Annotated in this window: 53 protein-coding genes and 1 tRNA gene (2 of these 54 only partly in view); 30 read left to right on the forward strand and 24 right to left on the reverse strand. The window is 60.2% G+C overall.

What is annotated here, in order from left to right; translation table 11 throughout:
- Positions 1 to 1191, forward strand: partial view of a mannitol dehydrogenase family protein gene (locus FHX16_RS00800; RefSeq protein WP_259126350.1) — the 3' portion only. The gene continues 264 nt to the left of window position 1, outside the view; 1191 of the gene's 1455 nt are visible here — the last part of the coding sequence; the start codon falls outside the window, past its left edge; the stop codon is at positions 1189 to 1191.
- A 253-nt stretch (positions 1192 to 1444) separates the two neighbouring features.
- On the opposite strand, the gene FHX16_RS00805 is transcribed toward FHX16_RS00800, so the two are convergent.
- From FHX16_RS00805 to FHX16_RS00835, 7 genes are all read right to left on the reverse strand, one after another.
- Positions 1445 to 3895: an FAD-dependent oxidoreductase gene (locus tag FHX16_RS00805; RefSeq protein WP_259126351.1), complete on the reverse strand. Its 2451-nt coding sequence runs from the start codon at positions 3893 to 3895 to the stop codon at positions 1445 to 1447.
- Between the two features lies 1 nt (position 3896).
- Complete coding sequence (locus FHX16_RS00810) at positions 3897 to 4772, reverse strand: phosphotransferase family protein (protein ID WP_259126353.1); 876 nt, start codon at positions 4770 to 4772, stop codon at positions 3897 to 3899.
- A gap of 66 nt (positions 4773 to 4838) precedes the next feature.
- Entirely contained in the window at positions 4839 to 5918 is a 1080-nt protein-coding gene (locus FHX16_RS00815; RefSeq protein WP_259126354.1) for an ABC transporter ATP-binding protein, read from the reverse strand.
- A gap of 24 nt (positions 5919 to 5942) precedes the next feature.
- Complete coding sequence (locus FHX16_RS00820; RefSeq protein WP_183863286.1) at positions 5943 to 7016, reverse strand: Gfo/Idh/MocA family protein; 1074 nt, start codon at positions 7014 to 7016, stop codon at positions 5943 to 5945.
- A gap of 21 nt (positions 7017 to 7037) precedes the next feature.
- Positions 7038 to 7922 carry a carbohydrate ABC transporter permease gene (locus tag FHX16_RS00825; protein WP_183863288.1) on the reverse strand — a complete coding sequence of 295 codons (885 nt, stop codon included), beginning with the start codon at positions 7920 to 7922 and terminating at the stop codon, positions 7038 to 7040.
- Positions 7915 to 8877, reverse strand: a complete 963-nt coding sequence (locus FHX16_RS00830) for a carbohydrate ABC transporter permease (RefSeq protein WP_183753727.1) — start codon at positions 8875 to 8877, stop codon at positions 7915 to 7917. Before FHX16_RS00830 ends, FHX16_RS00825 begins: the two co-directional genes overlap by 8 nt.
- A 5-nt stretch (positions 8878 to 8882) precedes the next feature.
- A complete protein-coding gene (locus tag FHX16_RS00835) occupies positions 8883 to 10169 on the reverse strand; it encodes an ABC transporter substrate-binding protein (protein WP_183753725.1) in 1287 nt (428 codons plus the stop codon).
- Between the two features lie 201 nt (positions 10170 to 10370).
- On the opposite strand from FHX16_RS00835, the gene FHX16_RS00840 reads away from it, so the two are divergent.
- Both FHX16_RS00840 and FHX16_RS00845 read left to right on the forward strand, forming a co-directional pair.
- Positions 10371 to 11048: a TetR/AcrR family transcriptional regulator gene (locus tag FHX16_RS00840; RefSeq protein ID WP_183863290.1), complete on the forward strand. Its 678-nt coding sequence runs from the start codon at positions 10371 to 10373 to the stop codon at positions 11046 to 11048.
- A 158-nt stretch (positions 11049 to 11206) separates the two neighbouring features.
- A complete protein-coding gene (locus FHX16_RS00845) occupies positions 11207 to 12478 on the forward strand; it encodes a Gfo/Idh/MocA family protein (protein WP_183863292.1) in 1272 nt (423 codons plus the stop codon).
- On the opposite strand, the gene FHX16_RS00850 is transcribed toward FHX16_RS00845, so the two are convergent.
- The 3 genes from FHX16_RS00850 to FHX16_RS00860 are packed head-to-tail and all read right to left on the reverse strand — an operon-like array spanning position 12475 to position 16372.
- Positions 12475 to 13485, reverse strand: a complete 1011-nt coding sequence (locus tag FHX16_RS00850) for a hydroxyacid dehydrogenase (RefSeq protein ID WP_183863294.1) — start codon at positions 13483 to 13485, stop codon at positions 12475 to 12477. The genes FHX16_RS00845 and FHX16_RS00850 overlap by 4 nt on opposite strands.
- Positions 13482 to 15338, reverse strand: a complete 1857-nt coding sequence (locus FHX16_RS00855; RefSeq protein ID WP_183863296.1) for a DUF2264 domain-containing protein — start codon at positions 15336 to 15338, stop codon at positions 13482 to 13484. The genes FHX16_RS00850 and FHX16_RS00855 overlap by 4 nt, the downstream gene beginning before the upstream one ends.
- A 14-nt stretch (positions 15339 to 15352) precedes the next feature.
- On the reverse strand, positions 15353 to 16372 hold the full coding sequence (locus FHX16_RS00860; protein WP_183863298.1) for a LacI family DNA-binding transcriptional regulator: 1020 nt from the start codon (positions 16370 to 16372) through the stop codon (positions 15353 to 15355).
- Between the two features lie 140 nt (positions 16373 to 16512).
- Between FHX16_RS00860 and FHX16_RS00865 the strand changes: the two genes are divergently transcribed.
- From FHX16_RS00865 to FHX16_RS00890, 6 genes are all read left to right on the forward strand, one after another.
- Positions 16513 to 17802 (forward strand): ABC transporter substrate-binding protein, encoded by a 1290-nt coding sequence (locus FHX16_RS00865; protein ID WP_183863300.1) that lies wholly within the window; start codon positions 16513 to 16515, stop codon positions 17800 to 17802.
- A gap of 178 nt (positions 17803 to 17980) precedes the next feature.
- Positions 17981 to 19003: a LacI family DNA-binding transcriptional regulator gene (locus tag FHX16_RS00870; protein ID WP_183863302.1), complete on the forward strand. Its 1023-nt coding sequence runs from the start codon at positions 17981 to 17983 to the stop codon at positions 19001 to 19003.
- 43 nt (positions 19004 to 19046) lie between these two features.
- Positions 19047 to 20285, forward strand: a complete 1239-nt coding sequence (locus FHX16_RS00875; protein ID WP_183753709.1) for a sugar ABC transporter substrate-binding protein — start codon at positions 19047 to 19049, stop codon at positions 20283 to 20285.
- 75 nt (positions 20286 to 20360) lie between these two features.
- On the forward strand, positions 20361 to 21275 hold the full coding sequence (locus FHX16_RS00880; RefSeq protein WP_183863304.1) for a carbohydrate ABC transporter permease: 915 nt from the start codon (positions 20361 to 20363) through the stop codon (positions 21273 to 21275).
- Positions 21275 to 22138: a carbohydrate ABC transporter permease gene (locus FHX16_RS00885; RefSeq protein WP_183863306.1), complete on the forward strand. Its 864-nt coding sequence runs from the start codon at positions 21275 to 21277 to the stop codon at positions 22136 to 22138. Before FHX16_RS00880 ends, FHX16_RS00885 begins: the two co-directional genes overlap by 1 nt.
- A 25-nt stretch (positions 22139 to 22163) precedes the next feature.
- The gene (locus FHX16_RS00890; RefSeq protein WP_183863308.1) at positions 22164 to 24077 is read left to right on the forward strand and encodes a glycoside hydrolase family 127 protein; all 1914 of its coding nucleotides are present in this window, start codon (positions 22164 to 22166) and stop codon (positions 24075 to 24077) included.
- 28 nt (positions 24078 to 24105) lie between these two features.
- Here FHX16_RS00890 and FHX16_RS00895 read toward each other — a convergent pair whose 3' ends face one another.
- On the reverse strand, positions 24106 to 24846 hold the full coding sequence (locus tag FHX16_RS00895) for a type 1 glutamine amidotransferase (RefSeq protein ID WP_183863310.1): 741 nt from the start codon (positions 24844 to 24846) through the stop codon (positions 24106 to 24108).
- Between the two features lie 119 nt (positions 24847 to 24965).
- Here FHX16_RS00895 and FHX16_RS00900 point away from each other — a divergent pair, with 119 nt between their 5' ends.
- Entirely contained in the window at positions 24966 to 25262 is a 297-nt protein-coding gene (locus tag FHX16_RS00900; RefSeq protein WP_183863312.1) for a SelT/SelW/SelH family protein, read from the forward strand.
- 26 nt (positions 25263 to 25288) lie between these two features.
- On the opposite strand, the gene FHX16_RS00905 is transcribed toward FHX16_RS00900, so the two are convergent.
- Positions 25289 to 25720, reverse strand: a complete 432-nt coding sequence (locus FHX16_RS00905; RefSeq protein WP_183863314.1) for a BA14K family protein — start codon at positions 25718 to 25720, stop codon at positions 25289 to 25291.
- Between the two features lie 175 nt (positions 25721 to 25895).
- Between FHX16_RS00905 and FHX16_RS00910 the strand changes: the two genes are divergently transcribed.
- The 3 genes from FHX16_RS00910 (at position 25896) to FHX16_RS00920 (ending at position 29230) form a co-directional block, all read left to right on the forward strand.
- A tRNA-Leu gene (locus FHX16_RS00910) sits at positions 25896 to 25982 on the forward strand.
- A 97-nt stretch (positions 25983 to 26079) separates the two neighbouring features.
- Positions 26080 to 27861 carry a hypothetical protein gene (locus FHX16_RS00915; protein ID WP_259126355.1) on the forward strand — a complete coding sequence of 594 codons (1782 nt, stop codon included), beginning with the start codon at positions 26080 to 26082 and terminating at the stop codon, positions 27859 to 27861.
- Between the two features lie 421 nt (positions 27862 to 28282).
- On the forward strand, positions 28283 to 29230 hold the full coding sequence (locus FHX16_RS00920; protein WP_259126357.1) for a ParB N-terminal domain-containing protein: 948 nt from the start codon (positions 28283 to 28285) through the stop codon (positions 29228 to 29230).
- Between the two features lie 145 nt (positions 29231 to 29375).
- Here FHX16_RS00920 and FHX16_RS00925 read toward each other — a convergent pair whose 3' ends face one another.
- The gene (locus FHX16_RS00925) at positions 29376 to 30311 is read right to left on the reverse strand and encodes a restriction endonuclease (protein ID WP_259126358.1); all 936 of its coding nucleotides are present in this window, start codon (positions 30309 to 30311) and stop codon (positions 29376 to 29378) included.
- Between the two features lie 211 nt (positions 30312 to 30522).
- Between FHX16_RS00925 and FHX16_RS00930 the strand changes: the two genes are divergently transcribed.
- The 3 genes from FHX16_RS00930 (at position 30523) to FHX16_RS00940 (ending at position 33383) form a co-directional block, all read left to right on the forward strand.
- On the forward strand, positions 30523 to 31083 hold the full coding sequence (locus FHX16_RS00930; protein WP_259126359.1) for a recombinase family protein: 561 nt from the start codon (positions 30523 to 30525) through the stop codon (positions 31081 to 31083).
- Positions 31084 to 31578: 495 nt separating this feature from the next.
- Entirely contained in the window at positions 31579 to 32373 is a 795-nt protein-coding gene (locus FHX16_RS00935) for a toll/interleukin-1 receptor domain-containing protein (RefSeq protein WP_259126360.1), read from the forward strand.
- 68 nt (positions 32374 to 32441) lie between these two features.
- On the forward strand, positions 32442 to 33383 hold the full coding sequence (locus FHX16_RS00940) for a hypothetical protein (protein WP_259126361.1): 942 nt from the start codon (positions 32442 to 32444) through the stop codon (positions 33381 to 33383).
- 216 nt (positions 33384 to 33599) lie between these two features.
- Here FHX16_RS00940 and FHX16_RS00945 read toward each other — a convergent pair whose 3' ends face one another.
- Both FHX16_RS00945 and FHX16_RS00950 read right to left on the reverse strand, forming a co-directional pair.
- Positions 33600 to 34235 carry an NrsF family protein gene (locus tag FHX16_RS00945; RefSeq protein ID WP_183863316.1) on the reverse strand — a complete coding sequence of 212 codons (636 nt, stop codon included), beginning with the start codon at positions 34233 to 34235 and terminating at the stop codon, positions 33600 to 33602.
- The gene (locus FHX16_RS00950) at positions 34222 to 34788 is read right to left on the reverse strand and encodes a sigma-70 family RNA polymerase sigma factor (RefSeq protein WP_183863318.1); all 567 of its coding nucleotides are present in this window, start codon (positions 34786 to 34788) and stop codon (positions 34222 to 34224) included. Before FHX16_RS00950 ends, FHX16_RS00945 begins: the two co-directional genes overlap by 14 nt.
- Positions 34789 to 35016: 228 nt before the next feature.
- Here FHX16_RS00950 and FHX16_RS00955 point away from each other — a divergent pair, with 228 nt between their 5' ends.
- From FHX16_RS00955 to FHX16_RS00975, 5 genes are all read left to right on the forward strand, one after another.
- On the forward strand, positions 35017 to 35286 hold the full coding sequence (locus FHX16_RS00955; RefSeq protein ID WP_183753693.1) for a DUF2282 domain-containing protein: 270 nt from the start codon (positions 35017 to 35019) through the stop codon (positions 35284 to 35286).
- A 41-nt stretch (positions 35287 to 35327) separates the two neighbouring features.
- Positions 35328 to 35612, forward strand: coding sequence for a DUF2282 domain-containing protein (locus tag FHX16_RS00960; RefSeq protein WP_183753691.1), 285 nt, complete (start codon positions 35328 to 35330; stop codon positions 35610 to 35612).
- Positions 35613 to 35681: 69 nt separating this feature from the next.
- A complete protein-coding gene (locus FHX16_RS00965; protein ID WP_183863320.1) occupies positions 35682 to 36536 on the forward strand; it encodes a DUF692 domain-containing protein in 855 nt (284 codons plus the stop codon).
- Positions 36537 to 36545: 9 nt separating this feature from the next.
- Positions 36546 to 37301: a DUF2063 domain-containing protein gene (locus FHX16_RS00970; protein ID WP_183863322.1), complete on the forward strand. Its 756-nt coding sequence runs from the start codon at positions 36546 to 36548 to the stop codon at positions 37299 to 37301.
- Between the two features lie 21 nt (positions 37302 to 37322).
- Positions 37323 to 37808, forward strand: coding sequence for a DoxX family protein (locus FHX16_RS00975; protein ID WP_183863324.1), 486 nt, complete (start codon positions 37323 to 37325; stop codon positions 37806 to 37808).
- A 2-nt stretch (positions 37809 to 37810) separates the two neighbouring features.
- Here FHX16_RS00975 and FHX16_RS00980 read toward each other — a convergent pair whose 3' ends face one another.
- A complete protein-coding gene (locus FHX16_RS00980) occupies positions 37811 to 38143 on the reverse strand; it encodes a hypothetical protein (protein WP_183863544.1) in 333 nt (110 codons plus the stop codon).
- Positions 38144 to 38480: 337 nt separating this feature from the next.
- On the opposite strand from FHX16_RS00980, the gene purU reads away from it, so the two are divergent.
- The 8 genes from purU to FHX16_RS01020 all read left to right on the forward strand — a co-directional run bounded on the left by purU (position 38481) and on the right by FHX16_RS01020 (position 49174).
- Positions 38481 to 39365, forward strand: coding sequence for a formyltetrahydrofolate deformylase (purU, locus tag FHX16_RS00985; protein ID WP_183753683.1), 885 nt, complete (start codon positions 38481 to 38483; stop codon positions 39363 to 39365).
- A gap of 108 nt (positions 39366 to 39473) precedes the next feature.
- Entirely contained in the window at positions 39474 to 42401 is a 2928-nt protein-coding gene (locus FHX16_RS00990) for an aminotransferase (protein WP_183863326.1), read from the forward strand.
- Positions 42402 to 42917: 516 nt separating this feature from the next.
- A complete protein-coding gene (locus FHX16_RS00995; RefSeq protein WP_016552281.1) occupies positions 42918 to 43112 on the forward strand; it encodes a hypothetical protein in 195 nt (64 codons plus the stop codon).
- 121 nt (positions 43113 to 43233) lie between these two features.
- Positions 43234 to 44241, forward strand: coding sequence for a P1 family peptidase (locus FHX16_RS01000; protein ID WP_183863328.1), 1008 nt, complete (start codon positions 43234 to 43236; stop codon positions 44239 to 44241).
- A 114-nt stretch (positions 44242 to 44355) separates the two neighbouring features.
- Positions 44356 to 45885 (forward strand): ABC transporter substrate-binding protein, encoded by a 1530-nt coding sequence (locus FHX16_RS01005; protein ID WP_183863330.1) that lies wholly within the window; start codon positions 44356 to 44358, stop codon positions 45883 to 45885.
- Between the two features lie 47 nt (positions 45886 to 45932).
- Entirely contained in the window at positions 45933 to 46880 is a 948-nt protein-coding gene (locus FHX16_RS01010) for an ABC transporter permease (protein ID WP_183863332.1), read from the forward strand.
- A 1-nt stretch (position 46881) separates the two neighbouring features.
- Positions 46882 to 47748: an ABC transporter permease gene (locus FHX16_RS01015; RefSeq protein ID WP_183863334.1), complete on the forward strand. Its 867-nt coding sequence runs from the start codon at positions 46882 to 46884 to the stop codon at positions 47746 to 47748.
- A 34-nt stretch (positions 47749 to 47782) separates the two neighbouring features.
- The gene (locus FHX16_RS01020) at positions 47783 to 49174 is read left to right on the forward strand and encodes an amidase (protein ID WP_183863336.1); all 1392 of its coding nucleotides are present in this window, start codon (positions 47783 to 47785) and stop codon (positions 49172 to 49174) included.
- Here FHX16_RS01020 and FHX16_RS01025 read toward each other — a convergent pair.
- From FHX16_RS01025 to FHX16_RS01035, 3 genes are all read right to left on the reverse strand, one after another.
- Complete coding sequence (locus tag FHX16_RS01025) at positions 49167 to 50024, reverse strand: NlpC/P60 family protein (RefSeq protein WP_183863338.1); 858 nt, start codon at positions 50022 to 50024, stop codon at positions 49167 to 49169. The genes FHX16_RS01020 and FHX16_RS01025 overlap by 8 nt on opposite strands.
- 10 nt (positions 50025 to 50034) lie before the next feature.
- Positions 50035 to 50385, reverse strand: coding sequence for a MarR family transcriptional regulator (locus tag FHX16_RS01030; protein ID WP_114710673.1), 351 nt, complete (start codon positions 50383 to 50385; stop codon positions 50035 to 50037).
- A 117-nt stretch (positions 50386 to 50502) separates the two neighbouring features.
- On the reverse strand, positions 50503 to 51891 hold the full coding sequence (locus tag FHX16_RS01035) for a M17 family metallopeptidase (protein ID WP_259126363.1): 1389 nt from the start codon (positions 51889 to 51891) through the stop codon (positions 50503 to 50505).
- A 142-nt stretch (positions 51892 to 52033) separates the two neighbouring features.
- Here FHX16_RS01035 and FHX16_RS01040 point away from each other — a divergent pair, with 142 nt between their 5' ends.
- On the forward strand, positions 52034 to 52861 hold the full coding sequence (locus tag FHX16_RS01040; RefSeq protein ID WP_183753669.1) for a tetratricopeptide repeat protein: 828 nt from the start codon (positions 52034 to 52036) through the stop codon (positions 52859 to 52861).
- A 2-nt stretch (positions 52862 to 52863) separates the two neighbouring features.
- On the opposite strand, the gene FHX16_RS01045 is transcribed toward FHX16_RS01040, so the two are convergent.
- The 5 genes from FHX16_RS01045 to FHX16_RS01065 all read right to left on the reverse strand — a co-directional run.
- Positions 52864 to 53496, reverse strand: a complete 633-nt coding sequence (locus tag FHX16_RS01045) for a LysE family translocator (protein ID WP_183863339.1) — start codon at positions 53494 to 53496, stop codon at positions 52864 to 52866.
- Positions 53497 to 53572: 76 nt separating this feature from the next.
- Complete coding sequence (locus FHX16_RS01050; protein WP_183753665.1) at positions 53573 to 54556, reverse strand: type II secretion system F family protein; 984 nt, start codon at positions 54554 to 54556, stop codon at positions 53573 to 53575.
- A 12-nt stretch (positions 54557 to 54568) separates the two neighbouring features.
- Positions 54569 to 55576 (reverse strand): type II secretion system F family protein, encoded by a 1008-nt coding sequence (locus FHX16_RS01055; RefSeq protein WP_183863341.1) that lies wholly within the window; start codon positions 55574 to 55576, stop codon positions 54569 to 54571.
- A gap of 4 nt (positions 55577 to 55580) precedes the next feature.
- Entirely contained in the window at positions 55581 to 57050 is a 1470-nt protein-coding gene (locus tag FHX16_RS01060; protein WP_183863343.1) for a CpaF family protein, read from the reverse strand.
- A 28-nt stretch (positions 57051 to 57078) separates the two neighbouring features.
- A protein-coding gene (locus FHX16_RS01065; protein WP_183753659.1) for a CpaE family protein crosses the window boundary here: on the reverse strand, positions 57079 to 57095 show its final stretch. Its footprint extends 1261 nt past the window's final position; 17 of the gene's 1278 nt are visible here — the last part of the coding sequence; the start codon falls outside the window, past its right edge; its stop codon occupies positions 57079 to 57081.

A 57095-nucleotide genomic window follows, 5' to 3' on the forward strand; every position in this document is an offset into this window, starting at 1 on the left:
GGCACGACCGCGCATGTTATCGGCCCGATCCTGCGCGCCCATGTCGCAACCCGCAATCCCGGCGATCTGCTTGCAAGACTGGAAGACCCGGCCATCCGCATCGTCAGCCTGACGGTAACGGAAAAGGCCTATGGCTTCGATTCCGCCACGGGCGGGCTCGACCTGAAACACCCCGACATTGCCGCCGACCTTGCCAACCGCCATGCGCCGCGCGGCGTCATCGGCTATCTCGTCGAAGGTCTTGCGCGCCGTCGCGATAAGGGCATAGCGCCATTCACGCCGCTCAGCTGCGACAACCTGCCGAGCAACGGCGCCGTATTGAAGCGGCTCGTGCTCGAGTTTGCCGGTCGCATCGATCCGGAGCTTCGCCAGTGGATCGAAACAAACGTACCCTTCCCATCGACCATGGTCGATCGCATCACGCCCGCAAGCACGGACGCCACCTATCGCGATGCCGAAAGGCTGACCGGCAGGCAGGATCTCGCGGCGATCGAGACCGAACCCTTCACGCAATGGGTGATCGAGGATCACTTCGCCAATGGCCGCCCGGAATGGGAGAAGGCCGGCGCGTTGATGGTCGAGGAAGTCTCGGCTTACGAAAAGATGAAGCTGCGGATGCTCAACGGGGCGCATTCGCTGCTCGCCTATCTCGGATATATAGGTGGCTATGAATTCATCCGCGACGTCATGGATGACGCCGGCCTGGCGGCCCTGGCACGCCGTCACATGAACGCAGCCGCCGCCACGCTCGATCCTGTACCCGGTATCGACCTAGAGGCCTATGCGGATGAGTTGATCGCACGCTTTGCAAACAAAGCGATCGCCCACCGCACCTATCAGATCGCCATGGACGGGACGCAGAAACTGCCGCAGCGTCTGCTGGAGCCCGCGACCGAGGCGTTGGAAAATGGCAGCAAGGCGGAAACCTATGCGATCGCAGTAGCTGCCTGGATGCGCTACGCCCTTGGTGTCGACAGGAACGGCGAACGCTACGAATTGCGTGATCCTCGCGCGACGGAAATTGCCGCTTTGCTGGCCGACGTGCCGCGCAATGGCGGTTCCGTGTCGAAAGCCTTGTTCGGTTTGCCGGGCCTCTTTCCGGCGGCGCTGACGGGCAATATCGGCTGGACCGAGGATGTGGCGAACAAGCTGGAGATCCTGATCCAGGACAACAGGCTCCCGCTGTTTTGAGGAAGAGCCTGCGACAGATTTCGTCGTCGCAGGGGATTTTCATAGACAGGTGATCGCCGCACTTTTATCACCCTTGGCGGCTGTTCTTGCCGGCTTACTTGCGCCCAGCCCGTCATCCCTGTGCTGTCATAGGGATTCGGTGTGCCCCATCCTTGGGGTGTAGGAGGCACGGCTTATGGTCATTCACCGCGCCGACGCTCGACGCCTGGTTTCCGGTGACAAGCAAAGGAATGACCGCCTCTCAGCTCAGTGCCTATCCCTTCACCCTCACCATTTCCGGATCGTACAACGGTTTCAGCGAAACTTGGCAGGGCACCCGCTCACGGGCCACGTCGAGTTCGTAGCTGCCGGACAGCACGAAGTCTTCGCTCACGCCTTCGGGGTTGCGGACATAGCCGTACCCGATCGGCTTGCCAATTGTGTAGCCGAAGCCGCCGCTGGAGAGCCAGCCGACGCGCTTGCCGTCACGGTAGACCGTCTCGCGGCCGAGCAGCACGATATCGGGATCCTCAGGCACGAAGCAGGCAAGCATCTTCTTGACGCCTGTCGCGAGCTGCCGTTCGATTGCCTCGCGGCCCCGAAACGGCGTGTTCTTCCTCGTCTTCAGGGCCCAGCCGAGTCCGGCTTCAACAGGTGTGTGATCCGGGCCGATATCCGAACCCCAGGCGCGATAACCCTTTTCGAGGCGGCAGCTTTCGATGGCGCGATAGCCGGCATTACCAAGTTGCAGCGGAGCGCCCGCCGCCATCAGCGCGTCATAAACCGTTGTTGCGTATTCGACCGGCACATGCAGCTCGTAACCGAGTTCCCCGACATAGGTGATGCGCAGCGCCCGGACCGGGCAGCCGGCAATGCCGATTGTCTTGACGCGCCCGAAGGGGAATGCGGCATTGGAAACATCGCTGTTTGTCACTTTCTCGAGCACGGCCCGCGCATTCGGTCCCATCAGCGCCAGAACGGAATAGGCGGAGGTGACGTCGACGAGCTCTGCATGCATCCCATCCGGAATATTGCGTGCGATCCAGTCGAAGTCATGTGTCGCGAAGCCGGTGCCGGTCACGATGTAATACTCGTCATCGGCGACGCGGGCGCAGGTGAGATCGCACTCGATGCCGCCCTTGTCGTTCAGCATTTGCGTGTAGACGAGCGAACCGACTGGCTTTGCCACGTCGTTGGAGGCGATCCACGACAATGCCGCCTCGGCATCGCGCCCCTTCAAGACAAACTTGGCGAAAGACGTCTGATCGAAGATCACGGCGGCTTCGCGCACCGCCTTGTGTTCCCGCCCGACGGCCTCGAACCAGTTCTGACGGCCGTAGGTGTAGATGTCCTTCGGTTCCTCGTTGGCGAAGAGATCGGCAAACCAGTTCGGCCGCTCCCATCCGAGTTTTTCGCCGAAGCAGGCCCCCTGCGCCTTCAGCCGGTCGTATAGCGGCGATTTGCGGCATGGTCGCCCGCTCGAATACTCCTCGAAGGGGAAGGCCAGCGTGTAGTGCTTGCCATAGGCCTCAAGCGTGCGCGTGCGCACCCAGTCCGTATCGAAGTGCGGGCGGCCGAAGCGGCGGATATCGACCGGCCAGAGGTCATAAGGCGGTTCACCCTTGGCAACCCATTCAGCCAACGCCATGCCGGCGCCGCCGCCGGACGCGATACCGAAGGCGTTGAAGCCGGCGCCGACGAAGAAGTTCTTCAGCTCCGGTGCTTCGCCGAGAATGAAGTTGCCATCGGGCGTAAAGCTCTCCGGCCCGTTCAGCAACTGTTTAACGCCGACGGTTTCGAGAGCCGGAACCCGGCCAAGCGCCTGCTCCATGACCTGCTCGAAATGATCGAAATTGCTGTCGAGCAGTGTGTAGTGGAAGCCTTCGGGAATACCGTCCTTGGCCCAGGGGATCGGGTTCGGCTCGTAGCCGCCCATGACGATGCCACCGACCTCCTCCTTGTAGTAGGTCAGCCGGTCGGGGTCGCGCAACGTCGGCAGGTTCGACGGCACGCCGAAGGATTCGGTGATGATGTACTGGTGCTCGACGGATACGAGCGGCACGTTTACGCCGAAGCGCGTCGCAAAGGCGCGCGTCCACTGGCCGGCGCAGACCACGACGCGTTCGCACTCAATGCGGCCATGCTCGGTGATGACAGCGCGAATCCTGCCCTTGTCGATCTCGAGATCGAGAACTTCTGTATCCTCGAAAATCGCGACACCGGACATGCGTGCGCCCTTGGCAAGCGCCTGCGTGATGTCAGATGGATTGGCCTGGCCATCGGTCGGCAGAAAGGCCGCGCCGACGAGATCGTCTATTGTCATCAGCGGCCAGAGATCGAAGGCCTCCTGCGGCGTCAGCAGTTGCATCTCGAGCCCGAAGGATTGCGCGGTCGTCGCCTGGCGCTTGACCTCGGTCCAGCGCTCCTCGTTGCAGGCTAGGCGCAAGCCTCCATTCATCTTCCAGCCGGTGCCTAGCCCGGTCTCGGCTTCAAGCTTCTTGTAGAGATCGACGGAATAGCCGAGCAGCTGGGTGATGTTGGCGCTGGTGCGCAACTGGCCAACGAGGCCGGCCGCATGGAAGGTCGTGCCCGAAGTCAGCTTCTTGCGCTCCAGAAGCACCGTGTCCGTCCAGCCGAGCTTGCCGAGATGGTAGGCCGTCGAGCAGCCGATGATCCCGCCGCCGATGACAACAGCCTTGGCGGTCTTTGGCAATTCCTTCGTCATATTACCGATCCTGTTCAAAAGCGTCATAGGCGCGCTCGAAGCGCGCTAAATTCTCGGCCGTATAACCGGCGTAGTCGAAGTCGATGGTGGAATGGATTTCCGACACCATGCTCCACAGTGTCTCGCGCAGCAGCGAGGCGCACTTCATGGCTTGGTAACGCCGCCAGAGGTCCGCGCTCAGCGGCACCCGATAGTAGGACTCGAGCATCGATCGCTCTGTCGCCTCGGAGAACTCGCTGTTGGAGGCAAGACCGCCCAGGTCGAAGAGCGGCGTGTTGAACCCCGCATAGTCCCAGTCGATCAGCCACAGTTGCTTGCCGTCGTCGAGAAAGTTGGCGGCCAGCATGTCGTTGTGGCCGAAGGCGATCTCGAACGGGCCGCCCGCCGTCTCCAGCCTTTCGGCCTTGGCGAGCAAATCCGGGAAACGTCGGCGATAGGGGCTGTCGGCTGCTTCCAGATTGGCGATGTAGTCGCGAATGACATGGAAGACCCAGAAGATCGCCGCCGCGCCGCGAAATTCGCGGGCGATGTCATGGTGGCAGGCCCGCACCAGGGGGATCACACGCTCCAAAGTCTCGGGGCGTCGAAGATCCTCCGGCGTGAGCGCCTTCGACTCGATGTAGTCGAGGACGAGCACGCCCGGCTCATGATAAATGACTTCAGGCGACAGTCCGGCTGCATGTGCGGCCTGGCTGGCGGCAAGCTCGTTCTGCCGGCTGATATGGTGAACCGGAATGTCTTCGCCCAATCGAACAACGCGGCGAACCGTGCGATCCCGCACCAGATAATTCCGGTTTGTGATGCCACCGGTGATTGGGACAATTTCGATCGGACCCTGCCAAATGCCAAGCGCATGAATCCGATCTTCAGGCGTCACGCTTTTCCCCTTCGCGGCCTATCCTATTGAAATCATGGCCAGAGAGGGATCAGCTGTCAAGCGCGACTAGATTGCGGCGCCTGATGCATCAAAGACATGACACCGCGCCGGATCGAAGGACGCTTTCACGTTCGTTCCGCGTTCGACCTTCTGCTGTCCGTCAAGCGCTATCGTCAGCTGCTGCCCATCCGGCGTCTTCGCGTAGAGCATGGTCGCGCCGCCAAGGTTTTCAACGAGATCGACATTGACAGTCGTAAGCGTGATCCCGCCGGTTTCGAGCACCGAAAGATGTTCCGGCCTGATGCCGAAGGTAACGGCTTGCCCGGCCTCGGTGTTGAGCCGGCGCGGCAGGCGAACGGCGTTGCCACAGACGTTGATGGTTGTGTCGGCTTCGCCGACCTGCTCGATGCGGGCCTGCAGGAAGTTCATCTTCGGACTGCCGATAAAGCCCGCGACGAAGCGGTTGGCCGGGTTGTTGTAGAGATCGAGCGGCGCGCCGACCTGCTCGATACGGCCGGAGTTCAGCACCACGATCTTGTCAGCCATGGTCATGGCTTCCACTTGGTCGTGGGTGACGTAGATCATCGTATTGCCGAGGCTGCGATGCAGGCGGGAAATCTCGACGCGCATCTGCACGCGCAGTTCCGCGTCGAGGTTGGAGAGCGGTTCGTCGAACAGGAAGATGCGCGGTTCGCGCACGATCGCACGGCCGATCGCGACGCGCTGACGCTGGCCGCCGGAGAGTGCCTTCGGCTTGCGCTCAAGCAGCTTTTCGATCTGCAGGATTTCGGCGGCGCGCTTCACCTTCGGCTGAATCTCTGCCTTCTTGTAGCCGGCCGTCTCAAGCCCGAAGGCCAGGTTCTTGTAGACGGACATATGCGGGTAGAGCGCATAGGACTGGAACACCATCGCGATGCCGCGCTTGGCCGGCGCCACCTCGTTCATCCGCTCGTTGTCGAGCAGAAGCGCGCCGCCGGTGATCTCTTCGAGACCCGCGATCATGCGCAAGAGCGTGGACTTGCCGCAGCCTGACGGGCCGACGAAGACCGCGAACTCGCCGGGATCAATCTTCAGGTCGATGCCGTGGATAACATCAAGCGCGCCGTAGCGCTTTTCGACCTTCTGGAGAACGACGCTTGTTGCCATGATCTCAGGATCCTCCCTGGTCCGTTACTTCGTGCGAGCACGCCAGTCGGCGTACTTCGGGCTGTCCGATCCGATCGGCAGGATGACTTCGCTGCCGGTATCGGACGATTGGTAGATGGCGGTCACGAGTTCCAGCGCGCGGCGCGCGTCCTTTGTCGTCACCGGCAGCGGACCATTGCCGCTGAGATAGGCGTGGAAATGCTCCATCTGCGTGGTGAAGCGAGGCGCGACCGGTTGCCAATGACCGATGATGGCGTCGATGCGCGCCTGCACATCGTCATTCGCGGCGATGATCTTCCATGGATCCTTACCCGGTGAGTAAGGCTCATGGTTGCTTTCGAAGGTGACGTTTTCGAAGTGCAGCCGCAACCGGCTGATCTCCTCCTGGGAGCCCAGCGTGCAGGAGAGAGACACGAAGGCGCCGCTCTGCATCAATAGGCTTGCCGAGGCGCAATCCTCGACCTCGATGTCGTTGACGCGAGTTGCGACCCTACCGAACACCTTCGATACCGGACCCATCAGATGCAACAGCATATCGTGTAGGTGCAGCGCATGGGTGACCAACACGCCCCCAAGCTCCGTCGCCCACTTGCCGCGCCAAGGCACGGAGTAATACTCGGGCGTGCGGCGCCAGAAAGTTTCCACCGAGCCCATATAGGGCCTGCCCGCGATACCCGCCTCGATGATCCGTTTCGCCTTTTCGATGCCGTCGCCGTAGCGATACTGGAAAATCGGCATCAGCGTCCCTTTGGCCGCCTTCTCCGCTTCGATGATCATATCGACGCCGGAAAGCGAGCCGGTCAACGGCTTCTCGCAGATGACGTGCTTGCCCGCTGCCAGCGCCGCCACCACCTGCTCCAGGTGGATGCCGGGCGGCGTGCAGATGTCGACGATATCGACGCTCTCATCGGCCAGCACGTCGGCAAACGAGGTCGTGCACTTGGCGATGTCGAACTCGTCGCCGATCTCGCGCAGCCGCTCTTCGTTCAGGTCGCAGATCGCCACCACCTTGAACTTCTCGGGATGCGGCAAGTAGCCTTCGACGATGTGGGAACGGCCGATGCCGCAGCCAACGATCGCAACTCTCTTGATAGTCATTGACCTATATCCGTAACTGCATCAGCGCTTCATGCCTGTCGTGGCGATGCCTTCGATCAGCAATCGCTGGAAAAACAGGAAGAAGAAGAACACCGGCACCAGCGTCAGCGTGGACATGGCGAACAGGCCGCCCCAGTCCGATGCGCTGGTCGAGTCGACGAAGGTGCGCAGGCCGAGCTGGATCGTGTAGGTGTTCATGTCGTTGAGGTAGATCAGCGGCCCGAAGAAGTCGTCCCAGGTCCAGATGAAGGAAAAGATCGCTGCGGTCGCTAGCACCGGCAGTGATAGCGGCAGCATGATCTTCCAGTAGATGCGCCAGGCACTGCACCCGTCCATCATCGCCGCTTCGTCGAGTTCGCGCGGGATGCCGCGGAAGAACTGCACCATCAGGAAGATGAAGAAGGCATCGCTTGCCAGAAACTTCGGCACGACCAGCGGCAGGATGGTGTTCACCCAACCGAGGTTGAGGAACAGCACATACTGCGGAATGAGCGTCACGTGGTACGGGATCATCAGTGTGCCGAGCATGATCGCGAACCAGAAGTTCCGGCCGGCGAAACGCAGCCGGGCAAAGGCGTAGGCTGCCAGCGAACAGGCAACAACATTGCCGATGACGGTCAGTACCGAAATGACCAGCGAGTTCCAGAAGAACCGGCCGAAGCTGATGTCGAGGCCGACCCAGCCGCGAAGATAGGATGAGAAGTCGATCGACGACGGAATGAGCGAGGTCGACGAGAAGATCTCGTTTTCCGGCCGAACCGACGCGGAGACCATCCACAGCAGCGGATAGAGCATCAGCAGCGAGCCGAGGATCAGCAGCGTATGGACCGTGATCGATGCCGGGAGGCTGCGCTTGGTGATATCGGAAGGTGGTGCCGCAACGGCCGATGTAATCCCGTTAGTCATCGTAGTGCACCCAATAACGCGAGGTCAGGAAGGAGAAGGCAGTGAAGACCGCGATGATCAGCACGAGGACCCAGGCGAGCGCCGAGGCGTAGCCCATGCGGAAATTTCCGAAAGCCTCCTGATAGAGATAGAGCGTGTAGAACAGCGTCGAGTTGATCGGCCCGCCTGTGCCGCCCGAGATGATGAAGGCCGGTGTGAAGGCCTTGAAGGCATCGATCGTCTGAACGACGGCGTTGAAGAAGATGACCGGCGTCAAGAGCGGCAGAGTGATCTTGTAGAACTGCCGGAACTTGGATGCGCCGTCGAGGCTGGCGGCCTCATACATATCGGTCGGAATTTGCCGCAGGCCGGCAAGGAAGATGATCATTGGCGAGCCGAACTGCCAAACGCTGAGCGCCACCAGCGTATAGATCGAATAGCTGGGATGTGAGATCCAACTCGGACCTTCGATCCCGAAATTGGCAAGCGCCGCGTTGACCAGGCCGTCGCGGGCGAAGAGCTGCCGCCAGAGGACGGCGATCGCCACGCTGCCGCCGAGCAGCGACGGCAGATAGAAGATGGCGCGGTAGACGGGCAGACCGCGCACACCCTTGTTAAGCGCCATCGCGACCAAGAGTGCGAAAGCGAGCTTGAACGGAACCGAGAGCACAACATAGGTCAGGGTCACCGACATTGCCGACGCGAACTTCGGGTCGGCCGTCGCGATACGCACGTAGTTGGCAGCACCCACCCAGCCCGGCGACTGCAACATGTCGAAGTCGGTGAAGGACAAGTAGAGCGAAATCAGAGCAGGTCCGAGGGTCAGCCCGAAAAAGCCCAGAAGCCAGGGCAATAGGAACAGGTAACCCGGCGCATTGGCATTCCACAGCCGCCGAAAACGGCTGTCTGCCACTGCTCCCTGGTAATGTTCCACTGCTACGGCTCCGCTAGCCGTCGTGCGCATCGCATTGGTCATAGGTTTCAACCTCGCGCGAGAATACGCGTGATCTCATCCACGAGCTGCTTGCCGCCATCGGCTGGCGCCACCTGGCCAAAAGCAACCTGCTCGGAAATGTTGCGCAAGGTCAGTTCGCCTTCGCCCGCGCCCGAGGGCGGCGGCGGCGGCAACTTGCCGGCAAGTTCTCCAAGTCCGGCGACATACTCCAGCGGAATTTTGCCCACTGCATCGAGCTTGCCAGCGACCACGTCACGCATGGCAGCGGACTCTGGAATGCCGCGCTCGACACCGAGCAAGACCGCAGCATCCGGATTCTGCACGAAGAAGTTGACATAATCGACCGCCTGCTCAAGCACCTTCGATTGCGACGACACCGAGAAGAACATCGATGGCTTGCGATAGTGCCCACCCTTGGAGTCCTTGGCGACCCGCATGTAGTTGGTAAGTGCGAGCTTGTCCTTGTTCATCTGCTGATAGGCAACGAACTGGTTCGAATGCGCGTAGCCGGCAGCCGACTTGCCGAGCGAGACAGTATTGGTCTCGATGTCGTTCTTGTCCAACGCCTGAATGTCGGCGGGGACGCAGGCGCCGCTTTCGCGGAACTTGTTCCACATATCGAACCATTCGGAGGCTTCCTCGACGCCGAAGGCAATCTTGCCGTCCGCCGTGTAGAGGGCCTTGCCGCGCTGGCGAAGGTAGTTTTCGAACAGGGGCTCGGCACCGCTGCCGTCGGCCATGCCGAACATGCCCTTCCGCTTGCCCGCCTTGGTCAGCTCGGCGGCCATCTTGCCGAACTCTTCCCACGTGGTTGCCTGGGTCGGCAGGTCTATACCTGCTTCCTGGAAGGCAGTGGTGTTGAGCACCGTTGCGGCCGAGTTGGCACCGAGGCTGACGCCATAGAGGTGTCCATTCACACTGCCGCCTTCGACCTGTGCCTTGTCGAAATCGCCCAGATTGAGCTTGGCCGGCATATAGGACTCAAGCGGTGCAAGCGCGCCGCGCCCGGCATACTCGACGATGTACCGATAATCCATCTGGATCACGTCGGGCGCGTTCTTGCCGGCAACCTGTGTTGCCAGGCGCGGCCAGTAGTCGCCCCAGCCGAGAAATTCGCCGGTGATCGAAACGCCGGGATTTTTCGACTTGTAGAGATCCGAGACCTTATTGGTGCGGTCTGCGCGCGGTTGCGAGCCCCACCAGATAAGGCGAAGTCGGGCATCCTCTGCGAATGCAGGGGCACCGAGCGCCGAAAGCGACAGGAGCGAAGCTCCCCCCGCCATGAAGCCACGTCTATTTATGCTGAACGTCATCTGTTCTCCTCCTCCCTTGGGGAACGCCTCCACACGTTCCTTGCTGGTTTCTCTTGCAACAAATAACTAATTGGTTACAAGCTATGGACAAGCGTTGAGGCTGTCAAGCGCTGATGTTGATGGTGCCGCTGACGCTTCTCGTTTTTACAATCTGTTCTCAACGTACTATGAGCGCAATGGGGAAATTGGAAAGGTGAGCCGATGGAAGGCGCCGGCAGAAATGGGCAAAAGAAGAGAGTAAGGCGTCAATCGCCCGAACGTGTCCTGCAGCGCGATCCGGAACGGACCCGCGCGGCAATCCTTGAGGCTGCGACCAAGGAATTTGCTGAGAACGGCATCGGCGGGGCGCGCGTCGACGCCATCGCCGAGCGTGCTGGCACAAACAAGCGCATGCTTTACCACTACTTCGGCGACAAGGAACAGCTCTATCTCAGGGTGCTGGAGGAGGCCTATGTCGGGATCCGCACCGCCGAACGCGAGCTCCATATCGGCGACCGCACGCCTGAGGAGGGCATTGGTGAGTTGGCGCTGTTCACCTGGCGCTATTTCCTGAAGCACCCGGAATTTCTCAGTCTGCTCGGAACCGAGAACCTTCATCGCGCCCGCTGGCTACGCCAATCGGTTCGGCTCAAGGAATTGCATTCGCATTTGATCGGAGAACTCGCCGACGTGCTGGAGCGCGGCAAGAAGGCTGGTGTCTTCATCGCCAATGCCGACCCGCTGAATGTTTACCTGACGATTGCCTCGCTCGGATATTTCTATCTGTCCAACCAGTACACGCTTTCGACGATTTTCGGCCGTGACCTGGCGGAGCCGGGCAATCTCAACGCCTGGGAGAGGCACATCGTCCACGTGACCCTCGCATCGATTTCCGCCTGATCCGTGAAATTCGCCATCGGCTATTGACAGGAAACCATCTCTGCCATCAGGTAACTGTTTAGTTACAGCTTTGCCATGAGCCGCGAATAGGGGGCGCAGCTTTCCTTGGTCAGGCATCAGGACGCTGTTCGTTTCATACGCATGAGGAGGATCATTCGATGGAGAAACGTCGCTTTGCTTTGATTGGAACGGGAAACCGCGGCACCACCATGTGGGGCAAGGAATTGCTTGCCGGCTGGCGCGAGCATGTGGATCTCGTCGCGATCGTCGACACCAACTCGCTGCGTGCCGAGCGAGCCCGCACGATGATCGGCAGCAATGCGCCGATCTACGAAAACATCGACGCCATGCTCGCTGAGCAGCAGGTCGATCTCGTCATCGTCTGCACGCCGGATTATACGCATGACGACATCGTCGTTCGTGCTTTGGAAGCCGGCATCGACGTCATTACGGAAAAGCCGATGACGACGGCTGTCGACAAGATCCGCCGTATCCTCGATGCGGAAAAACGAACCGGCAAGCGCGTGGACGTGTCGTTCAACTACCGCTACGCGCCGACGGCGGCCAAGATCAAGGAGCTGCTGAATGGCGGCGAGATCGGCCGCGTCACCTCGGTCGACTTCCACTGGTACCTCGATACGAAGCACGGGGCCGACTATTTCCGTCGCTGGCACGCCTATGCAGAAAACTCCGGCAGCCTTTTCGTGCACAAGGCGACGCATCACTTCGATCTCTTGAACTGGTATCTGGATAGCGACCCCGATGCCGTCACTTCCTTCGCCGACCTGCAGAACTACGGCCGCAAGGGGCCGTTCCGCGGCCCGCGCTGCAAGCTCTGTCCGCATACTGGCGAGTGTGACTATTATCTCGACCTCGAAGCCGATCCATTCCTCGATTCACTGTACGAAGACCCGTCGAAAATCGATGGCTACTTCCGCGACGGCTGCGTTTATCGCGAGGATATCGATATCCCCGACACGATGGTCGTCAGCATCCGCTACAAGAACAACGTCCATGTTTCCTATTCGCTGAATACCTTCCAGCCGATCGAAGGCCACCACATCGCCTTCAACGGCACGCATGGGCGCATTGAGCTCAGGCAATACGAAAAGCAGCCCTGGGAAACGCCTGACGAGGACACTATCCTGCTCGTCCGCAATTTCCCGAAAGACAAGCCGGCCGTCGAACGCATCGTCGTGCCGCATTCGGCGGGCGGCCACTACGGCGGCGACAACCGCATGCGCAACATGATCTTCAAGCAGGGGATGGAAGACAAGCTTGGCCAACGAGCCGGCACGCGTGCTGGCGCCATGTCGGTACTGTGTGGCATTGCGGCGCTCACCAGTTCGCGCACCGGCAAGGTCGTGAAGATCTCCGATTTGATGCCGGAGATCGTCGCCGCTGCACCGGCGAATTTGAAAGCCGGCTAAGCAATAAGTGCCAGGTCGCGGCGCAGGATCTGATATCGGAGCGGTTCGCCCTTGGTGAACCGCTCTATTTCATCGATTGCCATGTCCCCGAGGCGCCCGCGCTCGAGCCCCACTGCGCCGGCGATGTGCGGCGTCAGGAAGACATTCGGCAGATCGTAGAAAGCCGACCCCCTCTCGGGTATTTCAGGATCCGTGACGTCGATGATGGCGTCGATTTTCCCATTGGCGAGCGTCTTGAGCAGCGCAGCTTCGTCGATCAGGGCGCCGCGCGCCGTGTTGATCAGCGTTGCGCCGTCCTTCATCAGCGACAGCTCCTCTGCTCCGATCATATGACGCGTCGAGGCAAGAGATGGCGCATGCAGGGAGACGATATCGGATCGTGTCATCAACGTCGGCAGGTCGACCTTCTCGGTTCCGAGGCTTTTCGCCTCGACTACATCGACGGTGGGGTCGAAGAGAAGCACGTTGTATTCGAATGGTCGCAACAGCTCGATGACCCGTCGGCCGATGCGCGATGCGCCGACGATGCCGACCGTGCGGCGATAATTGCCGATCGCCAGCCGCTGCATCGCGTGCGTCCGGTGTCGGTCGCGATCCGCGACGTAAAGGTCGCGAAAGCGGAACACCTGCTTGCCGGCGAAGATGATTGTCGCAAGCGTAAACTCCGCAACCGGCACCGAGTTCGCTTCGGCGGCGTGCGTGACGGCAATGCCGGCATCGAAGATCTGCTCGTCGACGATTCCCTTCACGGTTCCGGCCGCATGGGCGATGAGCCGCAGCCGTGGTGCGGCCGCAAGCACCTCGCGACCGATATAGGGCGCCCCCCAACCGGTGATGAGGATGTCGGTCTCGGCGAGAACGCGGCGAGCACGATCGTCGCTAAAGCTCTGAAGCGGTGTAGGGTCGAGAAGATGGCCGATCTCCGCCAACCGGCGCAGCGCCTCGGCGTTCAGGACGTGCTCTGTTCGGGATGGCTGCATGGCAAGCGCGATGGACGGGTGCTTCATGGCATCTGCCCCGGTGCCTTGATGGCGCTGACCTCGATGCCGGCGCTCGCCACAAGGGCTTCAAGCTCCGCAATGTCAGGAGCCTTTGGTCGAGCAGCCCACGCGGCGGCTACCGTGCTTGTGTCGTTGGCGGCAAGGACCGCGGTCATCAGGATCGTCTGGCCTGCTGGAATTTCACCACGCAGCTGCGGCACCAGCGTCTTCGCAACGATCATGTTGGTGTTCGGCGGCGCCTTTTGTGTGACGCCGGTGCGCGGTGCCTGAGAGCCGAGATCGACAATTCCGCTGAAGTCAGCTTCCCCGACGGCGTAGGCGCTCGAACCGTCCGCGACAAGCGTATCGAGCTCGAAATCCCGGCGTGCGATCGCAAAGCCGCCTTCCGCGGTCTGCAGAGGCCGGGGTGTGTTGATCCGGTGGACGCGGATGTGCCATGGCGCTGCCGGCACCAGCCAAGTCTCGACGTCTACATCCTGGAATGGCGACCACTTGGAATAAAGAACATCACCAGCAAGCTTGGCCTCCCGGTTGGTCTCGCGAACACGGTAATGCAGGCCATCATCGCTGAAGGCGAGGGCTGAATCGAAGGCGGCGCCGGCGAAGTTGCGCTCGTCGGATTCGACGCTGAATCCGTAGCGGCTGGAATAGGCGAACTTCGCGTATTTCTCCGTGCCGAACCGCATCTGCAGGTTCTCCTGGCCGGAGGAAAGCGCGACGACGTCGCCGCCATTGCGCATCAGCACCATGCCGGGATGGCGCTGCGGCAGGACGCTCGCCGTTTCGACAGGCGGCTTTTCCGGCGCAGTCCAAAAGGGATGATCCTCGGCCAAAGCCAGCGGCAGGAACGCCTTGAATGCCCAATAGGGCGAACCGGCTGAATTGTAGTTCTCGGACATCAGCAGGTTGGGATAGCCGAAGCCGATCGACAGGATGCCGTCGCGGTTGGTCATCGGCTTGTCCTTCCACCAGCGCAGATGCTGCAGGCAGCGGCTCTTGATTTCGCCCCAAGGCAAGGCCTCAAGATCGGCGAAGGCAAGAGCTGACCAGAAACCGGCGCAGGCGAAGCGGTAGGTCAGGCTGCGGCCGAACGGAATCGTCGCACCATCCGAGCCGAACCAGTGTTTGAAGTCATTGGCGAAGAGGACAGCACGTTCGCGGTAACGCTCTGCGTAGTCGTCGTCGACGAGCTTGGAGTAGATCAGGCCGTAGAAATGCATGGCGAATGGAATGTAGTGGTCGATACGGCGAACATTGCCGTCACGGTACCAGCCGTCACCGATGTAGAAGCCCTCTAGCTCCTCGAGATATTGCTTGGTCAGGCTGCGGTCGAAATTGGCGCCGACGCGGTCGAGCGCGATGTCGACGAAGATGCGGAAGAATTTCCAGTTGTTGTCGGCATAGTCGAACTGCCGGGCATGCTTGAGATAGGCGACGACATTGTCGCGCGCCCGGCCGCTCAGCGGCTCCCAGACCTTCTCCGGCACCAGTGCCAGCGCGAAGCCGAGCGCCGCAAGCTCTACCATGCGCTGATCGCGACCGTTGACGGTCCCCCAATATTCAGGGTGTCTCGGGTCTGTGCCATTGGCGATGCCCTCGGCAAAGCGGTGCCATTCCTCGAAGTCGCCGCCACCCGCGCCAAACGGCGCCAATCCCCAGAGCGGCCGCGCAAAGCCTTCGAGATCCGCTGCCGCGCGATCGAAATGCGCAGCCGCGCCATCAAGCCGGACGCGGGCATTGCCTGCCGAAAAAAAGGGAAGCAGCGGATCGAAGAGGTCACGCAGCGCGCGCGACATGTCCTCGCGTGTCTTCAGCGGATTGTTGGCAAGCGGATTTGCACTGGCGGGGTCATAGGTCATCGGCATTGCTCATTTCAGGAGTTCGGAACGGTGCCGCCGCCAATTGGCACGACGGCATGGCAAATCTGGCGGGCAGGGGCATTGCGGTCCTTGAAGCGCGCAACAATAAGACTGACTGCCTCCCTGCCAAGCGCCATGCGATCGACGCGCATGGTCGACAGCGGTGGGTTGGTCATCAGCGCGCAGGGAAGATCGTCGAAGCCGACGATGGCGAAATCCTCCGGCACCCGCATTCCGGCCTCGGTTGCGGCTTCGAGAACGCCGACGGCGATGAAATCGTTCATGCAGAAGGCGGCAGTGAAGCCGACGTTCTCCGCGAGCACGGCGGACGTCAGTTCGTGCGCTTCGCGGGTTGCACTGCCATGGAAGGTCATCGACACAAGGCGTCCTTCCGCACCCTCCACCTCTGAAATCGCAGCTTTGAAGCCGCGCACGCGCTCGCGAATCGTGTTCCGGTGCGATCCCGTCAAATGTAGGATCCGGCGATGGCCGGCATTCAGTAGACGGGTCGTCGCTTCATAGGCACCGAAAAAGTTCGAAGGTGAAACGCCGTCGATCTTGAGCCGCGGATCGGTGCCGTTGACCAGCACCGTCGGGATCGCGGCGTCCTCGAACCAGGCGCGCAACTCGGCGCTCGGATCGATTCCGACGAGGAACAGCCCGCCGGCACCGGCCGTCTGCATATACTCATGGACCACGTCCGGCGTAGCCCTGTTCTCGCGGATGAGCCGCACCTCGAAGGGAAGACCGGCATCGAGGGCGCCGGCGCGCAACCCCTCGACGATCCCTTCGTAGAAGACACTCAGCCCGCCTGTTACCCCATCGCTGGCTATCAAGGCGAGAGTGCCGCGCAGCGGACCGCTCGTCGTGCGGGCCGAGTAACCGTTCTCGGCCGCCACCTTGAGAATGTGCTGGCGCACGCTTTCGCTGATTCCGGGCTCGTTGGCGAGCACGCGGGACACCGTGGATACGGAGACTCCAGCCATGGCTGCGATGTCGGCTTGTCTCAGTCTTTTGGTCTTCATCTCGTTCATATCGAGGAGATTATGCAAATAATGCAAATTTGCAAGAAAAAGATAATTTGTTGCATTGAGTATTTTTTTGCGTAATCTACGCCGCATAAGCCCACTAAGCCGTTGGAGGATGGCGGGGCGATGAAAGAGGAGGATGAAAGATGCAGGTCAATCGCCGTTCATTTCTGATGGGTTCTGCCGGTGTTGCTGCCGGTCTGGCCTTCGGCGCCGGAGGCTCGATCCCGGCTTTTGCGGAAGATTCGAAGCTTCGCGCGATGTGGTGGGGATCGAACGATCGTGCCAAACGCACGCTTGATGTCACGAAGCTCTACGAGAGCAAGAATCCCGGCGTGTCGATCGTCGGTGAGTCCCTGAGTGGCGATGGCTACTGGACCAAGCTGTCCACACAGATGGCTGGCCGCGCCATTGCCGACGTGTTCCAGCTCGAGCCGGGAACGATCTCGGACTACTCCAAGCGCGGTGCCTGCCTGGCACTGGATGAATTCGTACCCTCGACATTGAAGGTCGATTCGTTCGGCAAGGACATGCTGAAGCTGACGACTGTGGACGGAAAGCTTTACGGCGTCGGTCTTGGCCTCAACTCCTTCGCGCTGTTCTTTGACCAGACTGCCTTCGAGAAAGCTGGCATCCCGGTGCCGACTGCGGACCTTACTTGGGAAGAGTATGCCAAGCTTGCGGTCGAACTGACGAAGGCTGGCGGCAAGGACAACTACTGGGGCGGCCCTTACGGTGCGCGCTACACCTACGTCTTCGATGCCTGGTTGCGTCAGCGCGGCAAGAGCCTCTATGCCGACGGCAAGCTCGGCTTCAATGTGGACGATGCGACGGCGTGGTACACGTTCTGGGAGGATCTGCGCAAGAAGGGCGGCACCGTCGCTGCCGATATCCAGACGCTTGACCAGAACACCATCGACACGAACGCACTCGCGCTCGGAAAATCGGCAATGGGGATGGCCTATTCCAACCAGCTCGTCGGCTACCAGCTTCTTTCCAAAAATAAGCTCGCGATCACGCTCCTGCCGCGCGAAAAGAAGGGCGGCCCCTCCGGCCACTATTATCGCCCCGCATTGATCTGGAGCGTCGGTGGGTCTACCAAGAATGGCGAAGCTGCGGCCAAGTTCATCGACTTCTTCGTCAACGACGTCGACGCCGGCAAGATCCTTGGCGTGGAGCGCGGCGTGCCCATGTCGCCGGTCGTGCGCGAGGCGATTCTCCCCAACCTTAATCCGACCGAGCAGGCCACCGTGAAATATATTAACCTGCTGAAAGATCAGGTCGGCGAATATCCGGCACCGGCACCGCTCGGCTCGACACAGTTCGACCAGCGCGTTTTCCGTCCGATCGCCGATGAACTCGCTTTCGAGCGGACGACTCCCGCCGAAGCGGCGGCCCGTCTCCTTGAAGAAGGCAAGGCGACGATCAAGGGTTGATCGCATACACGTGGCTGAATTGGATCGCGGCAGTCGTAAAAACTGCCGCGATTTTCTTTGCTTTCGTGCCTCCTGGTCTCTCGATGACAATTGTATGATTTTTGATTGAGAAAACCTTTTCTCACTTGACGATCGGTTTGGGAAAAGCTTTTCTCATCGTCGAACAGGGAGGGGCGCGGTGAACGTCACTGGCGGAAAAAGAGGCCGGATCACCATTCACGACGTCGCAGCGGCGGCGGGTGTTAGTATCTCTACTGCGTCGAAAGCGCTGAATGAAACCGGGCGCATGAGCGCGGACACCCGGGAGCGGGTGAAGCGCATCGCCGGCGAGGTCGGGTTCCGTCCGAATGCGCTTGCCCGCGGCCTGCTGAGCAAACGCAGCTTCACGATCGGCCTGTTGACCAACGACACGTATGGGCGCTTCACGCTGCCTGTCATGGCCGGCATTTCGGAGGCGTTGCTCGATCACGGGGTATCGGTTTTTCTCTGCGCGATCGAAGACGATCCAGCGCTCGGTCAGATCCATGTCGACGCCATGCTGGAAAAGCAAGTGGACGGGATCATCGCCACTGGAAAGCGATTGGATCGACAGCTTCCGATCGATCTTTCGGACCTGCCTGTCCCCGTCGTCTACGCATTCACCGAGGGGGCATCCACAAGCGTTACCTTCCGCTCGGACGACGCGCAGGGCGCGCGGCTGGCGGTGGAATGGCTTGTGAAGATGGGCCGTCGTCGGATTGCTCACGTGACCGGGCCGGAGAGTTTCTTCTCGGTTCGCGAGCGCGCGGATGCCTATCGCGATGTCATTGGCGGCGAGGGCCTCGTCATGTTTGGTCACTGGGCCGAGGCCTGGGGTCACGAGGCTGTCGCTGAGATTTGGAGCAAGGAAGGCGAAAGGCCGGACGCGATCTTCTGCGGCAACGATCAGATCGCCCGTGGCGTGGTGGATGCGCTGCGCGAGCGTGGTCTACGCGTGCCGGACGATGTTTCCGTGGTCGGTTTCGACAATTGGGAGATCGTCGCCGGCCAGACGCGGCCGCCGCTCACCTCCGTCGATATGGAGTTGAAGGAACTAGGGCGTCAGGCCGGGTTGACGGTCCTGGCGCTGGCGGAGGGACGCCCGGTGGATCCGGGTGTCAGGAAATTGCCGTGCCGGCTTGTGGTGCGGCAGTCATGCGGGGCCCAAAACCCCAGGAGATGAGGAACCGGCGCGGAGGAGATGCGCCAATTTGGGAGGAAGTGCCATGATTAAGCGTCTGTTGGCTGCGACAAGCGTTGCCACCCTATGCCTGGTGTCCGGAGCGTCGGCCGCCGAGAAAGTCGAAATGTGGGTCCGTTCGGGCATCGGTGAGTCCTTCAAGAAGGTTGTCGAAGCCTACAATTCCAGCCACGAGAACCAGGTCGTTGCGACCGAGGTGCCGTTCTCGGAACTCGTCCAGAAATACGCAACCGCCATTGCCGGTGGGCAGGCGCCGGATGCCTTGTCGATGGATCTCATCTACAACCCGGCCTTCGCTGCTGCCGGACAGTTGGAAGACCTGACGGACTGGGCAAAGAAGCTGCCCTATTTCAATTCGCTATCGCCGTCGCACGTCCGCCTCGGCACCTATCAGGATCGCGTCTACGGTTTGCCGTTGTCAGTCGAGACCTCGGTCTTCGCCTGGAACAAGGACCTCTACAAGAAGGCAGGTCTTGATCCTGAAAAGGCGCCAGCGACCTGGGAGGAAATCACTGCTAACGCCGAGAAGATCCGTAAGCTCGGTGATGACACCTACGGCTTCTATTTCTCCGGCGGCGGCTGCGGTGGCTGCATGATCTTCACGTTCACGCCGCTCACCTGGGGTGCGGGTGCCGACATCCTGTCGGCCGACGGCAAGACGGCGACCCTCGATACCCCGCAGATGCGCAAGGCGGTCGACTACTATCGCGACATGGTTAAGAAGGATCTTGTCCCGGCAAGCGCTGCCAGCGACAATGGTGCCAACTTCCTGACCTTCACCAACGGCAAGATCGGCCAACAGAGCCTCGGTGCCTTCGCGATCGGCACGCTCGTCACCGAGCATCCCGACATCAATTTCGGCGTGACGCTCATCCCGGGCGTTGACGGCAATCCGTCTTCCTTTGCTGGCGGCGACAACTTCGTCATCACCAAGGGCACCAAGAAGATCGACGCCGTGAAGGAATTCCTCGAATACATCTACTCCATGGACGGCCAGAAGATCATGGCGAAATACGGCAGCCTGCCGACCCGCGGTGACATCGCCGACAAGGTGCTCGAGGGCCTCGATCCGCGGCTGCAGGTCGGCCTGAAGGCCATCTCGGTCGCCAAGACCCCTTATACGCTGCAGTTCAACGATCTGATCAACAGCGCCAACGGTCCGTGGGCGACATTCACCAACGCCGCCATCTTCGGCGACGATGTCGACGGCGCCTTCAAGAACGCGCAGTCGGAGATGCAGTCCATCATTGACAGCGGCCAATAATCTCCCGGCGGCCGTGGCCGGAGGGCGGTGGCAGTCCTCCGGCCGATTTTACCAGGAATGATGCGGAGTGTTTCGATGACCGTGACGGGTCAAAAGCAGATTGCATGCGTGCGCAGACGTGCCCCACGACCGGAATGGACGGGCCTCCTCTACATCGCTCCGGCGATGCTTTTGGTGATCGTTTTCTTCGTGCTCCCGGTCGGGTTCACCGCCTGGATGAGCCTTCACAACTGGCCCCTGATGGGTGCCCAGCGCTGGATCGGCTTCAACAACTACTTCCGCATGTTCAATGACGGCCGCTTCGTCGCGGCTCTGAACTTCACCGCCTACTACACGGTCATCGTGACGATCCTGATCTTCGCGGTCGCCTTTCCGCTTGCCCTGTTCGTCGAGCGGCAGCGGGCCTTCGTCAGCACCTATCGCACCGTCATCTTTCTACCCGTCGTCGTCGGTCTGGCGTCGGCGTCGCTGCTGTGGGTGTGGCTCGCCAACGTCGACAGCGGTTTCATCGGTCCCGCCTTGAAAGCGCTCGGACTGGTCGAGAAGAGCCCGAACCTGCTTGCCACCTTCGACAGCGCGTTCCTGACGATTTGCGTCATGGTCGTGTGGAAGATAGCCGGCTTTACAATGATCATCCTGCTCACAGGGTTGCAGGCGATCCCGACCGATCTCACCGAGGCCGCTGTCGTCGATGGCGCAAACTGGTGGCAGCGTTTCCGCTTTCTGACGCTGCCGTTAATGCGCAGGACGATCGCGCTTGCTCTGATTATTTCGGTGACCGGCTCGATCCTCGCCTTCGATCAGTTCTACATCATGACCTCGGGCGGACCGCAAAACAGAATGATTTCCGTCGTTTACTATATCTTCAACCAGTCGTTCGTGTCTTTCAATCTCGGCTATGGCGCAGCGCTGTCGATTGCACTGCTCGCCATTCTGGTCGTCATCAGTGTCGTGCAGCTTTGGCTGCTGCGTGTCGGGGAGGAGCGCTGATGAGCCTCGTCACTGGTCGCAGGCGAAGCCGTGTAATCCGTGGGCAGGCTGCCTATCACGGCACCGGCATCGCTATAGCCATTTTCTTCCTCGCTCCGTTTGTTATCACTCTGCTCGCCTCGCTCCGGCATGGCACGGAGGCGCGGTTGCCGCCGCTGCCGCCATGGCCGACGAACGGCATCAGCTTCGATTCCTATCGCTCGCTGGACAGTTTCGGCGCCGGCATCTGGCAGCATACTCTCAACTCGCTCATCGTGTCGGTTGCGACAGTTGTGCTGACCGTGGTCATCAGCCTGCTCGCCGGCTACGGCTTCTCGCGCTACCGCTTCCCGATGAAGAACGTCTTCTTCATCCTGATCATCGCGACGCTGATGATCCCCTTCCAATCCATTCTCACACCACTCTTCATCATCCTTGCCAGGCTCGGGCTCAACAATTCCCTCTTTGGCCTGACGCTGGTTTATGTGACGCTACAGCTGCCGTTTTCGGTATTCATGATGCGCAACGCCTTCGATGCGGTGCCAAAGGAGATCGAAGAAGCAGCGCGTATCGACGGCGCCCATGACCTGAAGCTGCTCGTGCTCGTGCTGCTGCCGCTTGTCCTGCCGGGTGTCGCGACCGTGGCGATCTTCGCCTTCCTCAATGCCTGGAACGAATTCCTGGCTGCGCTCGTGCTGCTTTCCAGCAACGAGAAGTACACGCTGCCCGTGCTGATGATGGCGGTGCGCGCCGGTCGTCTGGGCGCGATCAACTGGGGCGCCGTGCAGGCGGGTGTCGCCGTCATGACGATCCCGTGCCTCATCGTTTTCCTGCTTCTGCAACGCTACTACATGCGCGGGCTGATGGCCGGCGCTGTGAAATGACCTCCGAAGAAAGATGGATCAAGCCATGAACAAGTTGAAAAGAGATCGCCAGTTTCGTCCGCTTCCCGTACCTGATGTCGATGTGCATGGCCTGTTCGGAGAGCGCCAGGATGCGATCTGCAATAGCACCGCCGAAACGCTGCTCGATCGCTGTGTCGAGGCCGGCATGCTGCAGGCAATCGACGTTACCAAACCGAGCCCAGGTATTGTCATCCCGATCGGTCCCTGGGGCGGTTCGACGCAGATGTTTTGGGATAGCGATCTCGGCAAGTCGATCGAGACGGTTGCCTATTCGCTCTATCGCCGCGCCAATCCTGCTTTGGAAGGCCGGGTCGATGCCATCGTCGATATGTACGAGAAGCTGCAGGATAAGGATGGCTATGTGAATGCCTGGTTCCAGCGGGTTCAGCCCGACCGCCGCTGGACCAACCTGCGCGACCATCACGAACTCTATTGCGCCGGTCACCTGATGGAAGGCGCGGTCGCTTATTATCAGGCCACCGGCAAGCGTAAGCTGCTCGATATCATGTGCCGCTTTGCCGATTACCTGATTTCCGTCTTCGGTCACGGCCCGGGCAAGATGCCGGGCTATTGCGGCCACGAGGAGGTCGAGTTGGCACTGGTCAAGCTCGCCCGTGCGACGGGTGAGAAGAAGTACCTGGACCTTGCCAAGTTCTTTGTCGATGAGCGCGGAACGGAGCCGCACTTCTTCACCGAAGAGGCGATCCGCGATGGTCGCAGCACAGCGGACTATCATCAGAAGACCTATGAATACAGCCAGGCCCATCAGCCGGTTCGCGAGCAGAAGAAGGTCGTCGGCCACGCCGTTCGCGCCATGTACCTCTATTCTGGAATGGCCGACATCGCGACCGAGTATAACGATGACAGTCTGACCGGCGCTCTCGAGACCCTTTGGAACGACCTGACGACCAAGCAGATGTATGTCACTGGCGGCATTGGCCCAGCGGCGGCCAACGAAGGCTTCACTGACTACTATGATCTGCCGAACGAAAGCGCGTATGCCGAGACCTGCGCTTCCGTCGGCCTGGTCTTCTGGGCAAACCGCATGCTTGGCCGCGGCCCGAACCGTCGCTATGCCGATATAATGGAGCAGGCACTCTACAACGGCGCGATGGCCGGCCTCTCGCTCGACGGCAAGACGTTCTTCTACGAAAACCCGCTGGAAAGCGCTGGCAAGCACCACCGCTGGATTTGGCACCATTGCCCCTGCTGCCCGCCGAACATTGCCCGCCTGCTCGCCTCGATCGGCTCCTATATGTATGGTGTCGCCGACGACGAGATTGCCATCCATCTCTACGGAGAAGGCAAGGCGCGGTTCAAAATCGCCGGCTCGGATGTCGAACTGACGCAGAAGACCCGCTACCCCTGGCACGGTGCCGTTCATTTCGACATCAAGACAAGCACGCCGGCTCGCTTTGCGGTTTCGCTGCGTATCCCGGAATGGGCGAATGGCGCAACGCTCGCCGTCAACGGTGAGCCGATCGAACTGGGCTCAGTCGACGTTGATGGTTACGCCCGCATCGAACGCGAGTGGCGCGATGGCGACAAGATCGACTTGAACATTCCGCTGGAAGCGCGCGCTCTTTGGGCAAATCCACTGGTTCGCCAGGACGCCGGGCGCGCTGCTCTGATGCGCGGTCCTCTCGTCTATTGCGTCGAGGCAACGGACAACGGGGCAGGCCTGAATGGCATCCGGCTTGGCGAGGATCTATTGGCAAGCACGGCGGAGATCGCCGAGCTTGGTGGTGCGGTCGCCCTCGATGTCCCGGTGACCAAGGATGAGTCGGATTGGGGTACGACACTCTATCGGACCAAGCCGCCGGCAACCGGGAAGGGGACGGCACGCTTTGTGCCCTATCATCTGTGGGACAACCGCGCGCCCGGCGAAATGCTCGTTTGGATTCGCTCTGCCCAGTAGCGCAGCAGGTTCACCATAAGTCGCCGGCTTACCTGCCGGCGACGGCTTCGGGCTGTGACCGCACCTGTGCTCTGATCATGCTGACCCAGTTGCGCCCGATGGCAAGGCCGCTGGCATCGGATTCGCTCGCGTGGGCGGCGGCAAGCGCCGCATAGCGTTCATGCCAGCCTGGCTCCATCTGTTCGATTGAAGTCGCAAATTCGACTTTCCAGCTGTCGATGACGGATGCGCTGGCCTCGAAATGGAACTGCGTGCCATAGGCCGCCCGTCCCACGCGAAACACCTGATTCTCCGCTAGCCTACTGACGGCAAGACGGGTCGCGCTGGCCGGTAGCGTGAAGGTGTCGCTGTGCCACTGGAACGTTGTGAAGTCCTCTGCAAGCCCGGAAAGCAGCGGGTCGATCCGGCCCTCCTCGGACTTGCTGACCGTGTGCCAGCCGAATTCCAGCCTGGCATTCAGCAGATTTTCGGCACCGTAGGCGCGCGCCAGGATCTGTGCGCCAAGGCAGATGCCGAGCACGGCCTTATCGGCCTCGGCAAACTCGCGCATCAAATGCGTAAGCGCCGGGAGGTAGGGATAGTTCGCGTCGTCGATAGCGTTCTGTTCACCACCGAGCACCACCAGCGCATCATAATCGGCATCACCGGCAGGCAGCGTACCGTCGATCCAGGGATAGAAGTGCTGGATTTCGGCATTGGCTTCCGCCAGCGCTAGGCCCAGCGAGCCGAGCGGCGTGCTCTTCATGTTCTCAACGACGGCGATCCGCATCAGCATCTCCCTACGATCCTCGAGACGGAGAGGAACACCAGCCGCTTCGCGATTGCAATATGGATTGCGCCATGCCCACGCAGTTCTTAAATCGGGATGAACGAAAGGGAGCCCCCGACATGAGCGACAAGAAAGCCCGCGTGACGATCCTCTATTGCACCCAATGTAACTGGCTGCTGCGCGCCGGCTGGATGGCCCAGGAGTTGCTCCAGACTTTCACTGACAGTCTTGGTGAGGTGGCGCTCATTCCCGGCACCGGTGGCAATTTTGAAATACGTGTCAACGGCGATTTGGTCTGGGAGCGCAAGCGCGACGGCGGCTTTCCCGGTCCTAAGGAGCTAAAGCAGCGCGTGCGTGACATCATCGAACCTGGCCGCGATCTCGGCCACGTCGATCGGGCCTCGCTGGAAAGCTGAGGCAGGATCGAAAACCGGTTCTGCCGCTAGTCAAAAGGTGAATTGCAGGTCTTGTAGAAACCCTCATAGGTTACGAAGCGATCAGTCTTCGGGTTATAGGTTCGATACTGAGTTCTGCACCAATCCACATGGAATTGCCGGTCCTGCGTCTTCGGCTGCACGGTACGAACAGGCGGCGGCGGATTGTAGTAGAGCGGCCCGCGTCCCTGTGCGCCCGGTCGATAGTAGGTCGGACCGGTGGCCGTTGGCGGTCGAAAGTTCGGCTGTACATAGGACGGCCGGAACGATTGCACCGGGCCGAAGGTAAAACAGCCGCGTGCGTCGCACATGGTCGACCCCACGCGGATCACGTCTGATTCGCCGACGTATGGCGAAAATCCGCTGAGCGGCATCGCAAGCACGGCGCAGGGCAGCAGGGAGAACAGCGCGATAAGGCAAAGATTGTGGAGGCCAGGCATCGGATCATCCTTTCTTGCTTCCATATAGGGCGTCTTGCGCCGATCGCTATCGCGTTGCTTCAGACTGGGCCGCTGCCATCATACACCGACATCAACGACTTTTTTGCTGCCTGTCAGGAAAACTTCAAAAACGCTGTTGACAGCAAGAGGCCACCCCCGTACATGGCTCTCCGTCGCCCAGATGGCGGAATTGGTAGACGCGCCAGCTTCAGGTGCTGGTACCCGAAAGGGTGTGGAGGTTCGAGTCCTCTTCTGGGCACCATTCCCAAACGAAGTCTTTGATTCGACTTCGATATCAGCTTTTTCAATAACTTACGCGCTGTGCCCGGTACAAAGGCTTGGTACAAGGACGGCGTGTTATGGGCGTAATGCTGAACAACCTCTACTACGTTGGTCATCGCTGGAAGTTCCGGAAGGTGATCCCCGCTAAGCTCCGCCCACACGTCGAGGGACAGATCACCGAGTTCGTCCGTTGGCTCGGCTCGGGGCAGAAGAACGACCCTGTAATCCTCAAGAAATGCGCTGAGGCAGCGAGGGAATGCGAAGCCTTGCTCGACCTCGCAAGGAAGCGTGCGGCGGGGCACTTTGACGATTTAACCGCTGAGTTAATCGCTCACATCATCAAGAGCGAACGCCATCGTCTGCTTGCAGAAGATGAGGAGAACCGCTTCGATCCACACGAAGACCACTTCTTCGAGGAGGTCAGAAGGCAAGTGGCAGGTGTGACTGGGGTCGAGTTTAACGATGACCCTGACAGGCGCTGGTCTCAACGGCAAGAAACGCACGAGATGCTCCTCAAGGCTTATCGAGAGGACTACGCACGAGGCCGTATAAGCGACGTGGTGAGAGACGAGTTGGAGGAGGTCTGTCTGGCGCATGGCCTCTACGTGGACATCAGGAGCGATGGGTACGGGCGACTGGCGAGAGCCTACCTCTCGCTCGTGATCGAAAATTCGGTGGCAAGCTTGAAGCGCCAAGCTGGTGAGCCGGTACCAACACCTGACCCCCCACCGCCGGCATCGGCAGTCCAGCAGAAGTCGGCACCTGCAGAGGCGCAAGGTTTGACCATCCGCGAGATGGCCGAGAAGAAGCTGGACATGAACAAGAAGGGGCATTCCACCACGGAGGCTACCGAAACCGCACTACGCCTGTTCGAGAGCGTGAGTGAGGGAAAGCCAATGGCTTCGATCACCCGGCGGGAGGTTGCCGAGTGGATACTCCTTCTCCAACAGAAACCCGTTCGTCCAGACAAAGAGCATCGACAGCTCGGTCTGAGGGAACTGGTTGCCGCTTACGCTGACCGGCTGACCGTGCCGAGATTGTCGGGCAAGAGTGTGAACGGCCATGTTAGCCACCTCAATTCGATCTGGGCATGGGCGAGGAAGCGCGGCCACGTTGATAGGTCACTCGACAATCCATTCAGCGACCAGCGTGTAGAGGAACGGCTACCAGCGGCTGATGAGGGTTTTACTGCGTCGCAGCTCCAAGCGATCTTTGACCTACCAGTCTTTACGCGAGGAGAGCGTCCTACGCAGGGAAGAGGAGAGGCGGCCTTCTGGCTTCCCCTACTTCTGCTGACGTACGGAAATCGGCCAGAGGAGATGTGCCAGCTTTTGGTAGGCGACGTGTTCTTTGATGACGAGGAAGACCAGTGGTGCCTGCGTATCACAGACGAAGGAGTGCATCCGGTTAAAGGCGCGCGGCACATCAAGGCCGATGGTAACCCGGTCATTAGACGAACATTGCCGATCACTAAGACACTCCTCGACCTCGGGTTCACCCACTACGTGGAGGCTTTGAAGAAGTCGGGGCAGGTCGCGCTGTTTCCAAAGCTCACGATGAAAGGCAAGCGCGGATACCTCCACGCGAGCTTTGCCACGTGGTGGGGCAAGTATCTGAGAGAGCATGGAGCCATCCCTGAGACAGGTAATAAGCCATTGCGCGGGTTTCGCGACGCATGGACCACGGCAGCCGCTCGCAGCGGTCTAACCGAGGAAGAGCGGGAGTGGATACAGGGACATTACGTGAGCAAGGGCAAGACGAGTAACCGTCGCTACGGAGTACGAGACTTCGGCTCCAAGATCGATGACATCACGTACAAGGGCTTAGACCTCTCGAAGGTCAAGGGGTGGCAGTATTAAGCGCCGTCATCGAGTGCTTTCGGCCGAGGCCATTGCTACCCACTTATGGGAGGGTGGGTTGGCGGCCAGTCGACCAACGCGGCGGTGACAATTCAATTACCACTACCATGGGGATAAATTGAACGTAGTCGGCGGCCTTCACGCGGCAGTACGCCGACTGGGATGACCCCGATCAATTACCCCCACCATGGGGTAGAATGTAGCCCGCTCTTAGAGGCAGTAAGTCGACCCGAATAGCTCGGCCAATTACCCCTCACTTATATAAGAACCACGCGCCTTCGAGCGACCCGATCCCCGGGAGTTGGTTCAGCCCGCTCACGTTCTGTTCAGCCTTGCCCTCGGTGACCGATGCGTTGCCGAGGGTCTTTTCATTCGGCTGAACGAGCGACCGCAACAACAATAACATCGAACAAGAACGAAGATGCCAGATACCAATCACAGAATCACCACCACGGCCTCACAGGAGGTCGCTGAGTCGATCCTCAGCAAGGTCCATAACCAACCCTTCGCCCGCGCTCTGGAGACTCTACGGGCCGCCTCTGAGCTAACAACAGAGGTTGTCGACCCCCCGCCTACCCATGTCCCTCAGAAGGACTTGATCAAGATACCTCAGGTGTTCCAGATCAGAGATCAGGACGTTCACGAAAGTCACGTGAGCGACCTCAAGAGGCTCCTCACCCTCCACAAGGCTCTCGACCCGATCACCGTGTGGCGGTGCGAGCAGTCCGTAATCGTCATCGATGGCCATCACCGGCTCGAAGCTTATCGGCTCTGGAACCGCGAAGCGCCGATACCGGTCAGCTTCTTCAAAGGTACCGTCGAGCAGGCAATCCAGTTTGCCGAGACGGCGAACAGCAAGGCGAAGCTTCAGGTCACCTACCGGGAGAAGGCGAACTACGCCTGGAGGCTTGTCGTCCATGCTGATGAGCTTGGAAAGCTCTCAAAGGCTCAGCTCATCCAGAGGACGCACATCAGCAAGGGCACGATTGACAAGATGCGCAAGGTCGCCCGTGAGCTTGGCCCGCAGGCTCGCACGTTCTCTCAGTGGGACAAGGCAGATCGGGAATGGCAACGGCAGACAACTGGAGTGGAACATGAAATCGATGATGCATGGATTCAAATGGAAGCGATGAGAGTAGTTGATCGTCTGGGAGCGACCTTCGCCAAGACACTTGCTAACCGGCCCGAGGTTACAGCCACGGCCTTCAGCCACATCCTCGGCAGGAAGTCTCTGGAGATCGCTCAGTTGATGGTAGAGGCAAAGGGTCTAACCATGGTCCTGTATGATCGCGACGGAAACGAGATCAATGATCTTGATGGCTACGAGCCTCCCGAGACCGAGCCAGATAACATAGAGCTGCCTTTCTGACCCCTGATCTGCCCAATGCTCAGGTAGCCCAATCTGGGCAGGCAAGGAGCGGATGTTTGGCGAAAAAATCTGAGAGGGCATCTGGATATAGACGGATAGCCGTTTCCCCCCGGGTGCCCCCTCATCGTACTCGTCCGAGAACTGACTACTCAGGCGAGTCAGTAAAGAACGCTTCGTCGACGCCCTGAACTACATAGGTGCGATGCGTTCGAAGACCGACGCCGTGCTGGATCATCAACTGTGCGAGCCTTCTTCCGTTGATTAGGACGATCCGGTGTTGAATGCGATGAAGATACTCTTGGGCCTCCTTCGAGAAGTCGGAGGTGGTCACGAATACTCCCTTGGTAGCCCCCTCACCCGTCAAGGAACCGATGAACCTCTGAATGTCCGGACGGCTTACCCTGTTGTCTGGCGCGTAGCGCTTCGCTTGGATGTAAACAGCGTCCAGACCGAGAGCGTCTTCATGGATCACACCGTCGATCCCTCCATCTCCAACGACCTTAGTAAGCTGTCCATTGGCTGCGTCGCCACCGCCATAGCCCATTGCGATTAGGAGTTCGAGGATGAGCCGCTCGAAGCGTTGGGGCGTCATCTGCTGGAGAAGGGTTTGGAGTTCGTCGCGCAGCGCAGCATTCAGTAGAGAGTGTGCCGTTTCGATTGCATCTTCAGGCGTCTGGCTATCGTCGATCGGAGCTTCGGGAGCCGGGGTGGGCCGGGGGCTATCGCTGTCCCCCTGCCGAGACTGCACGATCCAGTCCGTAAACCCGCTGAACCGCGCAAGAGTCGCATTGTCGATCTTCTCCGGGTTCTCAGAGAGCAGCTTTTTCCCTGCCTCCGTGATCACGTGCTGATTGCGGCGGGGGGAACTCAGCAGCCCCGCTTTCGAAAGATACGTTCTCGCCCAGTGCGTTCTGCTTTGCAGCACCGTAACACGACCGCTCGGGATTAGCTCCGCTGCTTCATCGTCGTTAATGCCATACATCTCTTTTAGCTTAGGCACGCACTGCGCCACGTTCGTCGCACCCCCGGCGAATAGCTTGAGTGTGGGGAGCATTAGAGTTTCGTAGTCTGGGATGGCCATCAAGGTCTCCGGATCGCACTGCTTCGAGCGGTGATCTTGCACAGTCTGACCTCGGTTGCCAGAGCAGGTTGCTCGCAATGGTCAGTGTCAATAGGGCTTGCCCATGTGACTCCGTCTGATAGAGCTGAAATAGTGTCACATGAATGGTTGTTGACTTTTGGCACTGTCGGTGTCAAAGAATCTTAGATTCTATTGGCACTGTGAGGGGCGCATGACATCTGCAATCATCGGCTACGCGAGAACATCAACCATTGACCAGACTGCTGGACTTGAGGCGCAACTCCGAGACCTTGAAGCCATGGGATGCCAGCGCATCTTCAAGGAGCAGCTCTCCTCAGTTGACACCAAACGGCCGGAGCTGGAGCGAGCGATTGATTACGTGCGGGAGGGCGACACGCTGGTGGTAACCAAGCTCGACCGCCTCGCCCGCTCTATGACCCACCTGACCGAGATCACCGGCAAGCTCAAAGCGAAAGGCGTTGAACTGAAGGTATTGGCCCTCAACCTCGATACGTCCACGCCTACGGGTAAGCTCATGCTGAACCTGCTGGGTTCTATTGCCGAGTTCGAACGGGAGCTGATGTTGGAACGACAGCGGGAAGGAATCGCCAAGGCAAAGGCGGAAGGTAAGTATCATGGGCGCGTCCCCACAGCTCGGCGCAAGACGGACGATATTCTGAGACTTAAGGCCGAGGGAAAGACGGTAGACGCAATCACGAAAGAGCTTGGCATTAGTAGATCCAGCATTTTCAGAGTGCTGCGCGAGGCGTAGGCTCTGCCCGTTGTCCCGCTGGGGGCGTGATAATGGATTTTTGCCATCTCGTGCGCCCTATCCAGTCGAAGACTCTCTTGATCAATTCAAGGAGCGGTTGCAGATTGGCTCGGAGACGCGACTGCGCCGGACACTAATTTTTGAGGGATGCCAAAGTGAGCATAGAGGGTCTTTGGATAGTGGAGTTTTCCTCACCCGGAGGAGAAGGATCGGGTACCGTTGTCTTCTCGAATGGGAGACTGCTCGGCGGTGACGGCAGTTACTACTACAGTGGCCACTATTCGTTGAAGGACTCTCAGATCACCGCAACTCTCACGGCCAACCACTACAGCGGGCCACTCAGTAACGTCTTCGGCCCACTGAGGACGGTCACCCTGAGTCTTCAAGGAGCGGTGGGTGGTGACCTAATCATGGCTCAAGGTATCAGCAAAGGGCCGCCTACCATGCGAGGGTCGTTCCGTCTTCGCCGAGTTGAGGCACTGTAGGGAGAGGCAGTTGAAGCTATTCATTAGTTGGTCTGGCAATGTGAGCCAGCAGATTGCCCAAGAAATTCGGAAGTGGCTTCCGCTGATCCTTCCGGCGATCGAACCCTTTATAACCACCACTGACATTGAGAAGGGCGCGCGCTGGCAAGGTGAGATCAGCCGCGAACTGGAAGAAAGCAACTACGGAATTGTATGCCTAACGGCGCAGAACCTGCAGTCACAATGGCTTGCATTCGAAGCGGGAGCCTTGTCCAAGCAATTGGCCGGTCGAGTTGCTACCGTCCTGTTCGGCGTAAATCATGCCGAGGTTCAGCAACCACTGAGCATGTTCCAAGGCACGCTGTTCAACGAGCAGGATGTGCGTCAGTTGATCATCAACATCAACGCGGCGGCACCACGGGAGCAGCGCAGGGAAGACGCCCAAATCGAGCGGCTTTTTCCGATGCTGTGGCCAGACCTTCGTGATCCAGTTGAGTTGATTATTCAGGCCGCAGCGCAAGCGCCCGGAGACCAACCCGCAGCACCGACACTTGATGAGTTAGCAGCAGAGATGCTTGCTCTACTCCGCCAGCAGAACTCTGTCCTGTCGTCGCCCGAGCGTTTCCTCTCGCCTGTTATTGATAGACTTGATGCGATGCTACCGCCCTCTCGTGTGGTGGAGGGTCAACGAATTAGACAACGGGTCGCACCCGTCCGCCGTCCCTGGCATCAGGAGGAAGCCAAGGATGGAGGTGATATCGCCGTGACTGAGGTGGCCGGGGACACCGAGAACGATGAGCATTCTGGTCAAGCGGAATCGGTCTAAAACAGCTTACGGTGACCGGTTGTCCGGTGTTGCCGCCATAGATTAACGCGCGTTTCGGAGCCGCAACGATGTTGGGCGCTACTGATGAGGAGAGGGAAGAGGTCGCGGGGTACTTCAAGTGGCAGGCGCCAGACCTCACAATCACTTTTCTTCAAAAAGTGTACTCGGAAGCCGTTCTTGGCCACGTCCACGATGTTTGGGACATCCATACTGACAAGGACCGCTGGTGGGTCATAACGAACCCGACCAACCTCTATTCCCAAGAGCAGTTCCCTAACCTCGACTTGGTCGTGACGTTCCACGTTGGCCTCTGCCTACGCATTCCACGTTCAGATAAACAAGACCCTGACCCGCGTCGGCTACTGCCGTTCGGAGACGTGTTCAAACAGTTGGGGCAGGCTGGCGAGGCGCTTACCCAAGCCAAAGGGCCAGCGGATTACCAAGGCATAGGAGTCAGGTGCAGGGAGACGTTGCTTTCCTTCATCGCAGCGGCGCAGGATGCTGCGGACTGGGGTGAGGGAGAGCAGCTTCAGAGAGGCAACCTTAAAGGCTGGGTGGACAGAATACTTGGCACGGCACTGATTGGGGCGGCTCAAAAGGAGCGTCGCCACCTCCTTCGTGCGCTCTTGGTGGAGGCGTGGGACTTCTCCAACTGGCTTACGCACACCAAATCTGCCTCGTGGCACGATGCGGAGATGTCCGTTACAACTACCGAGCATGCATTGGGGTTAGCAGCGTCACTCGTGGCTCGGCACATCAAGGGTGTTCCTGACGGATGCCCGGAGTGTGGCTCACCAGACCTTAACCCGGAGGAGGGTCGAAGCTCCGAGACACTGGGCGTCGTTTGGGAACGTCCCCTTTGTCGTGAGTGCGGATGGGTAGGCTCTGCGGTGCCGGTGTATGACGAGCCACCGGAGGAGACCGAAGCCATCATTCGGAGAGCCGCAATTGATGGCGAAGACGAATGTGCGATTATGGAGAGACCCTTCCGTTCCCTTCAGACACCATGAACTTTGCAAACGTGACAGCGACCCAAAAGGGCCGAACGAGCCGTTGACGTTGGTACAAAAAACCAATACAAAGCCCGCACACGGCGACGATTTAAGATGTTGATTTTGCTGATTTTATGATGGGAATATTGCCAGTCCTCTTCTGGGCACCATTCCCTAAGAAATGCAATGGGAAAGCCGATATCCACGGCTTCCCGTTTCCTCTCCGAAAAGACATTACCACCGCAGATAACGACGCCCGATCAGGCTGCCGATGGCAGTCACGGCTGCGATCGCGATCGTGTACCAAGTGGCCACGAAAAGCGGACTGTCGTCGGGGCAATGCCAGGCGTAGAGCGCCGCTGCAATCCCACCCGCCGCAAGACCGGCAGCGCCTCCCGCCAGTGATGGGCGCTGCGGTGCGCCGTTCCTCAAGGCCAGCATGAAGCCTACCAAAGGCGCAAGCGACAGCAGCGGAATGAACATCAGGCAGAAGGGGGCATTGTTGCCAATCAGGTTTGCTTCCCATGCATCCGATGGGATCACGCGCATCTCCGCGATCACTGCGACGATCAGCAGGGCAAGCGGCAGAAGCAGCGCTGCGGCGCTTGCCTTGACGGAAACCCCAGGACGCCCGATGCGGAACACGACGATGCACGCTGTCACCGCAAGCACGACGGTGAAACCGATCTTGAAGAGCACACGCGAAGTCTCGAAGATACTCCACATGTTGTGACGGATGCCGATCGTTGTCAGCAGAATGGCACCTGAGACGACGACGCCGACAACAAGCGCTAGGACGAGGATTTGCCCTAGCCGGGCACGGACCGCTGCGTCTTCGGCCAACAGGTTGATCAGGTCATTCGTCTTCACGTGTTTCACTCCGATAGAGGGCCGCCAAAGACTTCAACGCGCGATGAAGCGCGACGCGCACGGCTCCTTCAGTCATTTTAAGCCTTTCGGCTGTTTCACGCACACCGGCACCTTCCAGCGAAATCGAACGGACGATGTCGCGCTGGGGATCACGCAGCCGTGCCAGCAGATGGCTGGCGTCAAGTCGATCCATGGCATCCGTCTGCTCTTCGGCCTCAAGCGTATCTATTACGTCTTCAACCGGCACATTCACATGTCGTCCGCGCCGGCGGAGGCTGTCGATTAGCTTGTTGCGCACGATGGCCGACAGCCAAGGACCGATCGGGCGCGACGGATCCCAGGAGCTGCGCTTCAGGTGGACGGCAAGCAGCACCTCCTGGACCACGTCTTCGGCCTCGCTCGCCGGGGCGCCCAGCTGATCACACCGCCTGCGGGCCATTGCGCGTAGATGCGGCGTGACGGCGGCAAGAAAGCGGTGATAGGCCTGCGTGTCGCCTTTGAGAGCGCCACGCATCCACCCTGCCCATTCCTCTTCACGCGTCGAATGCCTCATCCGCACTATCCTCTACGGACCGCCACACGTTTTTGTTACCAACATCGGAGCCGATTTTTCGATCCGGCCGGAAGGCTTTGCTGCGCAAGCGTTTTCTCTCGCAATCGAGGACGCGGCAAGATGGGGCCGCACAAAAAATCACGACCACTGATGTAACAACTCACCGGATGCTTCCGTAGACCCCAGTGCAGGCCAATCACGGCTTGTCCCTTAAACGGAGACGGAACCATGAAAAACAGCATCGCTACCCTGGCTCTCGCGGGCTCCCTTGCTTCCGCGCTTGCAACGATCGCGGCGCCGGCGGCCTCTGCCGCCGATGCCAAGGAAAAATGCTACGGCGTCGCAATGAAAGGCCAGAACGACTGCGCCGCCGGCAAGCATGATTGTGCCGGCAAGTCGACCGTGAGCTACGACAAGGCTTCCTTCAAGCTTGTCCCCGCCGGCACCTGCACCTCGATGAAGACGCCGAAGGGTCACGGCTCGTTGATGCCGGCCTGATTGCTTATCGACATCAGTAGTTTCAAGGACCGGAGATCATCATGTCCAACGTTTCAGCAACCGTCTTTGCCGCTTCCGTGGCGACTGCTTTGTCCCTGATCGGAACCGTGCAGGTTTCTGCCGCCGATACCTCGAAAGAGAAGTGCTATGGCATCGCGCTCAAGGGGCAAAACGACTGCGCCGCCGGGCCCGGCACGACCTGCGCCGGCACATCCAAGGTCGACTATCAGCAAAACTCCTGGAAACTCGTTCCGGCGGGCACCTGCGTTTCGATGAAGACGCCGAACGGCCACGGCTCGCTGATGCAAGGTCCAGCTCCGGCCTGATCGGGGGACCAGCCACCGGCAGCGGCACTAGGGATCGTGTCGCTGCCGCCAAGAAGTTGGAGATCAGCCATGAAACCGTCCGAACTGCCGCGCCGCGCCGGCATTGGCTTCAAGCCGGAGCACTTCGTCAGCATCAATGCCGGTCGCCAGCCGATCGGCTTTTTCGAAGTGCATGCCGAGAACTACATGGGAGCGGGCGGTCCACCGCACGCCCAGTTGAGTCGATTGAGGGAAGATTACGCCCTGTCGGTCCATGGCGTCGGCCTGTCGATCGGATCGATGCAGCCGCTCGACCGGGAGCATCTCGCACGGCTGAAGGTTGTCTGCGACCGCTATGAGCCCGAGAGCTTCTCCGAACATCTCGCCTGGTCGACGCATGACAGCGTGTTTCTGAACGACCTGTTGCCGTTGCCCTACACCGAAGCGACGCTGGCGCGCGTTGTCGAGCACATCGACGAAGTGCAGAGCATGCTGAAACGGCAGATGCTGCTCGAAAACCCCGCGACCTACCTCCTGTTCGAGGAGAGCACGATCGAGGAGACGGCGTTCTTGAGTGAAATCGCGCGCAGTACAGGCTGTGGCCTGCTCCTTGATGTCAACAACGTCTTCGTTGCTTCCACCAACCACCACATGGATCCTCGCGACTATTTGGCCCGCTTCCCGATCGGTCACGTGCGCGAAATCCATTTGAGCGGTCATTCGGAAACGATCGACGATCGCGGCGCGCCGCTTCTGATCGATTCGCACGATACGGCGGTCAAGGATCCTGTCTGGGCGCTTTACGAGGAACTCATTGCCCGAACAGGGCCGGTCGCAAGCCTTGTGGAATGGGACAACGAGGTGCCGGATTGGCCTGTGCTGCGGGCAGAGGCCGAGGCTGCCGACGCTATCTTGCGCCGCGCGGCCAGTGATCTGGCTGCATAGGGGGATACGATGGGCCTCTCGACGCAGACCAATTTTGCTACTGCCTTGATAAACCCCGAGGCGCCTGTTCCTTCCGGGCTGATTGCATGGAATGGGCCGACGCCGGAGCGTCGCTTTGGCGTCTACCGCAACAATGTTGCCCTCGGTTTGATCGGTGCACTGGCCTCCCGCTTTCCAGTTGCGGAGAAGATCGTCGGTGCGGAATTCTTTGCCGCGATGGCGTCTGAGTTCATTCACCACTACCCGCCGCGTTCGCCGCTGCTTTTATCCTACGGAGATGAATTTCCCAAGTTCGTCGCCTCGTTCGAGCCAGCGACGGAAATCGCCTACCTGCCGGATGTTATTCGCCTTGAATTGGCGCGTAGTCGCGCCTACCACGCCGCCGACGCGGTCCCTTTGGATCCCAGCGTACTGGCCGCAATTGATCCGGAAAAGCTCGCAGGTCTCGTTTTTGAACCGCACCCATCCCTGTCGGTCCTACGCTCACCACATCCGGTGGTGACCATTTGGGCGATGAACGCCGGCGAGATCGAGCTCGGACCGATCGACGATTGGCAGGGCGAAGATGCCCTGGTCACCCGAGCGCATTTGAACGTCGAGGTCTGCCGGCTGCCGCCGGGTGGCGCCGCCTTCCTGGAGGCACTGGCAGCCGGCGTGTCGCTCGGCGGCTCGGTCGAGGCGGCTGTCGGCGGGGCCGCCGCATTCGACTTATCGACGAACCTCGCCGGCGCCTTGCGCGCGGGTGCATTTCGTTCCGTTCGCTAACCGACCTCTGGAGATGCAGCCATGCACAACGAAATGACGATGCCCCGCACACAGGGGCCGACACTGCCGCAGAAGTTCTATATTGGGCTGCGAGTGCTCGATCGAATTCCACATGATGTGATCGCCCTGATCTCTCGCCTGTCGATCGGTGCTGTGTTCTGGCAGTCCGGTGAGACCAAGGTCGATGGCTGGCACGTCACCGACAATGCGGTCTATCTGTTCGAGAACGAATATAAGTTGCCGCTCGTGGATCCCTGGATTGCCGCTCATCTGTCAGCTTTTGCGGAACACTTCTTCCCGTTCTTGCTGGTGATCGGCTTGGCGAGTCGCCTTTCCGCCCTTGCCCTGCTCGGCATGACCTTGGTGATCGAACTGTTCGTCTATCCCGATGCCTGGCCGACGCATGGCACCTGGGCGGTGTGCTTCCTCGTGATCATTGCCGGTGGGCCGGGGCGGATCTCGATCGACCACCTGATAGCACGCCATTTTGGCAACAACGCGCGATAGGCTCACCGGACCGGCTGGTAGTGTCCGCGCAGCGGCACCTGCGTGCCGACGCTTTCGACGCCGTCGCGATCGCAGACATAGACTAGGGTAGGTAACCCGCCGGTCCGGAAGATCTTGTTATACGAACGGCGGAGCGGACGCGTTTCCGTCCGGCAATTGTATTGCTCCTCGTCCTTCGGGTCCGGTTGGGCTTTGACGCCGGGCAGGTTTACGAAGGGATAGTCCGATTGAACGGGAGCCTCACCGGCGCGCCGCCAATCTGCAGCAAAGCTCGAGCCTGGCGCCAAGGTTGCGCCGACTGCCAAGGCGATCAACAACGCTCTCGCGAACGACATCTTGCCGGATCCAGATTCATTTCCTTCATCGAGATAGGCGCGGACACCGCGTGCATCAAGCGAGGGGCTCATTCTGCCGCCCGTCATCTCGAAAACGTGACCTCGTTCGGCCGTAGCGCTGCTACGGCGGGGATACGCGTCTTGACGGCGCAAGCGGAACGGAATTTCGTGCTGTCTGCCGTAAGTTGATCGCGACGGGAAGACGCCAGAGAGCCTGCAAGCCTATGACAGTTTCTCCCAGCAGATAGTTGCATGAATGAAGGCGCGGTACTCTATCCGTGACTTTCGCTTTGATCTAAGCAGGCCGGCCGATGGGCGCCGCGAGAGGACGGAACAGATGACGAGCTATGTATTGACGGTGACGTGCAAGTCGACGCGCGGGATCGTGGCGGCTATCGCCAACTACCTGGCGGATCAGGGTTGCAACATTATCGACTCGTCGCAATTCGACGACCTCGATACCGGAAAGTTCTTCACCCGCGTCAGCTTCATTTCCGAAGAGGGGGTCGGGCTTGCGGCGCTCAAGGAAGGGTTCAAGCCCGTCGCTGAGAAATTCGACATGGACACCGAAATCCATGATGGCGACAGTCGCATGAAGGTGCTCCTGATGGTGTCGCGCTTCGGCCACTGTTTGAACGACCTGCTCTACCGCTGGAAGATCGGCGCGCTGCCGATTGAGATCGTCGGCGTGGTCTCCAATCATTTCGACTATCAGAAGGTCGTGGTGAACCACGATATCCCCTTCCACCACATCAAGGTGACGAAGGAAAACAAGCCACAGGCGGAGGCTCAGCTCCTTGATCTCGTCGATCAAACCGGCACCGAACTGATCGTGCTCGCCCGCTACATGCAGGTTCTTTCCGATGCCATGTGCCGCAAGATGTCCGGCAGGATCATCAACATCCATCACTCGTTCCTGCCGAGCTTCAAGGGCGCCAACCCCTACAAGCAGGCCTATGAGCGCGGCGTGAAGCTGATTGGCGCCACGGCGCATTATGTCACCGCCGATCTCGACGAAGGTCCGATCATCGAGCAGGATACGGCCCGCATCACTCACGCTCAGAGTGCCGACGATTATGTCTCCATCGGCCGCGACGTCGAGAGCCAGGTGCTGGCCCGCGCTATTCATGCCCATATCCATCGTCGCGTCTTCCTGAACGGCAACCGCACCATCGTATTCCCTGCAAGCCCGGGCAGTTACGCCTCCGAGCGCATGGGCTGACAGTCGCGGCGGATTCGCCGTTATCGGCGGCGATCTCCCCGCTTGCCGGTGGCAAGGATTCGATTATCTGCTTAGTCTGCAAAATCGAATCATGCCGCGGGGGATGCCATGACTGACGAGACGCTTGCCTATCGCGCGACGTTGCCACGCCCAGACGTGACCGCCGCGGAAGCCGGCGACCTTCTCCAGTCGCGGTATGGCCTCTCAGGAACGCTCACCGAACTCGGCAGCCAGCAGGATCGCAACTATTGCCTGGATACCGGCGAGCGACGCTATGTCCTGAAGATTTGTCATGTAGCCTATGAGACTCTGGAGCTCGAAGCCCAGAATGCGGCCATCCATCACATCAGTTCGAAAGAGGGGGCGCCGCGCGTTCCGCATGTAATCCCCTCGACCGATGGACAGGACATCGTCGCGGTTACCGTCCGCGACCAGACATATCAGGTTCGGCTGCTGGAGTATCTCGAGGGCGAGGGGCTGACGCATCGCAAGCACCTACCGAAGGAGTCGGTTGCGGCACTTGGGGCGCTTTGCGCCCGTCTGGCACAATCGCTCGCCGATTTCACGCATCCAGGCCTCGATCGCAGCCTGCAATGGGACTTGCGCCGCGCCGGTCCGGTCGCCGTCCAGCTGCTGTCGGCGATTACCGACAGCGCCGCCCGCGATCGCATCGCCAAGACGATGGTATCAGCCGTGCGGCGAATCCAGCCGCTGGCGCCGTCTCTGCGGTTGCAGGCCGTGCACCATGATGTGACCGGCGACAACGTCGTCAGCCACCGCGACAGCTACGGCCGTCTGGTTCCCGACGGCGTTATCGATTTCGGCGATATCATACGCGGCTGGCTGATCGGGGATCTCGCGGTGACTTGCGCCTCGCTGTTGCATCAGGCGGATGGCGACCCGCTCTATATTCTTCCGGCGGTGAAGGCATATCACGAGGTTTATCCTCTGACCGAGGAGGAGCTGCGCGCGCTCTGGCCGCTGGTCGTCGCCCGCGCTGTCATTCTCGTCGCGAGCGGCGAGCAGCAGATCTCGGTCGACCCCGAGAACGACTATGTTCGCCGCAATCTCGAGTTGGAGCGCCGCATTTTCGATACGGCGGTCTCCGCCCCCTACGAACTGATGGAGATTGCTGTCCTGAAGGCGGTTGGTATGAGCACGACCGTGCTTTCGACGGAAGGCTGGCGTCCACTCTTTCCTGATATCGATCCGGCGACAATTTCCTTCGTCGATCTCGGCGTTTCGAGCCCGCATTTCGCCGCGGGCAACTGGTCGCAAGCCGACATGGATTGGCGCCTGCTTGCCCGCGCTGCGGCCGAGACCGGTACGTCGGCAACGCGCTATGGCGAGTACCGGTTGTCGCGTTCCAAGCTTCGCAGCGCCACGCCGCCGGCGACTTACACATTGCATTCCGACATTTGCCTTGCTGGCGGTACCACGGTTTCCGCCCCCTTCGCCGGGAAGGTCAGCTGGAAGAATCACCATTTCGTTCTGGCAGGCGAGGGTATCAGCCTTCATCTCGACGGTATGGAGCCCACGATTGACGATGAGGCGGACGTGGAACCAGGTCAGCCCCTCGGTGCGATCTCCGGCGAAAGCGGATCTCTCGGCGGTCTGCGGGTACAGCTCTCCACTCTTGTGGGCACCGAGCCGCCGCTGTTTTGCGCTCCTCGGGAGGCGGCTGCCTGGTCGGAATTATGCCCGTCGCCGGCAGCACTTCTGGGAACCGGCGTCGATGCACCGAAGCCGGCGTCCACGGAATTGTTCGCTCTCCGCCAAGCTCATCTTGCAAAGCCGCAGAAGCACTACTATGAGGCGCCACCGCAAATGGAGCGCGGTTGGAAGGAGCATATGTTCGATGTCGAGGGGCGAGCCTACCTCGACATGCTCAACAACGTAACGATTCTCGGTCACGGCCACCCGCGCCTGGCCGAGGCGATCAGCGAGCAATGGTTGCGGCTGAACACCAATTCACGCTTCCACTATTCAGCCATCGCGGAATTTTCAGAGCGCCTTGCCTCTCTTGCCCCCGAAGGGCTGGACGCAGTCTTTCTCGTCAACAGTGGATCGGAGGCCAACGATCTCGCGTTGCGACTGGCGTGGGCGCATACGGGGTCCAGGCATGTGCTCAGCCTGCTCGAGGCCTATCACGGTTGGTCGGTTGCAAGCGACGCCGTATCCACGTCGATCGCCGATAATCCGCAGGCCCTGACGACGCGGCCCGACTGGGTACATGCCGTTCTGTCGCCAAATACCTATCGGGGTATGTTCCGCGGTTCTGAATCAGCCACCGGGTATTTGGAAGCGGTCGTTGAGGCCCTCGAGGGCATCGACACCAAAGGTGAGGGCTTGGCGGGCTTCATCGCCGAGCCGGTCTATGGGAATGCCGGGGGCATATCGCTGCCGGATGGCTACCTCGCCGCGGTTTACGGGCAGGTTCGAGCTCGCGGCGGCGTCTGCATCGCCGACGAAATACAGGTGGGGTATGGACGGCTTGGGCATCATTTCTGGGGTTTTGAACAGCAGGGTGTCGTGCCCGACATCATCACCATTGCCAAGGGCATGGGGGACGGGCATCCGCTCGGTGCCGTCATCACCACCAAGGCGATCGCCGGTTCGCTGGAGAAGGAAGGTTATTTCTTCTCTTCGGCTGGCGGCAGTCCGGTCAGTTGCGTCGCCGGTATGACCGTGCTGGATATCATGGCCGACGAAAAGCTGCAGGAGAACGCACGTGATGTCGGCGACTACCTCAAGGGTCGCCTTGTGGCGCTGATCGCAACCTATCCGCTCGTCGGCGCCGTGCATGGCATGGGGCTCTATCTTGGATTGGAACTGGTTCGCGACAGAACGACGCTGGAGCCGGCGACGGAAGAGACCGCGGCGATCTGCAATCGACTTCTCGATCTCGGCGTCCTGATGCAGCCGACCGGCGATCACCTGAACGTGTTGAAGATCAAGCCACCGCTTTGCCTGACGCCAGAAAGCGCAGATTTCTTCGTCGACATGCTGAAAAAGGTGCTTTCGGAAGGCTGGTAAAGGGCGGTCGCCCCGTTAACCATTTCGGTCATTTCAAGGCTTACGGCTTTTTAACCAAACGCCCATTGCCGGAATCAGTGATGCTTCCTATGTCTGCTCCGTGATCGAAAGAGAGCGTCAGGCTGTCACGCGAATTGCACAAAGACTTGATAGGGTTCTTGCAGTCAATTCGAGTATGATGGAATGAAATTTTCCGAATGGTCGATTTTTTGACATGTTTCGGAATATGTTTCTGACAGACTGCGAGATATAGTCTACAGAATAGATAGATTATAGCGCAGTCATCGCCGAGTCCCACCAACGGGGCCTCAAGCAAGCGCAACGCCAACGAAAGGAACGAGACATGAATGACATCAATACTCTCGCCGATTTCCTTGGGCGATTTGTGCTTGGCAATGACCGTCCGGGCGCCCTCTCCCGCCCGAACTGTCGAATGTGACCTTCGTCCACCTCTAACGGAATCAGACAAGTCAATTCGCCATCGCCAGCGCATACCGCGCGGCAGGAGTTCTACGCATGAAAAAAGAAGTAATCGAATACGCCGGCGTTCCCGTCGGGATCGTCATCCCGGATGAGAACCGGTTGAAGTTCATCGCAGTGAAGTACCACGTTCACGACCTGGACGAGCAGCATTTCAGCTCGCCGGCGGAGGTGAAGCTTGCGATCCATGATCTGATGACCCGCCGTGACCCGAAGCCGATCCATGCCTGAGCGCATGAGACACGGCCGATCCAGCCCTGACAGATTTGAGACCGGTCTTGCCCAAAGGTGAGGCCGGTCTTGTGTTTTGACCGCTGTTGCGGTCCTATCGCGCGCTCCTGTTCAAACGAGGATGGCGCGCTTGCTCAATCTGATCACCGACATTGAAGGCGTTTCCGTCGGGCACGCGACCGACCTGAAGCTCGGTTCGGGCGTGACCGCCATCGTGTTCGACGAACCGGCCACTGCATCCGGCGTGGTATTGGGCGGCGCCCCCGGCGGTCGTGACACGAGCCTTCTCGATCCCTCGATGACGGTCGGCGCGGTGGATGCCTTCGTGCTTTCCGGCGGCTCGGCCTTTGGGCTGGATGCGGGAGGTGGTGTACAGGCTGGGCTCCGCGAGGCCGGTCGCGGCTTTCCGGTCGGCGATGTGAAGGTACCAATCGTTCCCCAGGCAATTCTCATGGATCTGCTGAACGGTGGCGACAAGGACTGGGGTCTGCAGTCGCCCTATCGCGACATGGGCTACCAAGCCTTCAAGGCGGCGGCGAAAGGGCACATTGCCCTCGGGACAGTCGGCGCGGGCGCGGGAGCGACGACCGCCACGTTCAAAGGCGGGCTCGGCTCGGCCAGCGCGGAGACCGGCACCGGATTGAAGATCGCAGCGATCGTTGCCGTCAACGCACTCGGCTCGGCGACGGTGGGCGAGGGGCCGCATTTCTGGGCGGCGCCGTTCGAACTGAACGGGGAATTTGGCGGCCTCGGATTGCCGTCACCGATCTCTGAAGCCGACACCCGCCTGCGGCTGAAAGGCGTGAACATCACCGCGACAACAATCGGCGCCATTGTCACGGATGCCGAGCTGACTAAGCAAGAGGCGCACCGGCTGGCGATCATGGCGCATGACGGTTTCGCGCGCGCCTTGCTGCCAGCTCACCTGCCGCTTGATGGCGACACTGTTTTTGCTGCTTCCACCGGCAAAAAGCCACGGCCGGACTTTCCCGCCTTTCTGGAACTCTGCCATCTCGCGACCATCGTGATGGCGCGCGCCATCGCGCGTGGCATCTACGAGGCCACCGCACTTCCGGTTGCCGGCGCGCAGCAGGCTTGGCGAGATCGCTACCCCGATCGCGCGAGATAGCCTAAAGAATAGGCTATGCCGAGAACACATGCTCGCCATTGTGTGTGCACTCCGACAATGACACCTTAGCAGCAAAAGGCCATCGCCATCGCGGCGGCCAGACAAGGGAACAGAATGAAGAAGGTTTCGCTCGTGCCGTCGGCGCAGCTGGTTAGGCGACTTTATTTTGGCGCGGCCGTGTCGGCCGGTCTGGTTGCGCTGGGGCTTACCCCGGCGGAGGCCGCCAAGACCAATCTGACCCTTGGTATGACTGTCGAACCGACTGGTCTCGACCCGACGATCGCAGCGCCTGTCGCGATCGGCCAGGTCACTTGGCAGAACGTTTTTGAAGGCCTGGTGGCAATTGACGAGTCCGGCAAGATCCAGCCCCAGCTCGCCAGGAGCTGGGAGATTTCCCCCGATGGTCTCAGCTATACGTTCAAGCTTCAGAGTGGAGTCAAATTCCACGACGGCGAGGCTTTCGATTCGGCAGCAGCAAAATTTGCGCTGGATCGCGCTCGCGGCGCTGACTCGGTAAATCCGCAAAAACGCTTCTTCGCCTCGATCGCATCCATCGAGACACCCGACCCGGAAACGCTCGTCCTGCATCTCTCCGCGCCTACAGGCAGCCTCCTCTATTGGCTGGGTTGGCCAGCCTCGGTGATGGTCGGCCCGAAGTCTGCCGCAGCGGACAAGACGACGCCCGTCGGGACCGGCCCGTTCAAGTTCGTGAACTGGGCAAAGGGCGACAAGGTCGAACTCGAGAAGAACGCCAATTATTGGAACAAGGACGTCGCGGTAAAGCTCGACAAGGTGACCTTCCGCTTCATTGCCGACCCTCAGGCGCAAGCCGCCGCGTTGAAGGCGGGCGATGTCGATGCCATTCCGGAGTTCGCGGCGCCGGAGCTGATGAGTTCATTTGACGATGATGCAAGGCTTGCGACCAAGATCGGCAACACCGAGCTGAAAGTTGTTGCCGGCATGAACAACGCCAAGAAGCCCTTCGACGACAAGCGCGTACGCCAGGCGCTGATGATGGCAATCGATCGGAAGACTGTCGTCGACGGGGCTTGGTCAGGACTCGGCACTCCGATCGGCAGCCACTATACGCCGAACGACCCGGGCTACGTCGATCTTACCGGCGTCCTGCCCTACGACCCCGAGAAGGCCAAGGCTTTGCTTGCCGAAGCCGGCTATCCCAATGGTTTCACGTTCACGATCAAGTCGCCGCAAATGGCCTATGCGCCGCGAAGTGCTGAGGTCATGCAGGCGATGCTCGCCGAAGTCGGCGTGACGATGAACATTGAGCCGACCGAATTCCCGGCCAAGTGGGTGCAGGATGTGATGAAGGATCGCGCCTATGAGATGACCATCGTCGCCCACGCCGAACCGCTCGACATCGACATCTACGCCCGTGATCCGTACTACTTCAACTACAAGAATCCGGCTTTCAACGATCTGATGAAGAAGGTGCAGGAGACCTCGGATCCCGCTGCACAAGCGAAGGTCTATGGTGAAGCTCAGAAGATTCTGGCCGATGATGTGCCGGCGCTCTATCTCTTCGTCATGCCCAAGCTCGGCGTCTGGGACAAGAAGCTGAAGGGCCTCTGGGAGAACGAGCCCATTCCCTCCAATGTTCTCGCCAACGTCTCTTGGGAAGACTGATTGCGGATGAATGACATGGCGAGGCGGCAAACAGAACCGGACCTGACATGGTAACGCTTTTGTCGCGTCGCGTCGTTGGTCTGATCGTCACGCTTGCTATCGTTTCCCTCCTCATCTTCGTCGTGACGGACCTGCTGCCGGGCGATCCCGCCTCCATTATGCTCGGAACGTCGGCCTCGCCGGAAACGCTCGCGACTCTTCGCCACGAGCTCGGCCTCGATCAGCCGCTCCTGTGGCGCTATGGCGAGTGGCTCGCCGGCGTATTCCGGGGCAATCTCGGCCAATCCTATACCTATGGTGTCCCGGTTGCTGGCCTGATCCTCGAGAGGTTGGCAGTTACGCTACCTCTTGCGCTGATCGCAATCGCGCTCTCCATTGCCATCGCCATCCCTTTGGGCGCTCTTGCGGCAGCGCATCGAGGCGGCGTGCCGGACGCCGTCGCTTCGATCTTCTCGCAGCTTGGCATCGCGGTTCCGGGATTCTGGGTGGCGCTGTTGCTGATCATGCTTTTTTCGACGGCACTCGGCTGGATGCCGGCTGGAGGATTTCCGGGATGGAGTTCCGGCACGTGGCCCGCTCTCAAGGCGCTCGTGATGCCCGCAATAGCACTTGCCTTGCCGCAAGCCGCCGTCCTGACCCGCGTCACGCGTTCTGCCGTTCTGGAAACCCTGCATGAGGACTTCACCCGAACGGCGCTTGCCAAGGGACTGTCGAAGCGTCGGGTCCTGTGGCGCCACGCGGTGCCGAACGCGCTCGTTCCTGTTTTGACAATCCTCGGCCTGCAGTTCACCTTCCTGGTCGCCGGCGCGGTTCTTGTGGAAAACGTCTTCAACCTCCCGGGCCTCGGCCGGCTTGCCTATCAGGCGCTATCGCAGCGCGACATCATCGTCATGCAGGATGTCGTGTTGTTCTTTGCCGGGCTCGTCATCGTCATGAACTTCGTCGTCGATCTCTCCTATCTTGCGATCGACCCGCGCTTGCGGAAAGGCATTTGACATGGCGCCGCTCGTATCAAGTCATACGGTTGTTCAGCGGCGGCGATTCAACGTTAGCCGGAGAATAAATTTGGTGGCCGGCGGTGGCATCGTTGCCGTTCTCATTGCCGTCGCGCTCCTGTCGCTGCTCTGGACGCCAATGCCGCCAGCGAAGATGCAGATCATTCACAAGCTGCAGCCGCCCTTGACATCAGGTGTTCTCGGCACCGACCACTTTGGCCGAGATGTTCTGTCGATGATGATGGTCGGCTGCTGGAACTCGCTTTCGATCGCCATCACCGCCGTGGCAATCGGGGGTACGATCGGTTCGATCGGGGGCATTTCGGCCGCTGCCTTGCGGGGAGCCTTCGAGGCACTGCTGATGCGTGCCTGCGATGTCGTCTTCGCGCTGCCGCCGATCCTCTCGGCGATGATGCTGGGCGCCTTTCTCGGTCCGGGCCGGCTTACCGCCATCATCGCCATTGCAACCTTCATGGTTCCCGTCTTTGCGCGTATCACGATGGCAACAGCCCTGCAGGCCTGGAGCCGGGACTATGTGCTCGCGGCCCGTGCCATCGGAAATAGCCGCTTCACGATCTCGGTCCGCCATGTGCTGCCGAACATCATGAGCCAGATCATCGTTCAGGTAACGATTCAACTTGGGTTGGCCGTGCTGACCGAAGCCGGTCTCAGTTTTCTCGGTCTCGGCATCGCGCCGCCTGCGCCGACATGGGGCCGCATGCTCGCGGATGCACAGACCTACCTTGGACTTGCGCCGTGGCTGGCGATCCTTCCGGGGCTCGCTATCGCGCTCTGCGTCTTCGGCTTCAACATGTTGGGTGACGGCCTGCGCGACATGCTCGACCCGCGCGAGGTGCGCCGCCGTTAGTCTTTGAAACCTCATAGTCCCGGATGATAGTGCCATGTCCGAAACCGATTTGACGATCCGCGAATTGAGACAGCGCTTCGCTGATCGAAGCCTGTCCCCGCTCGAATACTGGCTGGCATTGGAACGGCACATCGAGGCCTGGGAGCCCGCTATTTGTGCCCTTTACGCCTACGATCCAGAGGCGGCGCGCCAGCAGGCGAAAGCGTCCACCGATCGCTGGACTAAGGGTGCGACGCTTGGCGTGCTCGATGGTATTCCGGCGACGCTGAAGGAGCTCATCGCAACCAAGGGACAGCCGGTGCCGCTCGGGACCAGGGCCATGGACTTGGTGCCAGCGGCGGAGGATGCCCCTGCGGCTGCAAGGCTGCTCGAAGACGGCGCGGTGCTGTTTGCGAAGACGACCTGCCCGGATTACGGGATGCTCTCCTCGGGACTTTCGAGCTTCCATCGCTTGAGCCGAAATCCCTGGGATACCTCACAAAATCCCGGAGGCTCGAGCGCCGGCGCATCCGCAGCGGCGGCTGCCGGTTACGGACCCCTGCATGTCGGCACAGACATCGGCGGCTCTGTGCGGCTGCCGGCAGGCTGGACCGGGATCTTCGGTTTCAAGCCGAGCCACGGTCGCATCCCGATCGATCCGTTCTATGTCGGTCGCTGCGCTGGACCGATGACGCGGACCGTCGAAGATGCCGCCTATGCGATGGCAACGCTTTCGCGCCCGGATTGGCGGGACGGGACCAGCCTGCCGCCGAACGATTTCGATTGGATGGACCTTGATATCGACGTCCGCGGCCTAAGGATCGGGTTGATGCTCGACGCCGGATGTGGCCTTGCCGTGGACGACGAGGTGCGCGCGGGGGTTGAGGCCGCTGCGCAGAGATTCGAAGATGCGGGTGCGATTGTCATTCCCGTTCAGCCCGTCCTGACGCGGGAGATGCTGGACGGGCTGGACGCCTTCTGGCGCTCCCGCTTTTGGGCCGATATCGAGACCTTGAGCTCAGAGCGGCGGAGCAGGATATTGCCCTATGTCTACGCCTGGGCAGAAGGCGGCGCCTCGATCAGCGGCGCCGGCGCCGTCAGGGGCTTCAATCAGACGATTGAGATGCGCAAGAGTTGCGGCAGGCTGTTCACCAAGGTCGACGCTGTGATTTCGCCGACCAATCCCATCGTCTCCTATCCCGCCGATTGGGCTTCGCCGACAAACGATCCGGCGCGGCCTTTTGAGCACATCTGCTTTACGGTGCCGTGGAATATGTCGGAGCAGCCTGCCTCGTCGATCAACTGCGGATTCTCGCGATCGGGAATGCCGATCGGTCTGCAGATTGTCGGTCCGCGCTTCGACGATATGCGTGTCCTCAGACTATCGAAGGCTTTCGAGACTTGGACAGGCGGGGTGGGGTCATGGCCGCAGCCGCCGGTCAGATGACCAGGCGGCGGTAACCCGTCGGCTGCTCGTACAGCCAGCCGATGCGCTTTACGGCATCCTCGAAGTTTTCGCGTGCAACCGTCATCGTATGGCCATTGGCATGAATGATCGTTTCCGGATCTTCCAGAACGGCGACGTGACCCTTCCAGAAAACGAAATCGCCTCGCCGTAGTTCGGACCGGTCGATCGGTTCGCCGAGGGTCGCGGATTGCATGTCGGTGTCGCGTTGTGCGCTTCGCCCTGTCATCAGCATCGAAAGCTGCACAAGACCAGAGCAGTCGATGCCAAGGCCGGAGCGGCCGCCCCAGAGATAGGGGGTCTCCAGAAACCGGGTCGCGACATCCACATAGTCCCCGCCGTCGCCAGCCCCGATCGGTTGCACGTGCTTGGCAAAGATTGCCGTCCCGTCTTCAAGCATCGCATAGCGGTTGCCGCGCGTTTCGGTCTCCCCGACGATCCGGACCCTGCTGCCCATGGACAGGATGCTTTTGTAGGGTTTGCGCAGCTCGGCCTCGAGATAGAGAAATGTCCGCTGAACTGTGACGACGTGCGTGGGCTCAGCGAGCCGATCCGAAAGGGCTGTTTCCGGCAGGTAGCCGACATAGCCGTCCGAGGCGGCCTTGACCCAGCACCAGCCGTCCGCACGGTCGAACACGGTGACGTCCTCGCCGAAGAGCAGTTCGGTGTCGATTCCCTTTGCGATATCCGGCGCGGGCCTCAATCCGATGACCGGCACTGCGATGCGGGCTGGCGCACCGGCAACGAAGCGCAGGGCTTCCACTCGTCCTTCGAGCCCAGCCTCGGCGAGGTCCGGCCGGTAGGCATGCAGGCGGCGATCAAGCATCGTCATTCTATCCCTTTCATGGCGTCAGGCGACGACCCTTGTCGCGCACGAGATCGCCAAGCTTTTCCAGATAAAGCGCGCCTCCAACGGTGCGCTTTATCACCACGTTGCGCCGGTCGCGTTCGTCGCGCACGCGGTCGACCAGACCCATCTCGCCCATCGTGTCTAGCGCGCGGGTTATCACCGGCTTGGTCACATTGAGCGTCGCCGCCAGGCCACGCACGGTATGCGGCGGCGGCACCAGATAGATATGCAGCAGGATCGCCATCTGGCGCAATGTCAAATCGCGATTGTCGAGCCTGACCTGATCGAGCGTCACGCCATGCCACAAGCCGAGTGCCTGCGAGGCCGTCAGTTCGAGCGGCATGGGTCCTCCGGAAATTCGTTGCGCCCGCGTTCCATTTTCCGGCAGCTCACCGCGCGACGCAACGGGGCGTCAGATTTTGCCGCCCGTCACGGTGAATAAAATTTTAACGATCGCCGCCTAGCGCACGCTCTGCCGGATGTGATGGTAGAGCGCGCGAATGGCCTGCGCCTCGCCGCCGCCCGGAGAGTGGGGGCGCTCCGAAGGCGCCCAGCCATAGATATCGAAATGTGCCCAGCTCGTGGTGTTGGAGACGAAGCGCTTGAGGAACAAAGCCGCGGTGATGGCACCGGCCATTCCGCCCGCCGGCGCGTTCGTGATATCGGCGAATTTCGCGCGGATGTCCTTTTCGTAGCCGGCATAGAGAGGCAATCGCCACAGCGGGTCGTCGGTCTCAAGGCTTGCCTCGGTCAAATCCTGGGCAAGTTCGGCGTCATCGGTAAAGAAGGGTGGCAGGTCGGGACCGAGCGCGACGCGGGCCGCACCCGTCAGCGTCGCCATGTCGATCATGAGGTCAGGCGCATCCTCGTCCGCATAGGCAAGCGCATCTGCCAGGATCAAACGGCCCTCTGCGTCGGTGTTGTCGATCTGGACAGTCAGCCCCTTGCGGCTCCGGTAGATGTCGCCCGGACGGAAGGCGTTCGACGAGATCGAATTTTCGACGACGGGGATGATGACGCGCAGATCGACCTTGAGCTTGGCGTCCATGATCATCAGGGCGAGGCCCATGACGTTTGCGGCGCCGCCCATGTCCTTCTTCATCAGCAGCATCGAGGATGCCGGCTTGATGTCGAGACCACCGGTGTCGAAGCAAACGCCCTTGCCGACCAGCGTGATCTTGCGATGACCCTTCTTGCCCCAGCGCATTTCGAGCAGGCGCGGCGCATCCGCACTGGCGCGACCGACAGTGTGGACCAGCGGGAAGTTTTGCCTGAGATCGTCACCGCTGACGACGTTGATCTCCGCCTTGTAATGGGCGGCCAGGCCACGGAATGCCGCTTCCAGCTCGTTCGGCCCCATGTCGTTGGTCGGCGTATTGATCAGGTCGCGGGCTAGGAAGACGCCGGCCAGCTGCCGCTTGATATCCGAGCCATCGGCATCCCGCGGGATCATCAGCGTGGGGCCTGCATTCTTTTCCGATTTGTAGCGGTCGTAGCGATAGCTGCCGAGGCCGAAGCCGAGCGACAGGCGGTTGGCCGTCAGCGGCGCCGTTTCGATGTGCCAGTCGCCGGCCGGCAACGTGCGCGCAAGCTTACCGGTGATGTAGGGGTGCTCGGAGGGATTGGTGCCGAGCCCGAACAGCGCGCCGCCGAGATGACCGTCTTCTGTCGGAATGAGCAGCAGCGAGCCACTCTCGGCCTTGTAGCCCGCCTTCTTCGCCCAATCGAGTGCGATCGGATCGATCGTGCCGGTTTCGATGTGCGCCGGGGTGACGGCAAAGATCGGCAGGGTTGAGCCGCCCTTGGTGTTGAACGGGGTCGGTCTCTCGATGAACTGATAGGGGGCCATGTGTATCCTTAGGGGCGTCCGGGAATCGCATCTTAACGGTCTGTTAGGGTTAACAGACTATTGCTGGAGTGAAGATTGCGTCAAAACCTTTCCCTGTTCCGTTTTGAGGTCAGACGCCGATTTCGGATCTCAGGGACGCACGATGCCTGCTTCGGCCAATAGTTTTCTCAAAACCCGGATTTTTCAGGGCGTCGCGACCGCGCTCGTCGTGCTGGCGCTGGCCGGCTGCACGACGACCAAGGACCGGATGACGACGGGATCGATACCGACACTCACCAAGCCGGTAGAAGCGATGAACGAAGCCGAGCTGCGCGGCTCGACCGAGCGCGTCGGGCAGGCCTATGAAAAGAACCCGCGCGATGCCGTCAACGGTGTGAACTACGCGAACCTCCTGCGCATGCAAGGCCGCGACGTTCAGGCTCTTGCTGTCATGCAACAGGTTGCCATTTCCAACCCGACCGATCGTACCGTGCTGGCGGCTTATGGAAAGGCTCAGGCTGCGGCCGGTCAATTGCAGCAGGCGCTTGATACGATTGGCCGCGCGCAGACCCCGGACCGTCCGGACTGGAAGCTGACATCGGCGGAAGGCGCGATCCTCGATCAGCTCGGCCGCCCCACCGAAGCACGTCAGCGCTATCGCGAAGCCCTCGATATCCAACCCGGCGAGGCATCGATCTTGTCCAACCTCGGTATGTCCTATGTGCTGACGGGCGACCTCAGGACAGCGGAGACTTATCTGCACCAGGCCGCGGGGCAGCCTACTGCTGATAGCAGGGTCCGCCAGAATCTGGCGCTCGTCGTCGGCCTCCAGGGCCGCTTCCCCGAGGCGGAAAAGATTGCGCGCGGAGAGCTTTCGCAAGAACAGGCAGATGCCAACGTGGCCTATCTGCGCTCGATGCTGTCGCAGCAGAATTCTTGGCAAAAGCTTGCCGCCAAGGACAATAGCAGCTCAGCCACGAGCACGAACTGACATCAGCGACCGGCCAGCCCCGAGGTCACGAGTTGCACGCCGAGACCGGCCATGACCGTTCCGGCAAGACGATCGATCCATGTTTTGGCCGCCAGATATAGCCGCCTCGGATGCCTTGCCGAGAATGCGAGCGCCACCACCGCATACCAACCGGCCTCAACGGCGAAAACGCCAACTGGCACTGAGAAAATCAACCCGAGCGGAACGGTCCTCGGCAGCAAGGCAGCAAAGATACTTGCATAGACGACGATCGTCTTTGGGTTGCTGAGCTGCGTCAGGAGGGCGGTGGCGAAGCTTCGGGCGAGCGCCCGGTTATCGCTTCCCGCATCGCCGATACGGATCGGCTCGCGTGCGCCACGCCAGATTCTAACGGCGATGTAGACCAGATAGGCGCCGCCAGCCACCTTCAGGGCCAGATAAAGCCATTCGAATTGTGCAAGCAGCGCCGTCAACCCGGCCAGCGCCAAGACACTGAAGGCAACGCCGCCAATTCCCATGCCAAGCGCGGCCGCAAGTCCGTCCAGACGTGAACGCGACATCGCAATCCGTGAAACGAGGACAAAACTCGGGCCGGGGCTCATCGCCCCGATGGATAGGGCTGCGATGATGCTCAAAAAGATGCTTGCGGACGACATCGCTCGCTCCTGCTCGCTCACGGAGAGATGCCGCTGAACCTAAGCTCAACGCCGCGGGATGGCCAGTCTCGAAAACTTAGAAACTGTCCGCCACCTTGATACCGGCGGGGCCGAGGATGACGGCGACGAGAACCGGCAGGAAGAACAGGATCATCGGCACGGTCAGCTTCGGCGGCAAAGCTGCGGCCTTTTTCTCGGCCTCGTTCATGCGTTCGTCGCGACCCTCCTGCGCAAGGACGCGCAGTGCCTGTGAAATCGGCGTGCCATAGCGATCCGCCTGGATGAGGGCCTGGGTGACCGACTGCACCAACGGAATCTGCGTGCGCAGGCCGAGGTTCTCAAGCGCAACGCGCCGATCGGGAAGGAAGGAAAGCTCGGCCGTCGTCAGAATCATTTCCTCCGCCAGCGGTGGCGAGGCTTCGCCGAGTTCTTCCGATACACGACGCATGGCTGCCTCGATCGAAATACCCGACTCGACGCAGATCAGCATGAGGTCGAGCGCATCCGGCCAGGCCCGCTTGATCGAATGCTGACGCTTCCCCATCCGATTGGATATGAAGATGTTCGGGGCGTAGAAGCCCGCATAGGCGACCCCCAACGTCACCAGGAAACGCATCATCGTTGGCTTGTCGGCGAGATTGTTGAGACCGAACACCCAGAAGATTGCGAGGCCGAAGAACAGGAACGGCAGCAGAAATCGCGCCACAAGGAACATGTTCAGCGCATTTTCCGAGCGGTAACCGGCCGCGCGCAGCTTGTTCATGGTGTTTTCGTCGACCAGCGCCTCGCGGAGGTTGAACCTCTCCACGATCTGCCGAACCGAATGGTTGTTCTGGTTGCGAAGCGTGGCCTTTCCCGACGAATCGGCATTCATGCGCGCGCGTTCGCGGGCGCGGATCTGCTCGCGCTCGGTCGACACGGCCTTCATGCGCTTGCTGAGGTCACCGCGCTCGAAAAACGGAACAGCAATCGTGTACAGGCTGGCGAACACTGCGATCGCCACCAGCACTGCGATCAGCATGGAAGGGTCAGTCAGTGTGGTCGCGAGATCAGATGACATCGCCCGTCTCCATCAAATGTCGAAATTGACCATATTGCGCATGACGAAAATACCGATCGACATCCAGACGGCAGAAACGCCCATGATCAGGTGGCCGCGGGGGTCGGTAAACAGGACCAGCATATATTCGGGCGAGGTGAGGTAGACGAGCGTTGCCACGATGAACGGCAGCGCGCCGATGATGACGGCGGACGCCTTCGCTTCCATCGAAAGCGCCTTCACCTTCGCCTTCATTTTCTTTCGATCGCGCAGAACCTTTGCCAGATTGCCGATGGCTTCCGAGAGGTTGCCGCCCGCCTGCGATTGGATCGCAATGACGATGGCAAAGAAGCTCACTTCCTGCAGCGGCATGTGATTTGTCATGCGTGCACAGGCATCCGGCACGCTGAGACCGACCTGTTGCGATTCAACGACGCGCCGAAATTCGCTCTTGACCGGGTCCTTGCCTTCGTTGGCGATGAGTCGGATAGCATCGTTCAACGGCAGGCCCGATTTGATTGAACGCACGATGACGTCGAGAGCGTTGGGGAACTCGTCGAGAAACTTGTTCTGGCGTCGCTTGATCAGGAAGCCGAGCACCCAGCGCGGCAGCCCAAGTCCGGCGACAATGGGCAGGCCCAAGACAACGACAACCGAGGCGTCGGCCAGGAAGGCCACGAACATCAGGATGAAGCCGAAGATGGCGCTGAACATGTAGAAGCGCCCCGGTGTGATCTTTAAACCTGCCTGCGTCAGTCGCGATTTCAGCGACAGCTTCTTCCTGGTATTCTCCTGCTGCCGCTTTTCGAGATCCTTCAGATTGTCCTGCACCGACTTGCGACGCTTCGACATTTCCTGAACGCGGTCGCGGGCTGCCTTGACGCTGGCTTTATCTGCTTCCGCTGAGGCGACACGGTTGACGCGGCTTGCCGATTTCTTTTCGGTTTCCATCCGGGTGAAAAGAACGCCATAGCAAACAGCGCCCGCCGCAACGGCGGCGAGCACGACAATAGCCAACACGACAGGATCGAACCCGAACATTTCACTAATCCTTGGACTTGGCTTCCATTTCGTCGAGCGCGGCAGCAAGGCGCTTCTCTTCATTGAAGTAGCGGGCGCGGTCCCAGAAATGCGGCTTGCCGATGCCGGTCGACTTATGCCGGCCGACTAGCCGGCCCGAGGCGTCTTCGCCCTCGATTTCGTAGCGCATCAGGTCCTGGGTGATGATGACGTCGCCTTCCATGCCGATCACTTCGGTGATCTGCGTGATGCGGCGCGAACCATCGCGCAGGCGGGCCGCCTGGACGATGATATCGATCGAACCGGAGATGATTTCGCGCACCGTCTTTGCCGGCAGCGTGAAACCACCCATGGCGATCATCGATTCGATACGGCTCAGGCATTCGCGCGGCGAGTTCGAGTGGATCGTGCCCATCGAGCCGTCATGACCCGTGTTCATTGCCTGCAGCAGGTCGAAAACCTCGGGTCCGCGCACTTCGCCGACGATGATGCGTTCTGGTCGCATACGCAGGCAGTTCTTGACGAGATCGCGCATGGTGATTTCGCCTTCGCCTTCAATGTTCGGCGGGCGTGTTTCCAGACGCACCACATGGGGCTGCTGCAGTTGCAGTTCGGCCGTGTCTTCGCAGGTGATGACGCGCTCATCCGTATCGATATAGCGGGTGAGACAATTCAGCAGCGTCGTCTTGCCGGAGCCCGTACCACCTGAAATGACGACGTTGCAGCGAACGCGACCGATGATCTGCAGCAGTGTCGCACCTTCCGGCGTGATCGCGCCGAAGCGAACGAGCTGTTCGAGGTTAAGCTTGTCCTTCTTGAACTTGCGGATTGTAAGTGCTGGTCCGTCGATGGCGAGCGGCGGCGCAATGACGTTGACACGCGAACCGTCGGGCAGACGGGCGTCGCAGATCGGGCTCGATTCATCGACGCGGCGGCCAACCTGGCTAACAATGCGCTGGCAGATTGAAAGCAGTTGCGAATTATCACGGAAGCGGATTTCGGACTCGATCGTCTTGCCGCCGACTTCGATGAAGGTTTGCCCGGCGCCGTTGACCATGATGTCGGCGATATCGTCTCGCGCCAGCAGCGGCTCGAGAGGACCATAACCAAGGACGTCGTTGCAGATGTCTTCGAGCAGTTCTTCCTGCTCGGAAATCGACATCGCGAAGTTCTTGATCGTGATAATGTCGTTGACGATGTCGCGGATTTCTTCGCGGGCGCTCTCACCGTCGAGCTTGGCAAGCTGCGAAAGGTCGATCGTGTCGATCAGCGCGGAGAAGACCTGCGCCTTTGTATCGTAATACTCGTCGGTGCGGGCAGGGCGCTTGCGCTGCGGCGTCTGCATCGGCGGCGGCGGAACCTGCTGGCGCGGCGGTTCGCGCTGGGGCTCGACGAGAACCGCAGGTGCAGACGGGGAGGGCTGTTGCACTGGCGGAGGCGGCGCGATTGTGCCGCCCGCCTTGCCAAATCCCTCGTTTCCGCGTTTTCCGAACATGCCTTATTCCAATCTACCCTTGCGGGCGTTACTTGCGCTTCAGCA

Origin of the sequence: Rhizobium sp. BK661, assembly GCF_024808825.1 — a bacterium.
Taxonomy (GTDB): Bacteria; Pseudomonadota; Alphaproteobacteria; order Rhizobiales; family Rhizobiaceae; genus Rhizobium.

Excerpts from the sequence above, each read along its gene's own strand:
- FHX16_RS00860 (WP_183863298.1), bottom strand. The coding sequence starts at position 16,372 with ATGAACGAGATGAAGACCAAAAGACTGAGACAAGCCGACATCGCAGCC.
- FHX16_RS00990 (WP_183863326.1), top strand. The coding sequence starts at position 39,474 with ATGACTGACGAGACGCTTGCCTATCGCGCGACGTTGCCACGCCCAGAC.
- FHX16_RS00825 (WP_183863288.1), bottom strand. The coding sequence starts at position 7,922 with ATGACTAACGGGATTACATCGGCCGTTGCGGCACCACCTTCCGATATC.
- FHX16_RS01015 (WP_183863334.1), top strand. The coding sequence starts at position 46,882 with ATGGCGCCGCTCGTATCAAGTCATACGGTTGTTCAGCGGCGGCGATTC.
- FHX16_RS01000 (WP_183863328.1), top strand. The coding sequence starts at position 43,234 with ATGGCGCGCTTGCTCAATCTGATCACCGACATTGAAGGCGTTTCCGTC.
- FHX16_RS00965 (WP_183863320.1), top strand. The coding sequence starts at position 35,682 with ATGAAACCGTCCGAACTGCCGCGCCGCGCCGGCATTGGCTTCAAGCCG.
- FHX16_RS00970 (WP_183863322.1), top strand. The coding sequence starts at position 36,546 with ATGGGCCTCTCGACGCAGACCAATTTTGCTACTGCCTTGATAAACCCC.
- FHX16_RS01030 (WP_114710673.1), bottom strand. The coding sequence starts at position 50,385 with ATGCCGCTCGAACTGACGGCCTCGCAGGCACTCGGCTTGTGGCATGGC.
- FHX16_RS01025 (WP_183863338.1), bottom strand. The coding sequence starts at position 50,024 with ATGACGATGCTTGATCGCCGCCTGCATGCCTACCGGCCGGACCTCGCC.
- FHX16_RS01035 (WP_259126363.1), bottom strand. The coding sequence starts at position 51,891 with ATGGCCCCCTATCAGTTCATCGAGAGACCGACCCCGTTCAACACCAAG.
- FHX16_RS00815 (WP_259126354.1), bottom strand. The coding sequence starts at position 5,918 with ATGGCAACAAGCGTCGTTCTCCAGAAGGTCGAAAAGCGCTACGGCGCG.
- purU (WP_183753683.1), top strand. The coding sequence starts at position 38,481 with ATGACGAGCTATGTATTGACGGTGACGTGCAAGTCGACGCGCGGGATC.
- FHX16_RS00850 (WP_183863294.1), bottom strand. The coding sequence starts at position 13,485 with ATGAAGCACCCGTCCATCGCGCTTGCCATGCAGCCATCCCGAACAGAG.
- FHX16_RS01040 (WP_183753669.1), top strand. The coding sequence starts at position 52,034 with ATGCCTGCTTCGGCCAATAGTTTTCTCAAAACCCGGATTTTTCAGGGC.
- FHX16_RS00875 (WP_183753709.1), top strand. The coding sequence starts at position 19,047 with ATGATTAAGCGTCTGTTGGCTGCGACAAGCGTTGCCACCCTATGCCTG.
- FHX16_RS00805 (WP_259126351.1), bottom strand. The coding sequence starts at position 3,895 with ATGACGAAGGAATTGCCAAAGACCGCCAAGGCTGTTGTCATCGGCGGC.
- FHX16_RS01010 (WP_183863332.1), top strand. The coding sequence starts at position 45,933 with ATGGTAACGCTTTTGTCGCGTCGCGTCGTTGGTCTGATCGTCACGCTT.
- FHX16_RS00930 (WP_259126359.1), top strand. The coding sequence starts at position 30,523 with ATGACATCTGCAATCATCGGCTACGCGAGAACATCAACCATTGACCAG.
- FHX16_RS01050 (WP_183753665.1), bottom strand. The coding sequence starts at position 54,556 with ATGTCATCTGATCTCGCGACCACACTGACTGACCCTTCCATGCTGATC.
- FHX16_RS00925 (WP_259126358.1), bottom strand. The coding sequence starts at position 30,311 with ATGGCCATCCCAGACTACGAAACTCTAATGCTCCCCACACTCAAGCTA.
- FHX16_RS01045 (WP_183863339.1), bottom strand. The coding sequence starts at position 53,496 with ATGTCGTCCGCAAGCATCTTTTTGAGCATCATCGCAGCCCTATCCATC.
- FHX16_RS00960 (WP_183753691.1), top strand. The coding sequence starts at position 35,328 with ATGTCCAACGTTTCAGCAACCGTCTTTGCCGCTTCCGTGGCGACTGCT.
- FHX16_RS00835 (WP_183753725.1), bottom strand. The coding sequence starts at position 10,169 with ATGACGTTCAGCATAAATAGACGTGGCTTCATGGCGGGGGGAGCTTCG.
- FHX16_RS00890 (WP_183863308.1), top strand. The coding sequence starts at position 22,164 with ATGAACAAGTTGAAAAGAGATCGCCAGTTTCGTCCGCTTCCCGTACCT.
- FHX16_RS00855 (WP_183863296.1), bottom strand. The coding sequence starts at position 15,338 with ATGACCTATGACCCCGCCAGTGCAAATCCGCTTGCCAACAATCCGCTG.
- FHX16_RS00975 (WP_183863324.1), top strand. The coding sequence starts at position 37,323 with ATGCACAACGAAATGACGATGCCCCGCACACAGGGGCCGACACTGCCG.
- FHX16_RS00820 (WP_183863286.1), bottom strand. The coding sequence starts at position 7,016 with ATGACTATCAAGAGAGTTGCGATCGTTGGCTGCGGCATCGGCCGTTCC.
- FHX16_RS00895 (WP_183863310.1), bottom strand. The coding sequence starts at position 24,846 with ATGCGGATCGCCGTCGTTGAGAACATGAAGAGCACGCCGCTCGGCTCG.
- FHX16_RS01020 (WP_183863336.1), top strand. The coding sequence starts at position 47,783 with ATGTCCGAAACCGATTTGACGATCCGCGAATTGAGACAGCGCTTCGCT.
- FHX16_RS01005 (WP_183863330.1), top strand. The coding sequence starts at position 44,356 with ATGAAGAAGGTTTCGCTCGTGCCGTCGGCGCAGCTGGTTAGGCGACTT.
- FHX16_RS00880 (WP_183863304.1), top strand. The coding sequence starts at position 20,361 with ATGACCGTGACGGGTCAAAAGCAGATTGCATGCGTGCGCAGACGTGCC.
- FHX16_RS00980 (WP_183863544.1), bottom strand. The coding sequence starts at position 38,143 with ATGTCGTTCGCGAGAGCGTTGTTGATCGCCTTGGCAGTCGGCGCAACC.
- FHX16_RS00905 (WP_183863314.1), bottom strand. The coding sequence starts at position 25,720 with ATGCCTGGCCTCCACAATCTTTGCCTTATCGCGCTGTTCTCCCTGCTG.
- FHX16_RS01060 (WP_183863343.1), bottom strand. The coding sequence starts at position 57,050 with ATGTTCGGAAAACGCGGAAACGAGGGATTTGGCAAGGCGGGCGGCACA.
- FHX16_RS00940 (WP_259126361.1), top strand. The coding sequence starts at position 32,442 with ATGTTGGGCGCTACTGATGAGGAGAGGGAAGAGGTCGCGGGGTACTTC.
- FHX16_RS00865 (WP_183863300.1), top strand. The coding sequence starts at position 16,513 with ATGCAGGTCAATCGCCGTTCATTTCTGATGGGTTCTGCCGGTGTTGCT.
- FHX16_RS00845 (WP_183863292.1), top strand. The coding sequence starts at position 11,207 with ATGGAGAAACGTCGCTTTGCTTTGATTGGAACGGGAAACCGCGGCACC.
- FHX16_RS00955 (WP_183753693.1), top strand. The coding sequence starts at position 35,017 with ATGAAAAACAGCATCGCTACCCTGGCTCTCGCGGGCTCCCTTGCTTCC.
- FHX16_RS00950 (WP_183863318.1), bottom strand. The coding sequence starts at position 34,788 with ATGAGGCATTCGACGCGTGAAGAGGAATGGGCAGGGTGGATGCGTGGC.
- FHX16_RS00840 (WP_183863290.1), top strand. The coding sequence starts at position 10,371 with ATGGAAGGCGCCGGCAGAAATGGGCAAAAGAAGAGAGTAAGGCGTCAA.
- FHX16_RS00920 (WP_259126357.1), top strand. The coding sequence starts at position 28,283 with ATGCCAGATACCAATCACAGAATCACCACCACGGCCTCACAGGAGGTC.
- FHX16_RS00995 (WP_016552281.1), top strand. The coding sequence starts at position 42,918 with ATGAAAAAAGAAGTAATCGAATACGCCGGCGTTCCCGTCGGGATCGTC.
- FHX16_RS00915 (WP_259126355.1), top strand. The coding sequence starts at position 26,080 with ATGGGCGTAATGCTGAACAACCTCTACTACGTTGGTCATCGCTGGAAG.
- FHX16_RS00830 (WP_183753727.1), bottom strand. The coding sequence starts at position 8,877 with ATGACCAATGCGATGCGCACGACGGCTAGCGGAGCCGTAGCAGTGGAA.
- FHX16_RS00900 (WP_183863312.1), top strand. The coding sequence starts at position 24,966 with ATGAGCGACAAGAAAGCCCGCGTGACGATCCTCTATTGCACCCAATGT.
- FHX16_RS00885 (WP_183863306.1), top strand. The coding sequence starts at position 21,275 with ATGAGCCTCGTCACTGGTCGCAGGCGAAGCCGTGTAATCCGTGGGCAG.
- FHX16_RS01055 (WP_183863341.1), bottom strand. The coding sequence starts at position 55,576 with ATGTTCGGGTTCGATCCTGTCGTGTTGGCTATTGTCGTGCTCGCCGCC.